Raw genomic sequence first — 56,912 nt, 5'->3', positions numbered from 1 at the left:
GGGGCCGGCGAGCAGCCGCGCCGCCGGTCGCGCCGGCACCGCCAGCACCACCGCGTCCACGTCGACCAGTACAGGGTCACGGGTCGGGCCGACGGTGAGCCGCCAACCCGTGTCGGTCGCTGTCAACTCGCGCACTGCGGCGTTTCGCCGCACCGTCGCGCCGCTGGCCGTCACCGCCGCCTCGACCAGGGTGCTCAGCCCACCGGCGAGGGTCCCGAAGACCGGGGCGCCGGGCGCACGCGGCGCGGCGGCCTGGGCGGCCCGGACCGCACCGACCAGTGTGTGCTCCACCCGGGCCGCACGGGCCAGCGCCGGCATCGTCGTGACCAGGGAAAGATCGTCGGCGCGGCCGGCGTACACGCCGCCCAGCATCGGGTCGACCAGCCGCTCGACCACCTCGTCGCCGAAACGGGACCGGACCAGCGCGCCCACCGAGACGTCAGCGTCCGGCCCGACCAGCGGCCGACCGCCGTCGGTGTCGGCGTCCGCGGCCGGGCGGGCGACAGTGGCCACCCGATCCAGATCCCCGGGTACGCCCACCAGGGTGCCGCCCGGGATGGGGCGCAGCCCTCCGTCGATGACCAACGCGGCCTGCCCCACAGTGGGGTGCACGATCTTCTCGGCCAGCCCGAGCCGGCGGGCCAACGCCACCGCCGCGCTCTCGGCGCCGGTCGGGTCGCGCATCAGGAACGACTCCGCGCCGAACTCCACCGGCTGACCAGCCAGCTCCCCGGTGCGGAGCTTCCCGCCCAGCACGCCGGACTGCTCGTACACGGTGATCTCGGTGCCGGCCGGTGCGCTGTCGCGCAGGCGGACCGCGGCGGCCAGACCGGCGATCCCGCCGCCGACCACCGCCACCCGCCAGGGCCGCCGCATTCCCGGTCAGCCCTGGTCGGCTCGGCGGCTGGACAGCTCGTGCACCAGCGCGACCACCCGGGTCAACACCTCCGGGTCGGTCTCCGGCAGCACCCCGTGGCCGAGGTTGAACACGTGCCCGGGGGCCGCCCGGCCCTGCTCCAGGATGCGGCGCACCTCGGCCTCGACGACCGGCCACGGCGCGAGCAGCACGCACGGGTCCAGGTTGCCCTGTACCGCCTTGTCCGCGCCGATCCGGCCGGTGGCCACGTCCAGCGGCGTACGCCAGTCGACACCGACCACGTCGGCCCCGGCCTCGCCCATCGCGCCGAGCAGCTCGGCGGTGCCCACCCCGAAGTGGATCCGGGGCACCCCGGCGTACGACCGCTCCGGCTCGGCGCGTCTGTCGCCGCGCCCCGACCCGGAGCAGTCGTCGGCCAACCCGCTCAGCACTGTGGTGGAGTGCGGCAGCACGAAACGGCGGTAGTCGGCCTCGGAGAGCGCGCCGGCCCACGAGTCGAACAGCTGCACGGCGGAGACGCCGGCCTCGATCTGCACCCGCAGGAAGGCCAGCGTCACCTCGGCCAGTCGGGCGCAGAGCGCGTGCCACAGCTCCGGATCGCCGTACATCAGGGCCTTGGTCTTCGCGTGGGTGCGCGACGGCCCGCCCTCGACCAGGTAGCTGGCCAGCGTGAAGGGCGCACCGGCGAAACCGATCAGCGGGGTGTCCCCGAGCTCGATCACCAACTGCCGGACTGCCTCGTCCACGTACGAGACGTCGTCGCGGGTGATCAGGCGGATCCGCTCCACGTCGGCGGCGGTGCGGATCGGCTCGGCGACCACCGGGCCGGTGCCCGGCACGATGTCCAGGTCGACTCCGGCCGCGGCGACGGGCACCACGATGTCGCTGAACAGGATCGCCGCGTCCACGCCGTGGCGGCGCACCGGCTGGAGGGTGATCTCGGTGACCAGCTCCGGGCGCCGGCAGGACTCCAGCATCGGCACGCTCGCCCGGATCTCCCGGTACTCCGGGAGGGAGCGGCCGGCCTGGCGCATGAACCAGACCGGGGTGTGCGGGACGGGCCGACGTCGGCAGGCCCGGATGAAGGGCGAGTCGGCCGGTCCGCCGGGGCGGGATTCTCCGTCTCGGGCGACAGTGCCCGTGGTGTCCGTGGTCATCGCCGCAATCGTGCCACGCCCGCCACCCCCGACAGGGTGGGGGTGAGAGGAAGGGCACCGTTCCTTACCGCGGCGTCGAAGCGAGGGCCCCTCGGTGAGCGTCGGCGCGCCGTCGAAGCGGGGGGCGGGCGTCGGCATAGGCTGCCGACATGGCCCCCCCGATCGCGCTCCCGGAGACGTTCGCCCGAGCGGTCGCCGGGCTGCGGTCGGCCGCCCCCCGGCCGGAGATCACCCTGGAGGAGGTCGGCGCCCCCCAGCGGCTGGCCCCGTACGCGTTCGCGCTCGCCGCGACAGTGCTGCGCGACGACGACGAGGTCGCGACCGGCCGGCTGATCCTGCTGCACAACCCGATCGGGCACGAGGCGTGGCAGGGCACCCTGCGGCTGGTCACCTACGTGACCGCCGAGTTGGAGGTCGATCTGGCCGCCGACCCGCTGCTGCCAGGGGTCGGCTGGACGTGGCTGACCGACGCGTTGGACACCCAGGACGCCGGCCACCGGGCGATCGGCGGAACGGTGACGCAGACCATGTCGACCCGGTTCGGCGATCTCGCCGGCCCGCCGACCATCGGTGACATCGAGATCCGCGCGTCCTGGACGCCGATCGACGACGACCTGACCCCACACCTGCTCGGCTGGTGCGCGTTGCTCGCCTCCACCGCCGGTCTCCCCCCACCCGGCGTCACCGCCCTCTCCGACCGCCGGCCGGCCGGCGCAGCCTGACGTTCGGCCCTCGGGAGGACACTTTGCGGACACCTGATCGACACACGCCGGACCGGCTGCACCCGCCGGATCTCCGCGCGCACTAGGGTTGGCAGGTGACCGACGAACCACCCCTGCGCCGTCGGCCCACCGAAGAACTTCCGGGAAACGCACCCCAGCACCCGCCGTCGGCCCAGCCGCAGCCGGCGGGCGAGGGGGCCGACCCGGCCGACGGTGGGCCCGTTCCGCTGATCGCCCCGCGTGACGGCACCCCCGATCCGGTGGCCGCCCCGGCCGAGCTTGCCGAGGTCGTGGCCCGCTTCGCAGCGGGCACCGGCCCGGTCGCCCTGGACGCCGAACGCGCTTCCGGCTACCGCTACAGCCAGCGCGCGTACCTGGTGCAACTTCGCCGGGCCGGTGCGGGCACGGCGCTGATCGACCCGCTGCCCCTGCCCGACCTCAGCGCGCTGGACGCGGTGATCGGTGAGGCCGAGTGGGTCCTCCACGCGGCCAGCCAGGATCTGCCCTGCCTGGCCGAGGTGGGGTTGCGTCCACGCCGACTGTTCGACACCGAGCTGGCGGCTCGGCTGGCCGGGTTCGAACGCGTCGGGCTGGCCGCGCTCACCGAGCAGCTGCTCGGGTTCACACTGGAGAAGCACCACTCGGCGGCCGACTGGTCGAGCCGACCGCTGCCCGAGTCGTGGTTGACGTACGCCGCCCTCGACGTGGAGCTGCTCACCGACCTGCGCGACGCTCTGGACGCCGAGTTGACCCGGCAGGGCAAGTCGGCCTGGGCCGCTGAGGAGTTCGCCGCGCTGGTCCGCACCGGGGCACGCCCGCCCCGGGTTCGGGCGGAGCCGTGGCGGCGCACCTCGGGCATCCACCGGCTGCGGGGGGCGCGGGCCCAGGCCCGGGTCCGCTCGATGTGGTACGCGCGGGACCAGATCGCGGCCCGACGGGACGCCGCTCCCGGTCGGGTGCTGCCCGACTCGGCGATCATCGCCGCGGCCGAGCTGGACCCGAAGGACGAGAAGACCCTGCTGACCCTGCCCGGCTTCGGTGGTCGGTCGGTCCGTCGGCTGGCCCGCACCTGGCTCGCCGCGCTCGACGACGCCCGGCAGCTGCCGGAGGGTTCCCTGCCGGTCTCGCCGGCGGTGGAGGGCCCGCCTCCGCCGCACCGATGGGCTGAGCGGGACCCGGTGGCGGCCGGTCGACTGGCCCGCTGCCGGGAGGTCGTGATCCGCATCGCCGGTGAGCACAACCTTCCGCCGGAAAACCTGATCACTCCGGATTCGGTCCGCCGGCTGGCCTGGACCCCGCCGGAGGAGATCACCGAGGAGGCGGTGGCGGAGACCCTCCGCGGCCTCAACGCCCGCGAGTGGCAGATCGGCCTCCTCACCCCCGACCTGACCGAAGCCCTGACCCCAAAAACCCCACCCCCCTAACCCACCCCACCCCCACCCCACCTCCACCCCACCCCCACCCACTGCGGTTGATCATGAAGTTGTTGCCATCCAGACCGGCGTGTCCCGACAACAACTTCATGATCGACGAGGGCTGGCGGATCGGGGTGGTGTGGGGTGGGCCACAGGCGGGGGTGGGGACGGGGTTGGTTACTGGCGAGTAGCATCCGAGGGAAACGTGCCCGTGTCGGCGACCCTTGTTCCGGTCCGGCGTGCCGCCCGGCGCGAAGGCCGAATCACGGTCGAATAGGAGGCTCAAGTGCCCCGTGAAGTTCGCGACGTCGTCTTCGTCGACGGCGTCCGCACCCCGTTCGGCAAGGCGGCTAGCATGTACGCCAACACCCGCGCCGACGACCTGGTGATCCGCTGCATCCGGGAACTGCTGCGTCGCAACCCGAAGCTGCCCCCGGAGCGGGTCGAGGAGGTCGCCATCGCGGCCACCACCCAGATCGGCGACCAGGGCCTCACCATCGGCCGCACCGCCGCCCTGCTGGCCGGGCTGCCCAAGACCGTCCCCGGCTTCGCCATCGACCGGATGTGCGCGGGTGCGATGACAGCGGTCACCACGGTGGCCAGCGGCATCGCCATGGGCGCGTACGACATCGCCATCGCCGGTGGCGTCGAGCACATGGGCCGCCACCCGATGGGTGAGGGCGTCGACCCCAACCCGCGCATCATCGCGGAGAAGCTGGTCGACCCGTCCGCGCTGGTGATGGGCGCCACCGCGGAGAACCTGCACGACCTGGTCCCGCACATCACCAAGGCACGCACCGACGCGTTCGCGCTCGCCTCGCAGCAGAAGACCGCCAAGGCGTACGCCAACGGCAAGCTCCAGGACGACCTGGTGTCGATGTCGATCCGCGACGCGGAGGGCGGCTGGGGCCTGGCAACTGTCGACGAGGCCCCGCGGGACACCTCGTTGGAGAAGCTCGGCACCCTGAAGACCCCTTTCCGCCCGCACGGCAAGGTCACCGCGGGCAACGCGGCCGGCCTGAACGACGGTGCCACCGCGAGTCTGCTGGCCGACGAGGCCACCGCCCGCGAGCTGGGCCTGCCGGTCGCCATGCGGCTGGTGTCGTTCGGCTTCGTCGGAGTCGAGCCGGAGGTGATGGGCGTCGGCCCGATCCCGTCGACGGAGAAGGCGCTGCGCCTCGCCGGGCTCAGCATCGACGACATCGGCCTGTTCGAGCTGAACGAGGCGTTCGCCGTGCAGGTGCTCGCCTTCCTGGACCACTTCGGCATCGCCGACGACGACGCGCGGGTCAACCCGTGGGGCGGCGCTATCGCCATCGGTCACCCGCTGGCCTCCTCCGGCGTGCGGCTGATGACGCAGCTCGCCCGCCAGTTCGCCGAGCACCCCGAGGTCCGGTACGGCCTCACGGCGATGTGCATCGGCATCGGCATGGGCGGCACTGTCATCTGGGAGAACCCGCACTGGGAGGGTGGCAACAAGTGAAGGCACCGAACGAGGTCGTCACCCGGGCGCTCCTGCGCCAGGTGAACGTGCCGGGGCTGGACCGGCCCGCCGCCCTGATCACGCTGGACAACGGCTTCGACCACACCAAGCCGAACACCTTCGGCCCGGGTGGGTTGGCCAGCCTGGACGAGGCGATCACCGCCGCGCTCGCCGCCGACCCGGCGTTCATCGCGGTCACCGGCAAGCCGTACATCTTCTGCGTGGGCGCGGACATCGTCGGCCTGCCGCAGCTCGCCGATCGCGCGCAGGCGCTGGAGATCGGCCGGCTCGGCCACCGGGTCTTCGCCCGGCTCAAGGACAGCAGCGTCCCCACCTTCGCGTTCGTCAATGGCGCGGCGATGGGCGGTGGCCTGGAGCTGGCGCTGCACTGCCACTACCGGACGCTCTCCGGCGGCGCGGCAGCCCTCGCGCTGCCTGAGGTCTCCCTCGGTCTGGTGCCCGGCTGGGGCGGCACCCAGTTGCTGCCGAACCTGATCGGCATCCCCGCGGCGACCCAGGTGATCATCCAGAACCCGCTGATGCAGAACAAGATGCTCAAGCCGAAGCAGGCTGCCGAGCTGGGCATCGCGGACATCCTGCTGGAGCCGGCGGACTTCCTGGAGCGGTCCCTGGAGTGGGCTGCCGGCGTGGTCCGGGGTCAGGTCACCGTGACCCGACCCGCCGTCGACAAGGACATGTGGGCGGGCGTGCTCTACTTCGCCCGGGAGACGCTGAACCAGCGGCTGCACGGCGCGGTCCCGGCCGCGTACAAGGCGCTCGACCTGCTGGAGACGGCGAAGGACGGCGACTTCGCCGCCGGCACCGCCGCCGAGGACGAGGCCCTCGCCGACCTGGTCTTCTCCGAGGAGCTGCGCAGCGGCCTGTACGCGTTCGACCTGGTGCAGCGGCGGGCCAAGCGCCCGGCCGGCGCACCGGACAAGGGCCTGGCTCGCACGATCACCAAGGTCGGCATCGTCGGCGCGGGTCTGATGGCCAGCCAGCTGGCGCTGCTGTTCGCCCGCCGCCTCCAGGTGCCGGTGGTGATGACCGACCTCGACCAGTCCCGGGTGGACAAGGGCGTCGGCTACGTGCACACCCAGATCGAGAAGGCCGTCACCAAGGGCCGGATGGACAAGGGCACCGCCGCCAAGCTGTACGGCCTGGTCAGCGGCACTGTCGACAAGAGCGCCTTCGCGGACGCGGACTTCGTCATCGAGGCGGTCTTCGAGGACCTGGGCGTCAAGAAGCAGGTCTGGGCCGAGTTGGAGAAGATCGTCTCTCCGGAGGCGGTACTCGCCACCAACACCAGCTCGCTGTCGATCACCGAGATGGCCGCCGAGTTGGAGCACCCGGAGCGGGTGGTCGGTTTCCACTTCTTCAACCCGGTGGCGGTGCTGCCGCTGCTGGAGATCGTCCGGGGCGAGCGCACCGACGACGTCACCCTGGCGACCGCGTTCGCAGTGGGCAAGCAGCTCAAGAAGTCGAGCGTGCTGGTCAAGGACGCTCCGGCGTTCGTGGTGAACCGGCTGCTCACCCGCTTCCTGGGCACCGTCTTCGCCGCCGTCGACGCGGGCACTCCGCTGGACGTGGCGAACAGCGCACTGGACCCGCTGGGCCTGCCGATGCGCCCGCTGGCCCTGCTCCAGTTGGTCGGGCCGGCCGTTGCGTACCACGTGGGCGGCACCCTGCACGCCGCGTATCCGGACCGGTTCGGGGTCAGCGAGAACCTCAAGCGGATCGCCGACTCCGGGCGGCCGATCGTGGTCGACGACCAGGTCAACGAGGAGGTCGCCAAGCTGCTCGTGGTCGGTGACCAGCCGCTGACCGCCGAGCAGGTACGCCAGAACGCCCTCGACGCGCTCGCGCAGGAGATCCGGCTGATGCTGGACGAGGGCGTGGTCGCCGAGGCGCAGGACATCGACCTGTGCATGATCCTGGGCGCCGGCTGGCCGTTCCACCTGGGCGGCGTCACGCCGTACCTGGACCGGACCGGCACCTCCGAGCGGGTCACCGGCCAGCGGTTCCTGCCGCCCGGTGCGGCGAGCCTGCCGGCCTGACGAGATCGCAGCACCACAGTCGCGGTGGTCGGACCGTCCCTGGTGGACGGACCGGCCACCGCGACCGTTTGTGATCAGAGAACTGCTGGGTGCGGGTTTTCGCGGGTACGACGGGCGCGCCGCGCCGGGTTAGGATCACGCGTTTTGCACCCCCATCTTGGAGCTGACTGATGTCCCAGCCGCCGGCCAATCCCTACGGCCCGCCGCACGATTCCCCCGACCCGTCGCAGCAGCCGGGCCAGCAGCCTGGTGGCTGGCCGCCGCCGCAGCAGCAGGGACAGCCGCAGCAGCCCGCTGGCTACCCACCCGCGCAGCCCAGCTTCCCGCCCGCGCAGCCCAGCTTCCCGCCCGCGCAGCCCAGCTTCCCGCCCGCGCAGCCCAGCTTCCCGCCCGCGCAGCCCGGTTTTCCGCCCGCGCAACCGGGTCAGCCGTACGGTGACCCGAACCTGGCCGGCGGCCCGCCCCCGGCGAAGAAGTCGAACGTCGGCAAGATCGTGCTGATCGTGTTGGCAGTGGTGCTGGTGCTCTGCGTCGGCGGCGCGGCGATCATCTGGTTCGTCGCCAAGGGGCCGGTGAACGACGTGCTCGACGCCAGCAAGACCCGGGTGGTCGCGCCGGCCACCCTCGCCGGCCGGCCGAAGCTGACCAACCCGGAGCTCCAGAGTGCTGCCGAGCAGGCGGTCGCCGGGATGAAGACGGCGGCGGGGAACGAGACGAGCACCATCGCCGCCTTCTACGGCGACCCGACCAAGCAGGACCTCGTCATGATCGCGGGCGTCTCCGGGCTGCTGTCGGACCCGAAGAAGGAGCTCGACGCCTATGTGGACGGCCTGTCCAAGCAGCTGACTGTGGACACGATGACGGCAGTCGACGCCGGTCCGCTCGGCGGCGAGGCGCGCTGCGGCGACGGCAAGGCCGCGACTGTGCCGCTGGGCATCTGCGTCTGGGCCGACCGGGGCAGCCTGGGCATGGTGGTGATGTACTTCAAGTCCGCCGACCAGGCGAAGGCCGAGTTCACCACGATCCGGGGCCAGGTCGAGAAGCAGTCCTGATCGGTGCGCGACAGGGGCCCCGGCCACCCTCGGGTGGTCGGGGCCCCTGTTGCTCTCCTGAAGCGCGCCGACCGGCCGCGGTTGGCACGGCGGCCACCCCGGGGCCACCGATACTGTGCCCTTGCGCTAAGTGTCATCTCCCGCAACACTTAGCCGCATGGCACAGTATTCGGCGCAGCTCGACGGCGTGTTCGTCGCCCTCGCTGACCCGACCCGGCGCTGGGTCATCCGCCGCCTCGGCCACGGTCCGACGAGCGTCGGCGACCTCGCCCGCGAATTTCCGATGACCCTTCCCTCGTTCATGAAGCACGTGCAGACGCTCGAGTCGAACGGACTGATCCACACGACCAAGTCCGGCCGGGTGCGCACCTGCGTGCTCAACCGCGAGCGCCTCGCTGTCGTCGACGACTGGCTCGCGGAGCAGCGCCGGATCTGGGAGGAGCGCACGGATCGCCTGGAACGCCTCGTCACCGATGAGCAGGAGAACCAGCAATGAATCCCGACCTGGACCTGAGCATGGCGCGGATCATCCGCGCACCTCTCGCCGCCGTGTGGAGCGCCTGGACCGATCCGTCCCGCTTCGAGAAGTGGTGGATACCGGCGCCGGCCCTGTGCCGCGTCGATCGCTTGGACGTCCGGCCCGGTGGCGGACTCGTGACCCGACTGAGCGAGGACGGGGTGGAGTTCGTCCCGCACCTCGACGCATGCTTCCTCGTCGTCGACGATCTCGAACGGATCGTGTTCACCAACGTGATCGACAGCGCCTGGCGGCCCGCGCATCCAACCCCGGTCCCGATGACCGCGGAGATCACCATGAAGGATCATCCGGACGGCACGGACTACCGGATCATCGTCCGTCACGGTGATCCCGCCGCTCGTGACCTCCACGAGAAGATCGGCTTCGCGGACGGCTGGGGCTCGGTCACCGAACAACTCGCCGGGCTCGCCGAGCGCCAGGGGGCGCTGTGAAGATCGTCCTTACCCAGTTCGTCACTCTCGACGGCGTCAGCCAGGGGCCCGGCTCGCCGACCGAGGACACGAGCGACAACTTCACCCGGGGCGGCTGGCTCGTGCCCTACCTGGACGAGGTCTTCGTCCGCCGGACCTCCGACTGGTTGGATCTCGCCGACGGTCTGCTGCTCGGACGGCGGACCTACGAGGCGTTCGCTCGCGACTGGCCGCAGATCACCGACCCGGACGATCCGTTCACCGAACGCATGAACTCACTACCGAAGTACGTCGTGACCAACACCCTCGCGGAAGGTGGTTGGCACCCGACGACGGTGCTCCGCGGAGACCCGATCCACACCGTCGGAGAGCTCAGGGCTCAGCCAGGACGGGAGCTCCAGATCCACGGGAGCGCACGACTTGGCAAGGCTCTGTTGTCGGCCGGCCTCGTCGACACACTCCGGCTCGTCGTAGCCCCCGCCGTGGCCGGTTCCGGGCGGCGGCTGCTCGACCATCCGAGCGCATCCGTCGGCCTCCGACTGGTTCACCACGAAGCGACAGCGAAGGGCCTGCTCCTGCTCGAGTACGAGCATGTCGGCGCTGCCCCGGTGGCGGAGTACGAGGGCGCGACGGCCTTCGTCCAGTCACCCGCGCCAGGGCACGGCCCGGCCACAGCCTGAACCTCGCGGTCAGGTCCCGCCCCGGGAGTGTGGCACCGGGCGCCGGCCACGCGAAGGTGGCCGACGCCCGGTGCCGTACGTCGACTGTCAGGCCGGTTCGACACCCGCCGCCGCGGCCCGCGCCGCTGCCGCTGCGGCCCGCTCGGCGGCGTTGCCGAGCACGCAGAACTCGTTGCCCTCCGGGTCGGCGAGCACCACCCAACCGCCGCCGGTCGGGCCGACGTGGTCGGCGACGAGCGTCGCGCCGATGCCGAGCAGCCGCTCGACCTCCTCGGCCCGGGTGCGGTCGGCGGGTTGCAGGTCCAGGTGCAGCCGGTTCTTCACGGACTTGCCCTCGGGCACCGCGATGAACAGCACCTCCGGGCCACCCGGCGGCAGAAGCATCGCCTCCGGGTCGCCGGGAAAGTCGTCGGGCTGCCGGGGGCAGTCGAAGACCTGCGCCCAGAAGCCGGCGAGGGCGTACGTGTCGTGACAGTCGATGCTGATGTTGTGAATCGTCGAACTCATGCCTGGTCCTCCACAGTGGTGTCGACCCGCTCCCCGGCACTGCGGAGCACGCAGAACTCGTTTCCCTCCGGGTCGGCGAGAACCGCCCAGCCCGTCCCGTCGGTGCGCCGCTGGTCGGCGACCATCGTGGCCCCGAGGCCGAGCACCCGCTCGACCTCCTCGTCGCGGGTCCGGTCGACCGGTTCCAGGCAGATGTGGACCCGGTTCTTGGTCACCTTGTCCTCGGGCACCGCTTGGAAGAACATGTTCGGCGTGGCACCGTCCGGCGGCAGCAGGGCGGCTTCCGGGTCACCCGGAACGTCCTCCGGGAGCCGGGCGTAGCCGAGCACCGCCGACCAGAAGCCGGCCAGGGCGTACGTGTCGTGACAGTCGAAACTGATGTTGCGGATCCGTGGATGCACGGGTGGTCTCTCCATCTTCGGATGGGGACGCTCCGCCGCCGGGGGTCAGCCTGCGAGGACCCGGGGTGCGGAGCCTTGACTGATGGACATCGCGCACCCCCTTCCACTCTCCGAGCTGACCCGGCGATCTTGCCACCGGCCGAGTGGGGCGCGCAACCCCGATCAGCCGGCGACGGACACCGTCGCGGGCACGGCCGGGGCGTCCGACGACGGCAGGGTGACAGTCACCTCCAGGCCACCGCCGGGCTGCGCGACCACCCGTACGGCGCCGCCGTGCGCGGTGCAGACCGCCCGGACGATGGACAGCCCCAGGCCGGAGCCACGGGCTCCGGTGCGTTCCCGGCCACCACGGCGGAACGGCTCGAACAGCCCCGGCACGTCGGCCTGGTCCACCTCGAAACCGGTGTTCCCCACCACCAGCCAGGACCGGTCACCGTCGGTGCCGGTACGCACCCAGAGCCGCCCGTGCAGGTGGTTGTAGCGGACCGCGTTCTCGATCAGGTTTCCGGCCAGCCGGTCGAGCAGCCCCGGGTCGCCGACGACCGGCGCCGACTCCAGCGACGTCTGCACCCGCAGGCCGATCCGTTCCACCTCGCGGCGCATCGCCGACAGTGCGTTGGCGGTGCCCGCGGCGAGGTCACACTCGGTACGCCGGCCCAACTGCCGCCCAGCCTGCGCCTCGCTGCGGGCCAGCACCAGCAGCGCGTCCACCAGGCCGTTGGCCCGCTCGGAGGCGTCGCGGACCACTGTCGCCATCCGTCGGTACTCGGCGGTGTCCGCGTCGTCGTCGCTGAGCGTCACGTCGATTTCCGTCCGCATCACGGCGAGCGGGGTACGCAGCTCGTGCGAGGCGTTCGCCACGAAGCGCTTCTGGGCCTCGAAGGCGGACGCGATCCGGTCCAGCATGGCGTCGAACGTCTTGGCCAACTCGGCCACCTCGTCGTCGGCGCCCGAGTAACCGATCCGCTGGTCCAGGGTCGCCTCACCGAGCCGCTGGGCGGTCGCCGTGACCTGGTGCAGTGGGCGTAACGCCCGACCGGCCACCGCGTACGCGCCGGCCACCCCCATCACGCTGATCGCCAGCAGCGCGACCAGGCCCTTGGCCAGCAACTCCCCGGAGGCGGCATCGACCAACTGCCGCTGCCACTGGGCGGCGTCCATCTGCCGGCCGTCGGAGAGCAGCACCATCGTGCCGGGCACCAACTCGTCGGTGGGTCGCAACGCGTCGCGGACCAGCAGCCAGGCCAGCAACACCAGGATCGCTCCGGCGCCGATCAGCAGCACCCCGTTGAGCAGTGTCAGCCGCAACCGCAGGGTGGGTCGCAACCGCCGGCTCATGCGCTCACCTCGGCGGTGCGGTAGCCCGCGCCGACCACCGTCTCGATCAACGGCGGGTCACCGAGCTTCTTACGGAGCGTCATCACCGTGACCCGGACGATGGTGGTGAACGGGTCGGTGTTCGCGTCCCAGACCCGTTCCAGCAGCTCCTCGCTGGAGACCACCGCGCCCCGCGCCTTGAGCAGTTCGCTGAGCACACCGAACTCCTTGTTCGTGAGGTCCACCGGCACCCCGGCGCGGGTGGCCACCCGGCGGGCCGGGTCGAGCACCAGGTCGGCCAGTTCGAGCACCGGCGGCGCGGCCGGGGTGGCCCGCCGGCCCAGCGCCTGCACCCGGGCGACCAGCTCGTCGAAGGCGAACGGTTTGGGCAGGTAGTCGTCCGCGCCGAGCTGCAACCCCTCCACCCGGTCGGCCACGGTGCCGCTGGCGGTGAGCATCAGCACCCGGGTCAACGCGCCGGAGGCCGCCAGGTCGGCGCAGATCTGGTCGCCGTGCACACCCGGCAGGTCGCGGTCGAGCACCACCACGTCGTACCTGGTGATGAACGCCGCCTCGTGGCCGGCGTCGCCGTCGTACGCCACGTCGACCGCCATCCCCCGCTTGCGCAACCCCCGTGCGATCGCGTCGGCGAGGTTGCGCTCGTCCTCGACCACCAGTACCCGCATCCCGGCCTCCTCGCTGCTGACCACCGACAACCTAGTGCCGGCCGGCAACCATCGTCCCTCGCCGTCCGCGCCGGCCGGCGTTGCGGGCCACCGCGGCGTACGCGATGCTGGCCGGCGGTATCGAGCGACGGACGGACCTGGCATGACCACTGCGGCACCACCCACCCGGCGAGACATCGCCTACCGGGGTTTCCACCTGCCGGCCGACACGGCCAGTGGCAGCGGCGACGGCCTGCTCGCCAGCGGTCGAGGGCTCACCCTCGACGGCGTCGCCCCGCAGGGCACCTGGACGTCGCCGCCGGTACCTGTCGGCTTCGCCGTCGCCGAGGTGGTGCCGTCCTGGACGGCCGACACCCCGGACGGCTGCTGGATCGCTGTCGACCTGCGCGGCTGGCACGACGACGCACCCAGCACCGACTGGTACCGCCTGGCCCACTGGGCCGCCGACGACCACACGGTACGACGCACCTCGCTGCCCGGACAGCGCGACAGCGCCGCCCGGGTCGACACCGACACCCTGATCGTGACCGGAGCGACGGTCACCGGTTGGCAGGCGCGGGTGACCTTGTGCCGGCCCGCCGGCAGCCCGACCGGCCCGGTGCTGCGCAGCATCGGCGCGGTCGCCACCGGCCCCACGACGGCTCACCAGGGGTACGCGGGAGAGCCCGTCCCGTCCGCTGCCTGGGGCCGGGTGTTGGACGTGCCCCGCTACTCGCAGCGGCTGCACGCCGGCCAGTACCCGCAGTGGGGCGGTGGCGGGGACTCATGGTGCAGCCCCACCTGCACCTCGATGGTGCTCGCCTACTGGGGCGCCGGGCCGACGCCGGACCGTTACGCCTGGGTGGAGCCGTCCGGCCCTCGTCCGGTGGTCGTCCACGCCGCCCGGCACTGCTACGACCACGCGTACGCCGGGGCCGGCAACTGGCCGTTCAACACCGCGTACGCCGGTCTGCACGGGGTGGACGCGTTCGTCACCCGGCTGCGGTCGCTGGTCGAGGCGGAGGCGTTCGTCGCCGCCGGCATCCCCCTGATCGTCTCCGCCGCGTTCCGGGCCGACGAGGTGCCGGGGCTCGGGTACGACACCGCGGGGCACCTGATGGTGCTTGTCGGCTTCACCGCCGACGGCGACCCGGTGCTCAACGACCCGTACGCCCCGGACGACGACGCGGTCCGTCGCACCGTGCCCCGGCAGGGGTTCGAGGCGGTCTGGCAACGCGGCAGCGGCGGGGTGGCGTACGTGCTGCGGCCCGCGTCGGCGCCGCTGCCCCCGCCGCCCACCCAGGCGAACTGGTGATCAGCCGGCCAGTTTCCAGAGCTGGTAGGAGCCGGTGGTGGTGGCGATGCACACCAGGTAGCCGGTGACCGCCTGACACCCCCCTGTGACATCGGGTAGCACGTCCACGATGTGCACCTTTCCGGCGGCGATGTCCAGCTCGCCGACGAGCACCCCTCCGTCGGGATGCCGGCGCAGGCCGAGCAGCCGGCCGCCAACACCTAGCTGGTACAGCTCCCACCGGCCCAGGTCGGCCAACTGCTGGCCGGTCAGCGCATCGAGCACGACGTACTGCTCCGACGGACCGACGCCGCTGATGTTGGCCATCAGCCGGCCGTCGGTCGGCCAGGCCCACCCCCACTGGCTGCTGCGCCAGCGCACCTCGCCGGTTGCCGGGTCGAGCGCCTGCAACTCGTTGTTGCCGGTGCGCAGACACAGGACGGGTCCACAGTCCAGCGCGAAGTCGATGTGCACCCTGGCACGGGTCCAGCGGGGCTTGAGCTGGTCCAGCTCGTACGCGGTGACAGTGCCCGAGCCTCTGTCGAGGACCAGCAGCAGGTCGTTCGACAGGTCCAGTCCGATCCGACCACCGTCGGGTGGGCGCAGGTCGGCGCGGGCCAGCACCGCGCCGGTGTTCGCGTCGCGTACCTCGACCGGCCCGTCCAACTGGTTGAGCACCACCCGGTCCACCCCGAGCCCGGTGTCCCGCACCCTCATGTCGGGGCTGAGGCCGGACAGCTCCCAGCGGACGGTGCCGCAGCACGGATCCACAGCGCGCAAACTGGACGGTTCGGTCTCGCCGCCGTTGCGCAGCAGCAGGTTGCCGTCGGTCAGCTTGGAGACGGCGCCCGGCTGCTGCCACCGGTACGCCCCGGTCGCCCGGTCCAGTGCGACGGTGAGTGTCTCCCGACCCTCCGGGCCGATCTCGTACCCGGTGGCCAGCAGCGTCCCGGCCAGCGGAATCATCCCCCAGTACCGAGCCTCCGCTGGCAGCGTCACCTGCCAGACCGGCTCGACGCCGGGCAGCCGATACGCGGCCAGCCGCGCCTGCCGCGCTTCGGTACTGGCCGGCTCCATGACCAGGAGCAGATCACCGTCGATCATGACATCGGACCCGGGCCGGCCCGGCAGCGTCACCGGGGCCCGCCGGGGCGGTACGACGGCGGACGCGGCGAGCGTGACCAGCGCCAGCACCATGACCAGCGCAGAGCGCAGCGGGCGACCGTGAGCGCGAGGTGGGCGGGGCGTCGACTCCGGGTCCGGGTCGTCCCGCAGCTCGCCGAGGTCGATCACCGAGTCGGTCACCGCGTCAACCTCCACAGAGCGGTAGTGCCGTCGAGGCGCTGGCAGAGCAGGACCGGCAGGGACGCCTGGCAACTGCCGGCGATGCCCGGCAGCACGTCGACGATGCGCGTTCGGCCGGCCACCAGGTCCAGTTCGGCGACGACCATCCGACCGTCGTCACCCCGCCGCACACCGACCAGCGGGTCGTCCGGCCGCAGCACCGGCATCAGACTCCACACGCCCAGCTCGGTCCGCATCTGCCCGGTGGCCGCGTCCCGCACCGCGTACCCCTGGCCGGGTCTGGCCATCAGGAGCCGACCGTACCGGACGTCGGCCAAGACGTCCTGGCCCGGTTCCGACCACCGCACGGCGCCGGTGCCCGGGTCGAGCACCTGGAGGCCGCCGGTCTGCGGCACCGCGCAGAGTAGACCGCCGCATTCGAGCACATGCGACACCAGCGTCACCTCCGAGGTCCAGAGTGGCTCCAACTCGGCCAGCCCGAAGCTCACCAGCCGGGTGCTGCCCGGCGGGACGAGCAGCAGCAGGTCGTCGACGATCTGCACCCGCTGGTACGCCGACCGGTCACCGGGCAGCGTGTCGATGCTGCGCAGCAGTCGGCCGGTGCCGGCGTCGTGCACCTGCACCTCGCCGGTCGGTTGCAGGAGCACGAACCGGTCGACCTGCCCCTCGGGAGTGAGGTGGTAGGTGGGGCTGGCGGCCGGCGGGATCGGCACCGACCAGAGCACCAGGCCGGTGTCGGGCTCAACGCCGCTCATCGCGCCCGACCCGTCCTCCCGGCCATTGGTCACCAGCAGGCCACCGCCGGGCGTCGGCTGGGGAGCGCCGGGATGCTGCCAGCGTTGCCGGCCCGTCGCAATGTCGAAGGCGGTGGTCTGGAACAACCGGTTGGGGGCGCCGACCGCCAACGCCAGCACCAACCCCTGCTCGACCCGGACGTCGAGATAGTTGCCGGTGCGGGCCAGCGGCGCCTGCCACCGCCGCCGCACCTCGGCACCGGTCGGTGCCGGCTGGGCGTACGCGGTCAGGTACCGGGCCCCGTCGGGTGCCGGCGGATCGACGACGAAGACGCCGTCCCCGGCCAGGTACGCGGTGGCCATCCGCGACGCCGGCACCACGCTCACCGTTCGCTGCGTTGCCGGCGCGGCGCCGGCCAGCACCACCAGGCTGAGAAACAGCACAGTCGCGCTGCGCAGCGGGCGACCAACGGCGCGCGGGCGGCGCACCGGAGGTGCCGGCACGGGCTCGTCGCGCATCTCGCCCAGCTCGATGATCGACAACGACCGTTCCTCCGTCACCAGGTAAAGCTGGCCGACGGGTCACTCTCCGGCAAACCGACAGTCAGCGCACCGGCCCGGCAAAAGCGACGGAACCCCGCCTGTACGATGGCGCGTCGTGGCTGTGCCGGTGGTAGACCCTTCGCTGATTCCCGTGACCGACGCCGATCCGGCCGAGGTCGAGTCGACACGGCGGCCTCGACGCCGTCCGGCCCGAGCCGACCTGTTGGCCCTCGGAGCCTATGTGCTGCTGGGCGTCTTCGTCTGCCTCAACTACTGGGGTGACGTCAACGGCCGGGTCTCCTCGCACCTGCCCACCGACCACAGTTGGTTCGAGTGGCTGTTCGCGCACGGCGAGTACTCGGTGCGGCACCTGGAGAACCCGCTGTTCACGGCCCGTCAGAACGCCCCGGACGGGGTGAACATGATGGCCAACACCTCGCTGCTCGGGGTGACGCTGCCGTTGGCCCCGCTGACCATGCTGCTCGGCCCCCAGGTGATGTACTCGCTCTACCTGGGCGCGGCGCTGGCGGCCACCGCCGGCACCGGGTACTGGATGCTCTCCCGCCACCTGGTGCGCTCCCGTGCGGCGGCGTTCGTCGGCGGCGCGTTCCTCGGCTTCGCGCCGGGAATCATCCACCACGCCAACGGCCAACCGAACTTCGTTTCCAACTTCCTGCTCCCGCTGATCGTGGTGCGGGTGCTGACCCTGGGTGAGCCGGGCCGGTGGCGACGCAACGGGCTCGTGCTCGGTGCGCTGGTGGCGTACCAGATCTTCATCAACGAGGAGATGCTGCTGCTCACCGCGCTGGCCTGCCTGGTCATCGTGCTGGCGTACGCCGTGCAGCGGCCGCGGGCCACCCGGGCCGCAGCCGGCACGTTCCTGGCCGGGCTCGGCGTCGCCGGCGGGCTGGCCCTGGTGCTCACCGCGTACCCGATCTGGTTCCAGTTCAACGGCCCGCAGTCCTACCGGGGCCTACAGGGTGGCGTCTTCCACAACTGGGGCGAGGACCTGGTCGCCTTCGTCACCTTCGCCCGGGACACCTGGGCCGGTGACCCGGCCGTGGAGAAGACGATCGGGCTGACCGAGCAGAACACCTGGTTCGGTTGGCCGCTGGTGCTGCTCTCTGTGGTGGCTCTGGTGCTGCTCGTACGCCGCTCGCTGGCCGCCCGGATCGCCGCGGTGCTCATCGTGGTGTTCAGCGTTGCCGCGATCGGGCCGTTCGTGCGGTTCAACGGTGTGGAGACCGGCGTGCGCGGCCCGTGGTCGTACGTGTCGGACGACCTGCCGCTGGTCGAGATGATGATGCCGACCCGGTTGACGCTGGTGGTCGCCGCCGCGGTGGGCGTACTGCTCGCGTTGACCTGGGACGCCGCGCACCGCCAGGGGCGCGCGGTGGCCGACCGGCCGCGGGTGCCGGCCCAGCGGGTGCCCGAGACGACCTCGGCGACGTCCGACGACGAGCCTGCCGCGCCGGCCGTCACGCGCCGCCGGTGGCTGCGCCCGGTGGGGTACGCGGCGGTCGCGCTCGCCGTGCTGCCGCTCTTCCCCCGCCCGCTGCCCGCCCAGCAGATCGACCCACCGCCGCACTTCATCACCGCGGGCGGCTGGCGGCCGTACGTGCCGGCGGGCCGAACCCTGGTGCCGGTGCCGATCCCGAGCAACGTGCACGGTCTGCCGACGCTGCGGTGGAGTGCGCTGACCGGGCAGGAGTTCCCCGTTCCGGGCGGCTACTTCATCGGCCCGAACGAGCTGGGTGAGGGGGTCTTCGGTGCGCCGAACCGACCGACCAGCTCCCTCATCTACGCCACAATGGACAGCGGCACGCTTCCGGCGCTGACCGACGAGAACCGCCGGCAGGCCGTCGAGGACCTGCGGTTCTGGCGGGCGTCGGTGGTGGTGCTCGGGGCGCACCCCCGCGAGGCTGTGCTCCGTGAGCTGGTCGCCGCCCTGCTCGGGCCACCGCAGCGGGTCGACGACGTCTGGGTCTGGGACGTGCGGGCCCTGGTGGGTTAGTCAGCCGACCCGGTCCCGGACGTCCCACAACCATCCGCCGTCGACCGGTCGGCCCGGGCCGAGCAGGTCGTCGACGGTCCGGCGGACCGGGTCAGAGTGCTCCAGGTGCCCGAGTACGACCACCGCGGCACGCCAGTGCCGCAGGTCCTCGACGGCCCGGCGGCGGTCGGCGTCGGTGAGCACCGGCACCGCTCCGGTCTCGGCCACCTGCCGCAGCAGCACCGACGTGGGCCGGTCCGGCGCGCCCCAGCGGGCCGCCGGGTCGTCGGGGCCGCTGGGGCCGATGAAGTAACCGCCAGGCGCGGCGAACCCCAGTCCGGTACGGGCGGACCAGAGCATCACCGGGCTGCGCCCGGCACCGGTGACCGGGGGCACCGCGACCACCGTCCGACCGGGCGGCACCAGCGGACGCCAGCCACCGGCGGCGAGAAACGCCGGCACCGGCGCGACCGGCACCACGCGGATCGGAGTCGGAAACAGGGGCAGCAACGCGGCGGCGACCGCGCCGGCCCACAGCAGCCGCACCGGTAGGCCCGGCGCCACGTTCGGCCTCCGCGCGGCCCGGACCCGGTCCACTGACAGCGCCACCAGCACACCCAGCACCGGAACGCAGACCAGCGCGAACCGGGCCGGCACCGCGAGATCGAGCAACGGCAGCCCGCCGACCAGCCGGTACGGCCCCGCAATGCCGGTGGCCGCGCCGTCCACCCGCAACTCGTCGCCGAGCGAGAGCAGGGCGAAGACCACGCCGCAGGCGGCCAGTGCCCGCACCAGTGGTCGTCGCCACTGCCAGATCACGATCACCACGGCGAGCACCAGCAGACCCGGGCCGAAGAACGAGTTCTCCTCTGTCGGATTCGGCGAGAGCAGCCCCGGCAACCAGTCGTCACCCAGCACCGTCTGCCGGGCCGACGCGGTGAACGAGGCGACGTCCAGTTGGAAGCCCTGCGTGGCGAACGCCATCCCGGAGTAGTGCTGCGGGCCGTGGAACTGGAACCACAGCGGGTACGCCAGCGGCACCGCCGCCACGCCGGCCGCCACCGCCAGTCGACCGAAGAGGGCCGGCGCCAACCGCCGTGCGGCCACCCGGTCGGCGAGCGCGTAACCCAGCGCGAATACGCCGGCCGCGAGCACCAGGAAGACCAGCACCTCCTCGCCGATGAAGACCTGCCAGACGAGCAGCAGCCCCAGGCCGACGCCGGGCCGCCACACGCCGTCTCGCGTCGTCTCCGCGGCCGGCCGGAACACCAGGGCGAGGATCGCGGGCACCAGGAACTGGGCGGCGATGTGCAGGTGGGCGCCCGCCTGGGCGATCATGCCCGGGGCGAAGCCACAGATCAGCCCACCCACCGCGGCCGGGGCCCGGCTACCGACCAGCCGGCGACGCAACAGCACGTACCAGGCGACGGCCGTCCCGGCGAGGCAGCAGACGACCGCCACGCAGAACGCCACCTGCGAGCCGAAGAGCACTGTGACCGGGGTGAGCGGGACACCCAGGCCGAGCACCGAGGTGTTCGCCATCAGGTTGACCCCGTCGGGCGCGTTCAACAGGGTGCTGAAGAGCGGATTCTCCCCCTCGACCACCGCGTGCGCCGCGTGGGCCAGCATCCACTCGAAGAGGATCTGGTCACCCGCCTGGTGGAACAGCCGCCACTGGTGACCCCACTGCCCGCTGGTCACCAGCACGGCGAGGCCCAGATAGCCGGCGACCACCAGCGCGTCCCGCAGCCAGGCCGAGCGGGACGCGCCGACCGTCGCCGGGGGCGAGATGTTCGGGGACGTCGTCCCGGCGGTCATCAGACCGAACGGTCGCTGATCGTCCGGACGTCCCAGACCCAGACGTCCAACTCCTGGCGGCCCGGACCGACCAGTTCCTCGACGGTACGTCGCAGTGGCTCGGCGTTCTGCTGCCGCACCGGCAGCACCAGGATCGCCGCGCGCCAGTGCCGCAGCTCGTCGGTGAAGCGGCGACGCTGCCGGTCGTCCAGCTTCGGCGTACGGCCGGTGGTCGCCACCTCCTCCAGCATCTGACCCACCCCGCTGGGACGACCGCCGAACCGGCCCGCGTCACCGGTGTTGCCGTTGCGGGGCGCGAGGAAGTAACCGCCGGGGATCTTGAAGTCGAGGTTGGTGGCCGCCGCCCAGCGCATGCCGTGCGTGTTGCCCATGCTGGGCACCGGGATCGGCACCAGCGTCTGGTCCGGCCCGACGTACGCCCGCCACCGGTCCGCCGTGATGAAGTCCGGCACCGGCGGCCGGGAGACCATCCGCAGCGGCATCGGTGCGATCGGCAGCAACGCGAAGGCCAGGCCCGCGGCGGTGAGCACGTGGACGGTACGACGGTCGGCCGGGCGTAGCGCCCAGGCCCGCTCGACGGCGAGTGCCAGCAGCAGGCCGATCACCACGCTGGTGATGAGCCCGAACCGGGTCGGCACCACCGCGTCCAGCAGCGGCAGGTGGACCAACCACTGCCACGGCCCGGTGATCAGCTCGCGGTCCCACCAGGAGACCCCCTCGCCGAGAGACAGCACGGCGAAGAACACGCCGGTCACCGCGAGCGCCCGAACGATCAACTCCCGGCGCAGCCAGACCACGATGCAGATGGCCAGCATCGACAGGCTCCAGCCGAAGAAGGCGTTCTCCTCGGAGTAGTTCGGCGCCAGGTTGGTGTTGGCTCGCTGGTTGCCGCCGAGGGTGGGCGAGCCGGGGGCGAAGAAGGCGGCTATGTCGTTGCCGTAGTCCTTCACCGCGTCACTGAGCCCGTGGTAGGCCATCGGCCCGGCGAACTGCACGTAGAGCGGGTACGCCAGCAGCGCCCCCGCCAGCAGCGCGCAGGTCACCACGCCGACGCCCAGGGGCCGCCACGCCGCCCGCCACCGGGCCGGCTCCTGAGCGAGCACCGCCAGCAGGAAGACGCCGCAGGCCAGCGCCGTGAAGAGCAGGATCTCCTCGTTGATGAACGCCTGCGCGGTGACCAGCAGGGCGAGCAGGGCCCCGTCCCGCACCGGTTTTACGGACCGGGTGAGCACCAGCACCCGCCACACGATGAACGGCAGCAGGAACTGGCTGATGATGTTCGGGTGCCAACTGGCGTGCGAGAGCATCGCGGGCGAGAACCCGCAGAACCAGCCGCCGACCGCCGCCGCGAGCGGGGTACGCACCAGGTGGCGGGAGAGCATCAGGTACCAGGCCATGGCGGTGCCGGCGAGACCGAGCGTGACCAGCACCACGAAGGAGACCGCCGGCCCGAAGAGCAACGTCACCGGGACCATCGGGATGCCCAGCGCCAGCACTGCCGTGTTGGCCATCAGGTTGACGCCGTCGGGGTAGTTGAACTGCTCGGTGTAGAACGGGTACTCGCCGTGCAGCACCACGCGTACCGAGTGGGCGAGGAAGAACTGCACCTGCGCCGGGTCACCGGTGTAGAGCGAGGCCACCCGACCGGAGGGGTCCGGCCAGATCCGGCTGGTCACCCAGAGTGCGGCGAGCAGGAACAGCCCACCCACCGCCAGGTGCTGCCGACGCCGGGTCCACCGCCGCCACCACGCCCGTGTCGGCACCGCGCTCTCGGCCGGCGCTCCGGGCTCGGCCGGCGTTGCGGTCTCGGTCGGCGTTTCGGGCTCGGTCGGCGTTTCGGGCTCGGTCGGCGCTCCGGGCTCGGTCGGCGCTGGGGTGGGGGCGGCCGGCGCTGTGGGCTCGGCCGGCGCTGTGGTGGGGGCGGTCAGCGCGGGCGGGCCGGCGAAGAGGCCGGCCGGTGTGCGGTAGCTCACCAGCTCGGCGGAGTCGACTGCCGCCTCCGGGTGCGGCGCGGGCAGGGCGCGGGACTCGGCAGGCGTCACAGTCGGCGGAGTCTACCGGAGCAACCAAAACGCCCTAAACCCCCGGTGCTGTCCATTGTGGTGGTTCGGATGCCGGCCAACTGAGGTGCCGCATCGGACATCTCGTACTATGGCGCTTTCCGACAGCGACGGCGAGGCGATCGGGGGCGGATCAGGTGACTCCAGGCCGTCGGTACGGCAGGGTGCTTCCCGTCCTGCTGAGCGCGCTACTGGCCGGCACGGCCTGCGGCCCGGTAGCCGAGCGGAAGCCGCAGGACCTTCGGGTCGGGTACGACAGCCTGGACGGCACCCTCGCGGTGTGGCCGCCCCGGGGCGACCTCTCCGGGGACGCCACGGCGACGGCGGCGGTCACCGCTGCGGTCCGGGGCTGGCGGTCACCGGCCGACGACCGCGCGCACCTGCCCTCCTCGGGCATCCTCTTCTCCGGTCGGGTCGACGGCGCCCCGGTGGCGCTGGTGGCCGCCGACGTACCCGGCGAAAGCGCATCCTGGCTGCTGCAACTGACCCGCGAGGGCGACCGGTACGCGGTGACCCGCGCCACCGAGTACACCGATCCGGGTTACCTGGTCTACTCGGACGTGCTGCCGGTGCAGACGACCGGCGGCCGGCGTTACCTGGTCTCGGCCCGGGTGCAGAGCCTGCTCGGGCCACAGGACCGGACGTTGACCATCGCCGACGGTCTCAGCGCACCGGTCGACGTGCCGTCCTGCACCGCCGTCGGCGTGACTGCGACGCTGCGGACCACCGAGTCGCTCCCCCGTGGGCGGGCCGCCGACCGGCTGCTCGACCTGGGCACCGGCACCGTCGACCCGCGCTACCCGTTGGTCCGCGACGAGTCCGGCACGGGCCGGCGGGCCCTCAACGGCCTGGACACCTGTGTGCTGTCCGGCGATCGGGGCCCCTTCGGCAGCATCCCCCGCCGAATCGGGGACCAGGACGCCCCACGCTCGGTGCCGACGTCCTGGCCGATGGCGAAGCTGACCGTACGCTCGCTCGGCGAAGTCGCCCTTGGCGGCGGCGAGGCGGCCGAGTTGCAGCAGCTCAGCTGGGACACCGACGCCGGCGCGATGACGGCGGTGATCTATCGACCGGCCGACGGGAGCGCGCCCGTCGTCTCACCCGCCGACCGGGCCACCCCGTTGCAGGCGTACCAACTGCCGGTGCCCGGTCAGCCGCTGGTGGTGCTGAGCTGGCGGCCCACCCGGGACAGTTCCCTGTCCGTTCCGCCGGGCACTCCCCTGTTGGTCGAGCGCCCCGGCCTGGCGGTCATCCCCACCCCGTCGCGCTCCCAGACCTACAGCCTCGCCAACAGCGACAAAACCCACTACCGCTCAATCTCCCCCCGCTAACCCCCGCTCCCGCTCCCGCTCCCGCTCCCCGCCCCGCCCCGCCCCCTCCCGCGATCTTGCACTTTCTGCGCCGACAAATCGGGAATCAAGGGGCATTCCGTCGACCAAAAGTGCAAGATCGGCGAGCGGAGTGGCGAAACGGAGTGCCCCCACCACCGCACCGGCACCGCACCACCGCACGGCACCCCTCACCCGGTCGATCATGGACTTGTGGTGCCCCACAAAAGTCGCGAATCATCAGCATCCGCCCACCATTAGTCCTTGATCGACCCGAGATGGCGGGGGTGCGGCGGGCCGGGCCGGGGTGGGTGGCGGCGGGGCGGGATTGAGCGAGGCGGCGGGCACCCCTCGAAGGGGGCCCGCCGCCTCGTGTTACCTGCGGTCAGTTCTGTGCGGCTGCGTCGCTGGGGGTGAGGCGGTCCGGGGTGGCGTCCAGGCCGGAGATCCAACCGGTGACGTTGCGGGCCACGTCCTGGGCGGTCAGGCCCAGGTCGGCGAGGATCTGCGCGCGGGTGCCGTGCGGGTGCCACTCGGCCGGCACACCCAGGTCCTTGAGCGGCACCCGGACGTCGGCGTCGCGCATCGCCTGGGCGAGCGCGTCACCCACACCGCCGACCCGGACACCGTCCTCGACGCTGACCACGAGCCGGTGGCGGGCGGCCAGGTCGACAAGCTCCGCCGGGACCGGACGCACCCAGCGCGGGTCGACGACGGTGACCCCGTAGCCCTGCTCGGCGACCCGGGCGGCCACCTCCATGCCCAGTTGGCCGAAGGAGCCGACGGCGACGAGCAGCACGTCGGTACGGGCGGACTCGGCCAGCACGTCGACAGGGCCGACCCGGCGCAGCGCCGGCAGGTCCGCGGCGACGGTGCCGGTCGGGAACCGCACCACTGTCGGGCCGTCGTCGACGGCCAGCGCCTCGCGCAACTCCTCGCGCAGGGTGGCGGCGTCGCGGGGGGCGGCGATCCGCAGCCCCGGCACCACCCCGAAGACCGACATGTCCCAGATGCCGTAGTGGCTGGGGCCGTCCGGGCCGGTGATGCCCGCCCGGTCCAGCACGAAGGTCACCGGCAGCTTGTGCATCGCCACGTCCAGCAGGACCTGGTCGAAGGCGCGGTTGAGGAAGGTGGCGTAGACCGCGACCACCGGGTGCAGCCCGCCGAGCGCCAACCCGGCCGCCGAGGTTGCGGCGTGCTGCTCGGCGATGCCCACGTCGTACACCCGCTCGGGGTACTTGCGGGCCAGCTTGGCGATGCCTGTCGGCTCGGCCATCGCGGCGGTGATACCCACCACGTCCGGACGTTCGTCGGCGACGGCGAGCAGCTCGTCGGCGAAGACGTGCGTCCACTTCACCGCCGGGGCGGCCAGCAGCGCGCCGGTCTCCACGTCGAAGGCGCCGCCGGGGCCGTGCAGGCAGTCCGCCTCGTCCTCCTCGGCCGGGCGGTAGCCGTACCCCTTGCGGGTGACGGCGTGCACGATCACCGGGCCGCCGAAGTTCTTGGCCGCGCGAAGCGCCGCCTCGACCGCCGCCACGTCGTGCCCGTCCACCGGGCCCACGTACTTGATGCCGAGGTCCTCGAACATGGCCTGCGGGGCGACCGCGTCCTTGATGCCCTTCTTGACGGCGTGCAGCACCTCGTACATCGGCTTGCCGACCAGCGGGGTGGAGCCCAGGGCGTCCTTGACGGTGTCGAGGACCTTCTCGTAGCCGGGGTTGAGCCGCAGCGAGGAGAGGTGGTCGGCCAGCCCGCCGATGGTCGGCGAGTAGGACCGGCCGTTGTCGTTGACCACGATCACGAGGGAGTTGCCGGCGGTGGCGATGTTGTTCAGCGCCTCCCAGCACATGCCGCCGGTCAGCGCGCCGTCGCCGACGACTGCCACGACGCTGCGTGCCTCGCCCCGCAGGGCGTACGCCTTGGCGAGGCCATCGGCGTAGGACAGCGCTGTGGAGGCGTGCGAGTTCTCGATGAGGTCGTGCTCGCTCTCCGCCTGGCTGGGGTAGCCGGAGAGGCCACCGCGCTGGCGGAGCTTGTCGAAGCCGGCCTGACGCCCGGTAAGGATCTTGTGTACGTACGCCTGGTGGCCGGTGTCGAACAGGAGCCGGTCCCGGGGGGAGTCGAAGACGCGATGCATGGCGAGCGTCAGCTCGACCACACCGAGGTTGGGCCCGACGTGCCCGCCGGTACGGGAGACCTTGGTGATCAGGAAGTCCCGGATCTCGGCGGCGAGGACGTCCAGTTCCTCGCCGGACATCCGCTTGACGTCCTGCGGACCGCGAACCGTCCCCAGCAGCCGGCCGTGGTTGGCCGTGTCCTCTTCAACACTCATGACCGGAGAGTCTATCGGCCCTGCGGTACTCCGCAGCCTGGCCCGAGCCCCACGCACCCGCACCGGGCGAGGAGTGGGCAGCTGAGCACCCGGTCAGGCGCCGCCCGGGGTGTTCTCCAGCGCGTCCGGGGGGAGCAGCAGCCCGACCTGCTCGACGTGCTGCGTCATCGGGAAGAGGTCGAAGCCCCGTAGCGCCGCCAGCCGCCAACCGAGGTCGGCGAAGGTCCGCACGTCCCGGGCGAAGGCGGCCGGGTCACAGGCCACGTACGCGACCGCCCGCGGACCGGCGGCGGCCAGCGCGCGGACCACCTGGGCTCCGGCCCCGGAGCGCGGCGGGTCGAGCACCACCAGGTCGACCGGGCCGGTGATTCGTCGGCGGGCCAGCGCGGTCTCCACCCGGGCCGACACCACCTCGACGCTGGGCAGGTCGGCGAGGTTCTCCCGGGCGGCGGCGACACCCTGCGCGGCTGCTTCGACGAGTGTCACCCGGCCGGTCGCGCCGATCCGTGCGGCCAGCCCGGCGGCGAACAGCCCAGCGCCGCCGTAGAGGTCCCAGGCGACCTCGCCCGGCTGCGGGTCCAGCAACTCCAGCACGGCGGTGGAGAGGGCGTCTGCGGCGGCCGGGTGCACCTGCCAGAACGCGGACACGGGCAGCGTCCAGTCCCGTCCGGCGGCGACCTCGCGGACCTCGGTCGGGCCACTGACCGGGGTGGGCACCCCGTCGCGGATCTCCGTGACGGTCACGTCCCCGCCGGTGCTGGCGACGGTCTCCACCGCATCGGCGGCCGGCCAGCGCGCGCCGGTGGGGGTGAGCACCGGCAGCTGCTGGATGGCCGGGTGGGCGATCCGGCAGCGGTCTATCGGCACCACCTCGTGCGAGCGGTGCTTGAGCAGGCCGGCCCGGTCGGCGGCGTCGACCGCGTAGCGGACCCGGGAACGCCAGCCGAGCAGCCCACCGGGCAGCGCCTCGACCCGGACGCCGAGCCGGTCCAGCTCGACGTCGGTCAGCCCTCCGAGGCGGACCAGTTGCTCGCGGACCACAGCGGTCTTCCAGGCCAGCTGCGCGGCCGGTGCGACGTGCTGGAGGTCGCAGCCCCCGCAGGCACCCGGCTTCGCGTACGGGCAGGGCGGCTCCACCCGGTCCGGTGAGGGCTCCAGCACTGTCACCGCGTCGGCCCGGACGAACCCCCGGTGCACCTCGGTGACCTCGGCGATGACCCGCTCACCCGGCAGCGCGTGCCGGACGAAGACCACCTGCCCGTCCACCCGGGCGACACAGTGCCCGCCGGGGGCGACCGCGTCGACGGTCAGCTCGACCCGGTCCGTCTCGGCCAGGCCCCGCTCGAACGTCGTCGAGGCCGACGCCGTCGGTGTCCTGGGTGTCGCGGTCCGCGGACCGCCCGGCTCAGTCACGAGTGTTCCCCATCATTTCGCTGTTCTCGGGCCCGCCCTCGCCGGGCGGCGCGCTGGCCACCGGCGGCGCGGCGACCAGCGGTGGCACGGCGCTCCGTGGCCCACGCGCCGGTGTCCGGGACAGCGTGGCGTCCAGCCGGTCCAGGTTCTTGCTCGCTGTCGACGCGAGCTGCCACGGCACGCTGACCACCATCACCCCAGGTTCGAAGAGGAGCCGGCCCTTGAGGCGCAGGGCGCTCTGGTTGTGCAGCAGGTTCTCCCACCAACGGCCGACCACGTACTCCGGGATGAACACAGTGACCACGTCCCGGGGCGACTTGCGGCGGGTGGAGGCGACGAAGTCCAGGATCGGGCGGGTGATCTCCCGGTACGGCGAGTCGATCACGGTGAGCGGGATCGCCATCTCCCGTCGCTCCCAGTCGGCCTGCAGGTCCCGGGTGTCCTTCTCGTCCACGTTGACGGTCACCGCTGTGAGCGTGTCCGGCCGGGTGGCGCGGGCGTAGGCGATGGCCCGCAGCGTCGGCTGGTGCAGCTTGCTGACCAGCACGATCGCGTGGTTGCGGGCGGGCAGCACGGCCCGGCCCTCGTCCGGCGGGGTCAGCTCGACGGCGATCCGGTCGTAGTGCCGGCGGATCGCCAGCATCAGTACGTAGATCACCGCCATCGCGGCGATCGCGATCCAGGCGCCGAGCAGGAACTTGGTGATCAGGACGATCACCAGCACCGCGCCGGTCAGGCCCGCGCCGAACGTGTTGATGGCACGGGAGCGGTGCATCCGGCGGCGCGCCTCCGGGTCCCGCTCGGTGCGCAGGTGCCGGTTCCAGTGCCGGATCATGCCGGCCTGGGAGACGGTGAACGAGACGAAGACCCCGACGATGTAGAGCTGGATGAGTCGGGTCACCTCGGCCTGGAAGCCGACGATCAGCACGATCGCGAAGAGGGCCAGGAAGACGATGCCGTTGGAGAAGGCCAGCCGATCGCCCCGGGTGTGGAACTGGCGGGGCAGGTAACGGTCCTGGGCGAGGATCGAGCCGAGCACCGGGAAGCCGTTGAACGCGGTGTTCGCGGCCAGGAAGAGGATCAGGGCGGTCATCCCGGCCACCACGTAGAGCAGGATCGACCCGGAACCGAAGACCGTCTCGCCGAGCTGGGTGGTGACCGTCTTCTGCACGTACCCCTCGGGGCCGGAGACGATCTGCAGGCCCGGGTCCTCGACGAACTGGAGGTGGGTCAGCCGGGACAGCCAGATGATCCCGACCAGCATGCTCACCGAGATGGTGCCGAGCAGCAGCAGGGTGGTGGCCGCGTTGCGGCTCTTCGGCGCCTTGAACGCCGGCACCCCGTTGGAGATCGCCTCGACACCGGTGAGCGCGGCGGCGCCCGAGCTGAACGTCCGCAGCAGCAGGAAGATGAGCGCGAAACCGGTCACGCTGTGCTCGGCCTGGATCACCAGGTCGGCGCTCGGCGCGCGCAGCTCGTCACCCAGCACGAAGACCCGGAACAGCCCGGTGAGCAGCATCCCGCCCATCACGATCACGAAGCCGTAGGTGGGGATGGCGAACGCCGTGCCCGACTCGCGCAGCCCACGCAGGTTGACAGCGCTCAGCAGGACAACCGCGCTCACCGCGATCAGGACCTTGTGGGTGGCCACGAACGGCACCACCGAGCCCAGGTTGGCCACCCCGGAGGAGACCGACACCGCCACCGTGAGCACGTAGTCGACAAGCAACGCGCTGGCCACCCCGACGCCGAACTTCGGCCCCAGGTTGACGGTGGCCACCTCGTAGTCGCCGCCACCGGACGGGTAGGCGTGCACGTTCTGCCGGTAGCTCGCCACCACGGTGAGCATGACCACGACCACTGCCAGCGCGATCCACGGCGAGAAGACGTACGCGGAGGCGCCGGCGATGGAGAGGGTCAGCAGGATCTCGTCGGGCGCGTACGCGACGCTGGACAGCGCGTCGGAGGCGAACACGGGCAGCGCGATGCGCTTCGGCAACAGGGTGTGCTGGAGCCGGTCGGACCGGAACGGTCGACCGAGAAGAATCCGCTTCAGCAGCGAGGTGGGACTGGCCACGAACGCCAAGAGTACGACCACCACGGCGGGGGCGCGGGGGTGGGCGATCATCGCTGCTCGCGACGGCGGGGTACGGTCGGTCCCCGCTCGTGACCGGGACGTGGCAGGCTCGCACTCGAAGGCCGCCGGCAGCGGGAGTGGTACGCACCTTGGGAGGGACAGCGTGCACGTCGTGATCATGGGATGTGGTCGGGTCGGGTCGACCCTCGCCCACAGCCTGGAGTCCCGAGGGCACTCGGTGGCGGTGATCGACCAGGACGCCGACGCCTTCCGCCGGCTCGGCCCCGACTTCGCCGGGATCACGGTGACCGGGGCCGGTTTCGACGGTGAGGTGCTCCGGCAGGCCGGCATCGAGCGCGCGGACGCCTTCGCGGCGGTGTCCAGCGGCGACAACTCCAACATCATCTCGGCCCGGCTGGCCCGCGAGACGTTCGGCGTGTCCCGGGTCGCCGCCCGCATCTACGACCAGCGCCGCGCGCAGGTCTACGAGCGGCTGGGCATCCCCACAGTGGCGACAGTGCGGTGGACGGCGGACCGGATGCTGCGACACCTGGTGCCGGAGGGCAACGTGGAGATCTTCCGCGACCCCACGAGCACCGTGTCGATCGTCGAGGTTCCCGTACACAAGGACTGGATCGGCCGACCGGTGCGGACGCTGGAGGACGCGACCGGGGCTCGGGTGGCCTACCTGATCCGCTTCGGCATCGGCACGCTGCCCACCGGCTCCACCGTCATGCAGGAGGGCGACCAGGTGTTCATGCTGGTCAGCGATGACATCGTGGCGACGGTCACGTCGGTGGCGGCGACGCCGCCGGAAGGAGGGCACTGAGCCATGCGGGTCGCCATCGCGGGCGCGGGCAACGTGGGCCGCTCGATCGCCCAGGAGTTGATCGACAACGGCCACCAGGTGATGCTGATCGAGCGCCAACCCAAGATGTTGCGCCCGGACCGGGTGCCGGCCGCCGAGTGGGTGCTGGCCGACGCGTGCGAGCTGAGCAGCCTGGAGGAGGCCGACGTCGCCGGCTGCGACGTGGTGGTCGCGGCGACCGGCGACGACAAGACCAACCTGGTGCTGTCGCTGCTGGCCAAGACCGAGTTCGCGGTGCCCCGGGTGGTCGCCCGGGTCAACCGGGCCGAGAACGAGTGGTTGTTCACCGAGCAGTGGGGCGTGGACGTCGCGGTGAGCAAGCCGCGGGTGATGGCCGCGCTCGTCGAGGAGGCGGTCACCGTCGGCGACCTGGTCCGGCTGATGACCTTCCGACAGGGCGAGGCGAACCTCGTCGAGATCACCCTGCCGCCGACCGCCCCCTACGTCGGTCAACCGATCCACGCCGTGCCGCTGCCTCGCGACTCCGCCCTGGTGGCGATCCTGCGCGGCAAGCGGGTCCTGGTGCCCAGCCCGGACGACCCGATCGAGGCCGGCGACGAGCTGATCTTCGTCTGCACCGCGGAGGTGGAGGACGCGGTCCGCGCGGTGATCCTCGGACCGGACAGCGTCGAACGGACCCGCAGCTCACGCTGACCCCGGCGGGCGCGCTGAGCGATCCGGGTGGCCCGGCCGTCGCTCAGGCGCTGGGCAGCGGGGCCGGCGGCGACTCCCGGGTGACCCGGCGCACCGTCCAGACCGTGATCAGCAACAGCAGCGCGTACGGCGGGTAGCCCAACGCCAGCCGGGCCACACCCAGGGCGGTGTCCTGGTGGGCCAGGTAGAGCCCGGCCTGCACGCCCACCTTGGCCAGCCAGACCACGCCCCAGAGCACTGTCAGCTGGGTGAAGGTGCGCACCAGCTTCGGGTCGGACCGCCACTCCGAACGGCCCTTGGCCACCAACACCGACCAGATCCAGCCCACCAGCGGCTGCCGGATCGCGGCCGAGATCAGCAGGGCGACGCCGTAGCCGATGCCGTAGAGGATGCCGGGGAGGTAGAAGTCACGCTCGTCGCCTGTGCGCCACGCGATGGCCGCGCCGACGCCGACGCCGAAGAGCCCGTTGACGGCGTGCCGAACCGGCCGACGCTGAGCCAGCCGCAGCCCCGCGATCAGCACGGCGACCGCGATCGACGCGATCACCGCCGGCCGCAGGTCGCCGATCACGTTGGCGACGACGAACACCACTACCGGGATGCTGGACTCGACCAGCCCGCGCCAGCCGCCGAGCTGGTCGGCCATCTGCTCGGCGATCGTCGGCAGCGGCTCCTCGTCCTGAGGGTCGGTCTCCGGCTGTGCCGCCCGGTCCTGTCCCGTCGTCATCGCCGGCCTTCCGTCCGCAGTGCCGTCACTTGGGCGAGTCCAGCTCGTAGTAGGGGTTGTAGATGACCTTGCGGTCGTCGCGCACGGCCACCCGGCCACGGGCGGTCAGATGCCGGCCCGGCTCGATCCCGGCGATGTGCCGTCGACCCAGCCAGACCAGGGTGACCACGTCGCTGCCGTCGTACAGGTCGGCCTCAAGGGTGGGCAGATTGGTGCGCGGCGTGTAGACCACGGTGCGCAGCCGACCGGCGACCGAGACCAGCTGACCCCGGGAGCACTGCTGGGCGGGGATTCCGCCGCACTGGGCGCTCTCCCGACGCAGCTCCTGCGCGTCGATCTCGGCCTCGCTGGCGGTGAACCTCTGCAGGATGCGCCGCAGCGACACCCGGCCCTCGTCGGTCGTCATGACCTCCGCGTCACCCTCTCCACGCTCGCCGTCCCCGGCCGGCCCCGGCGGCGCCGGAACCGTGCCGCCAGCGTACGCCGACGGGGCTGGTTCCGGCGGGCCGGTGCGCGCCGGTCAGACCTGACGCGGCGCGGCGGCGGCGTCGCCCGCCTCGGCCTCGGCCTGGTCGGCGATCTCCCGAGGCAACCGCAGCGGCAGTGGCTCGCGGACCGGCTTCGCCTCCTGCCCACGGTCGACCACCAGGCCGTCCAGGCACTCGACGAGCGGGCCGGCCATGGCCGGATCGGTGGCCACCGGCCCCTGGAAGACGCCCCGGACCATCCAACGCGGCCCGTCGATTCCGACGAACCGCAGGTGCGTCGCGCCGTCCGGCGTATTCACCTGTGCGTGCAGCTCCGGGCCGTACTCGCCGGCGACCTCCTGCGCGCTCGCGCCGTCGCGGAGCAGCGACTGCCGGATCTCCTCGCGCACCTCGTCCCAGATGCCCTCGGACCGGGGGGCGGCGAAGACGCCCAACTGGAGCGCGTTGTCACCGTGCACCAGCACCACCTGCTGGACCACACCCTGCGGGTCGGCCTGCACCCGCACCTCGACGTCGGCGATCGCCGGGATGTGCAGGCTGCCCAGGTCGAGTCGCTGCACGTCGTCGTAGCTCTCGGAGATGTCGTAGGGGCCGCGCTCCAACGTCGGCGTCGCATCGCCCTGGTCCGGGACCTGGGTAGCCCGCTCGCCACGGGTCTGCCGCTCCGCATCGGCCCGCTTTCGGGAGAAGATCACTGCGCCTGCCCTCCGCTGTTCACACTCACCCTGCCACCTCTTCCGTCTGCCCGCGGCCCGGCTCGCTCGGCCGCCGCTCGACCCGGTCCTGGCCCGTCGGCGACGGCACCAACCCGGCGTGCCCACCGGTGGACCCGTGCCCACCGGCCCCGCGTCGGGACGCGGGCAGCTCGACCACCGGCTCGAACCGCGCCCGCGCGACCTGCTGGACCACGAGCTGCGCGATCCGATCGCCGCGGGAGATCTTCGCCGGCACCTCCCGATCATGATTGATCAGGTTGACCAGGATCTCACCCCGGTAGCCGGCGTCGACCGTACCGGGCGCGTTGAGCACCGTCACGCCGAGCCTGGCCGCCAGACCGGAGCGGGGATGGACCAGGGCCACGTACCCCTCCGGCAGCGCGATGGCCACGCCGGTGGGCACCAGGGCACGGCCGCCGGGTGGCAGCTCCACGTCCGCGGCCGCCACCAGGTCGGCCCCGGCATCGCCGGGATGGGCGTACGTGGGCAACGGCAGCTCCGGGTCGAGCAGTTGCACAGGCACGGGTACGACGTCGGTCACGGGTCCCCTCTTCCGTCCGGTTCGCGGGGTGACCCTGCCATCCTGCCGGTTCGTCGAGCCGTCGTGCGCCGTACCCTCGCAGGAGTGAGCATGTCGCCCTCCCCGTCCGCCGATCAGCCGCCGGTCGCCGCCCGCGCGGCCTACACCGAGCGGCTGGATCTGCCCTGGTGGCTGTGGCTGGCCGGGCTGGTCGCCGCCGCGTTGCTGGCCGTCGAGATCTGGATGGGCGCCTCCGGCGTCCGTACCTGGCTGCCGTTCGCCGTGCTGGTGCCGCTCACCGCTGTCGGGCTGTGGTGGCTGGGCCGGATCCGGGTCGGGGTGGCCGACGACGAGCTGCGGGTTGACGACGCCCGCCTACCGGTCCGTTTCGTGGCCGACGTGGTGCCGCTGGACGTGGCCGGCCGACGTGAGGTGCTCGGCGTCGGCGCGGACCCGCTCGCCTTCGTGGTGCAGCGACCGTGGATCGGCGGCGCCGTGCAGGTGGTCCTCGACGATCCCGCGGATCCGACCCCGTTCTGGGTGGTGAGCACCCGCCACCCGGTCGAGCTGGCCGAGGCGGTGCTGACCGCCCGGAACGCCCTGGCGGCTACCCACCCGACCGCGGGCGAGCCGGGCTGACCCGACGCCGAAGGCGTCGCTCAGGAGCCGGCCCGACGGCATGGGCCCGCTCAAGAGCCGATCCGAACGGCGGGGAACCGCTCAGATGCCGGCCCGAACGGCGCAGGGCCGCTCAGGTGCCGGCCCGAGCGGCGAGGGCCGCTCAGGTGCCGGTGGGCGGGCCCGGGAGGGCCGCCGGTGGCGCGGGGCGGGCGATGCCCCGCCGACGCAGGTCGACCTGGAGTTGCTCGGCCATCTGCTGGGTGGCCCGGCGGTTGAGGAAGCTGGCCACCGCCGCGCCGGTCAGGAACGGCCCGAGCGTGGTGAGGTTTCGCCCGAAACGCCGCAGCAGCATGTCCCGCAACTCCTTGCGGGCGGCGGTGCCGAGCACCGCCCCCACTCCCACGCCGGGCACCATCGGGTTGACGCCGCGTTGAGTGGCCCAGGAGTGCACCAACGCGACCGCCCGTTGGCTGCCGGCGGCCGGTAGTGCCACGCCGTGGATCTCGTGCAGCTCGCCGACGAGTTTCAGCTCCACCGCCACCACGGCCACGGTCTCGGCGGCGAGCAGCACCGGCGCGGAGAGCAGGGTCGGGGCAACCGCCCACTCGACGGCGGCGACGCCCCCACCGGCCGCGCCGATCGCGGCAGTGGTCCTCGACGCGTTGCGGATGAGCCGGTCGGCCAGGGCGGCGTCGTCCAGGCCGGGGAAGTGCCGCCGCAGCGTGTCCAGGTCTCGTACCGGGACGTGCGGGGCTACCTCGGCGACGGCGTCGACCATCCACCGCACGGCGGCGCGGGGCTTGAACAGGTCGGAGATGCCCCGCGCACGGGCCTGCCCGACCATCCGGGTCAGCAGTTGACGGCGTCGGGCCGGCGCGATGTCGTCGGCGGTCAACGCCGCGACGGTGGCACCGAGGTCGTCAGCGCCACCGTTGGCACCAAGGTCGTCAGTGCCACGGGTGACGCCGAGGCCGTCAGCGCCGCCATCGGTGGTGCCGCCTCGATCGCTCATCGGACCTCCCGGTGCTGTGGCTACCCGCTACGAGTCAAGCAGGTACCCACAGCTGCCGCATGCCTACACCGGCAGCGGCGACCCCGTTCAGGAGGCCGCCGCCGGTGTTGTCGTGCTTGTCAGACGCACTCGCGGCAGATCAGCTCGCCGTTACGCTCGACCGCCAGCTGGCTACGGTGGTGGACCAGGAAGCAGCGGGCGCACCGGAACTCGTCCTGCTGCATCGGAAGCACCTTGACCGTGAGCTCCTCGTCGGCCAGATCGGCACCGGGCAGCTCAAAGCTCTCGGCCACCTCGGCCTCGTCGACGTCCACCGCGCCCGACTGTGAGTCGACGCGCCGTGCCTTGAGCTCTTCCAGGCTGTCCTCGCCGAGGTCGACCTCGTCGCGACGCGGGGCGTCGTAGTCGGTGGCCATCGGTTTCACTCTCCCATATCGATGTTGTCGCTTCCGGTTGTAACGCCGGACGACGCTGTTTCGGTTCCGCTGGCCGGCCACCACTTGTGTCGGGCACCCGACCCGAGGACCGAACGGGTCGAGCTCGCCGGGGCGACTCCCCTGCGAGCGCGGAACCTTACCCCCCCTTGGGCGAGGCATGTATACCGCCCTTGCGGCTGAGATGTACGCCCCCGCACGCGAAGTTGTTCCCAATGTGATTCAGGCGACACGAAGATAGGGGTAGTAGTACCCGGTTCGCGGTCGGCGCGCCGGCATGTCGGGCTGTTTCCACGCGACGGCCGGACAACCGTTAACCTCAGCGGCGTATTCGACGGCCGGCGGCCTGAGCGATCGTTCCCGGCCGCCACCACCCACTGAGGTCCGGGGAGTGCCCTGATGAGTTTTGCGCGCGTGCGAGCACTCGTCGTCGTCGGCCTGCTGGCGGTCATCGCCCTGGTCTTCGTCGTCGTGGCCGTGGTCCGCGACAGCCAGGGCAACGTGGGCACCGCAGCGGGTTGCCCCGAGGGCTGGCCTCTGGCGGATCTGACCCTGCGCGAGCGCAAGGACGTCAAGATCAACGTGTTCAACGCCACGGATCAGCCCGGTCTCGCCCACACCGTCGCCGACGAGTTCAGCAATCGACAGTTCCAGGTCAAGAAGACCGGGAACGAGAAGAAGGTCAACAGCGTCGCGGTGCTGCGGTACGGCCCGAAGGGCGTCGGTTCCGCGCACCTGCTCCAGGCGTACTTCCTCAACAACGCCGTGCCGGGCTACGACCCGAAGCGCGCCGACGACACCGTGGACGTGGTGCTGGGCAACGGCTTCCAGCAGCTCGCCACCACCACCGAGGTCAACCAGTCGCTCGGCGACTCGGGTCCGCCGGAGGCTCCCAAGGGCTCGTGCCCGTCCCCACCCGCCAAGTGACGGCGTAACCGGCCCACCGCCGCGCCAGGTCGGCGCCCAGCACCGACCTGGCCCGCTACCTGGCTCACCGGCTCTGACCCGCCGACCTGGCCCGCCAGCCCCGACCCGCCGACCTGGCCCGCCAGGTCTGGCCCGCCAGGTCTGGCCCGCCGGCCAGAGCTGACCGCCGGGAGGCCGGAGCCAGCCGCCGGAAGGCCGGAGCCGGCCGGCGGAAGGCCGGAGTCGGCCGGCGGAAGGCCGGAGTCGGCCGGCGGAAGGCCGGAGCCGGCCACTCACAGCCGGCCGACCCGGTCCGCCGGTCAGGGACCGCCGGAGGCGTCCAGCGCGGCCAACCGGTCGTGCAGCGGCGCGAAGAGCGCGGGCGGGGCCGCGACCACCAGGTCCGGCCCTGGCGGCCGTCCGGCCAGGCCGGCGACCCGAGCCCCCGCCTCGGCGGCCACCAGCCCGCCGGCCGCCAGGTCCCAGGCCGCAAGACCCTTCTCGAAGTACGCGTCGAGCCGCCCCTCGGCGACCAGGCAGAGATCCAGCGCCGCGGCCCCGAGCCGGCGGATGTCGCGTACGTGCGCGATCAGACCGGCCACCACCTGCGCCTGGTGCGCCCGACGGCCGGCGTCGTAGCCGAAGCCGGTGCCGACCAGCGCCTGCCCGAGATCGACCTCGCCGGAGCACCCCAGCCGGACACCGTCGCGCCAGGCGCCACCGCCGGCTGTGGCGGTCCATTCCTCGCCGGTGCTCACGTTGCGCACCACTCCGGCGACCACCACCCCGTCCACCTCGGCGGCCAGCGAGACCGCGGAGTACGGCAGTCCGTACAGGTAGTTCACAGTGCCGTCGATCGGGTCGACGATCCAGCGCACACCGCTGCGAGTCGCCCCGGAAGCTCCCTCGCCGTACTCCTCGCCCAGCACCGAGTCGTCAGGGCGCAGCGCGGCCAACGCGTCGAGGATCTGCCGTTCGACCGCCCGGTCGGCGGCGGTGACCACGTCGGTGACGGTGCTCTTGGTGGCGGCGACGACGACCCCCTCGGCGCGCATCCGGTACGCGGTGTCCGCCGCGTCCCGAGCCACCTTCACCGCGATGGTCAGCAGCTCCGACGGGGTCGTGGCCGAGTTGGTCATGATTCGCCTCTTTCCGCACTCCGGGCGCATGTGGGTGGGTGAAACTACCGACCCGACTTCCGAAGATCATCGTTCCCGACGCCGTACGACGGCACCAGACCAGGATCTTCGGCACCTGGGATCCGCTGCGAGGTGGGCGCACCCGCACCGCCCTCGCAGCTTGAGCGGCCGACCTCCGGCAATATGCCCCTTTAGGTTGGTAATGTCGCTTAAATGCTTACCGCCCCGTCCATGCTCGGCTCACAACCGTTGCCCAACCGCGACCTGGTGGGGACGCCACCAGCCGGACGAACAGCGACCTCGGTGATCCACACGCGCACTCTCCCAACCGCCACGTTGACCTCGTACCGCCTGCTCAAACGGCAGTTCGGACACGATCTGCGCGCCACCGGCCTCGATGACGGAAGCCCTTCGCCGGCAGCGCGGCTATCATTACCGCGAAGCCCATATCTCCGCCCCACCGACGGTCCCCACCGGCGGTACGCGGTGCGGAGCAGGATGATCGCCGCAGACGGCGTTACAATTCACCCCTGCCCACGCGGCACGGACCGCCGACCACCGGCCGGACCGTGACACGAGGGTCCCTCAACCACATCGCCCGGCACGGTAACCCTCGCTGCGCTGGACGAACCCGCCGTGCCCGCTCTTCGCCTCCGGAAGGTCATTCGTGACAGAACCCCGCCAGCCCGGCGCCGACGTTCGCTCGCTCACCGACACCCTGATCGCCCACGCCCAGAGCGCCGGTGGTCAGCTCACGTCGGCTCAGCTCGCGCGCACCGTCGAGTCCGCCGAGGTGACTCCGGCCCAGGCCAAGAAGATCCTGCGGGCGCTCTCCGAGGCGGGAGTGACCGTCGTGGTGGACGGCTCGGCGAGCACCCGCCGCCGCGTCGCCGCGGCCCGCTCGACCACGCCAGCGTCCCGGGCCACCACCGCCAAGACCACCAAGAAGGCCGCCGCGCCGGCCCCGAAGCAGGCGCCCGCCGGCGACGACGCCCCGGCGACGTCGGCCCCGCGCAAGGTGGCCGCTCGCAAGGCGACCGGCGCGGAGGCTGCGACGCCGACGAAGGCGACCAAGTCGACCCGAGCCACCAAGGCGACGGTGGCAGCGGCTGCCGGAGCCAAGCCGACCAAGGCTGGCGGCAAGGCCAAGGGCGAGGGCGCCGAGGGTGAGATCGATCCGGAGGAGCTGGCCGCCGCGATCGAGGACGTGGTGGTCGAGGAGCCGGCTGAGCTGGCCCAGGCCGCCGAGACCGACGCCGCCGCCTCGGCGACCGACAACGACTTCGAGTGGGACGACGAGGAGTCCGAGGCCCTCAAGCAGGCGCGACGCGACGCCGAGCTGACCGCCTCCGCCGACTCCGTCCGCGCGTACCTGAAGCAGATCGGCAAGGTTCCGCTGCTCAACGCCGAGCAGGAGGTGGAGCTGGCCAAGCGGATCGAGGCCGGGCTCTACGCCGCCGAGCGACTGCGGGCTGCCGACGAGGGCGAGGAGAAGCTCGTCCGGGAGATGGTCCGGGACCTGGGCTGGATCTCCCGCGACGGCGAGCGGGCCAAGAACCACCTCCTGGAGGCGAACCTCCGACTGGTGGTGTCGCTGGCCAAGCGCTACACCGGCCGTGGCATGGCCTTCCTCGACCTCATCCAGGAGGGCAACCTCGGTCTGATCCGGGCCGTGGAGAAGTTCGACTACACCAAGGGCTACAAGTTCTCCACGTACGCCACCTGGTGGATCCGACAGGCCATCACCCGCGCCATGGCCGACCAGGCCCGCACCATCCGCATCCCGGTGCACATGGTCGAGGTCATCAACAAGCTTGGCCGCATACAGCGTGAGCTGCTCCAGGACCTGGGCCGCGAGCCCACTCCCGAAGAGCTGGCCAAGGAGATGGACATCACACCCGAGAAGGTGCTGGAGATCCAGCAGTACGCTCGGGAGCCCATCTCACTGGACCAGACCATCGGCGACGAGGGCGACAGCCAGCTCGGCGACTTCATCGAGGACTCCGAGGCCGTGGTCGCGGTCGACGCGGTCTCGTTCTCGCTCCTGCAGGACCAGCTCCAGCAGGTGCTGCAGACGCTCTCCGAGCGTGAGGCGGGTGTGGTACGGCTGCGTTTCGGCCTGACCGACGGCCAGCCGCGGACGCTCGACGAGATCGGCCAGGTCTACGGGGTGACCCGGGAGCGGATCCGGCAGATCGAGTCCAAGACGATGTCGAAGCTGCGTCACCCGTCCCGGTCGCAGGTCCTCCGGGATTACCTGGACTGAGCGGGTTTCGTCAACCGAACGTGTCGTTTTGACCACCTGGTGTGCAACACCAGATGGTGATCGTCCGGATGCACGAATGTGATCGTTGACGTGGCACCCTGGGTGCACGGCACACTGTCCCTTCCAGGTGTGACCTCGGTCCCCCGCGGGCACACAGGGAAGGCAGTGCCTAGTAAGGGTGTTGCACGATAGGTGAGCAACGACCGAAGAGATTGTTCATCGGTGACGACCAGAGGAGGAAGGCGATGACCCCGACCCTCACGCCGCCGCCCGTGACGGCGGCTCCCCCAGCCGCCGATGAACGGTGCGACCGCTGCAATGCTGCCGGGAAGCTCCGGATCACTCTGGCGGGTGGGAGCGAGTTGGTGTTCTGCGGGCACCACGCGAACAAGTACGCGGAGGATCTCGTGAAGATCACCGAGCGGTTCGCGACGGAGCCCGATTTCAGCTGGCGTGGCGCCGACCTGATGGCGAACTAAATCCGCAAACCGACATAGCTGACCGGAGGCACCCCGAGGGTGCCTCCGGTCAACTTTTTTCTGTCCGAGCGCCCCGCACCCCGCACCCCGCGCCAAGATCCGAGCAACTTCCCTGATGGTGCTGCCTCCGCCACGCCGGAGACAGCACCATCCCTGTTCCTGCGCGGTCTTGACGACCACACCGCCCTCCGGCAGGCCGGGAGCGAGGTCTGGGCGCCACCGACCGTCAAGGTCACGCTCGAAGCAGGATGTAGTGGCCTCCCCGACTCACCGACACCACTAGAACCAGGATGGTGCGCGATCTTGGGATCGGGACGCCCCGCACAGGGGCATCCATCGCCGTTCCGGGCAGGCAAACCGCAGCACCGCCCAGGCCCCCGTTGATCCACTCGGGTTCATGGAAGTCGCGCTGTCCACCTCGCTCGAACACCGCGGCGTCAAGGAAGCCGAGTGGATCACGGCGCAAGCGCTGACACCGACCCACACGCTCGCAGGGACACCGACCACCACGGGAGCACGCCACGCCGCAGGTACCACGCGGCCCCGGTCACGGCCCAAAGGCGACACGGCCGACACGGCGCAGTCCGCCACGGCCCCGGAACCGGTCTAGAGGGTCTGCACGGTGGCGATGCGTTCCTCAAGCTGCTCGATGGTGGCCTGGGCGCTCGGCGGTCCGCCGCAGAGCCGGCGCAACTCGGCATGGATCTTGCCGTGCGGCTGGCCTGTCCGATGGTGTCGGGCGGCCACCAGAGCGTTCAGTTGGCGTCGGAGCGCCACGCGACGCTGAGCGGCGCTCATGGGTGCGGGTGGCGCTGCTGTGGCCGCAGCGGCCGGCTGAGCGGCCCCGTCGGCCGTACGGCGGCGTTGGGCGGCGAGCTGTGCGGCCTGCCGCTTGGTCAGCAGCAGCGAAACCTGGTCGGCGGTGAGCAGACCGGGCAGGCCGAGATATTCCTCTTCTTCGGGGGTGCCGGCCTGGGCCGCGGTGCCGAACGACGCGCCGTCGAAGATCACCTGGTCCAGCTCGGCGGTGGCGGAGAGCGCCGCGAACCGCTTCTCCAACTCCCCGCTGGCCTGGTCGTCGCGCTGCGCGCGTTCCAGCAGGTCGTCGTCGAAACCGTCGGCTTCCTTGGGTTTACCGAGTACGTGGTCGCGCTCGGTCTCCATCTCGCTGGCCAACCCGAGCAGGTGCGGCACGCTGGGCAGGAACACCGAGGCGGTCTCCCCGGGCCGGCGGGCCCGCACGAACCGGCCGATCGCCTGGGCGAAGTAGAGCGGCGTGCTGGCGCTGGTGGCGTAGACCCCGACTGCCAGTCGCGGGATGTCGACCCCCTCGGACACCATCCGCACCGCCACCAACCACCGCTGGTCGGAATCCGCGAACGTCGCGATCCGGGCGGACGCGCCCTGGTCGTCGGAGAGCACCACGGCGGCCTTCTCGCCGGTCACCTGCTCGATCAGCTTGGCGTACGAGCGGGCGGTCTGCTGGTCGGTGGCGATGATCAGACCACCGGCGTCGGCCATGCCCGCGTTGCGCAGCACTGTGAGTCGGGCGTCGGCGGCGCGCAGCACCTGCGGCATCCAGTCGCCGGCCGGGTCCAGGGCGGTACGCCACGCCTGGGCGACCAGGTCCTGGGTCATCGGCTCACCCAGCCGGGCCGCCAGTTCCTCCCCCGCGTTGGTACGCCAGCGGGTCTCCCCGGAGTACGCCAGGAAGAGCACCGGCCGGACCACGCCGTCGCGCAGCGCGTCGGAGTAGCCGTACACGGAGTCGGCGCGGGAGCGCAGCAGCCCGTCCCCGCCCCGCTCGTAGCTGACGAACGGGATCGGGTTGTCGTCGGAGCGGAACGGTGTCCCGGTGAGCATCAGTCGGCGTACGGCGGGTTCGAAGGCGTTCTTCACCCCGTCGCCCCAGGACCGGGAGTCGCCGGCGTGGTGGATCTCGTCGAGGATGACCAGGGTGCGTCGGGTCATGGTGCGTCGCCGGTGCACCTGCGGGGCCATCCCCACCTGCGCGTAGGTGACCACCGCGCCGTGGAAGTCGGCCGCGGAGTGCAGGTCGGCGTTGCGGAAGGCGGCGTCGAGCTGGATGCCGACCCGGGCCGCGGCGTCTGCCCACTGGTTCTTCAGGTGCTCGGTCGGGGCGACCACGGTGACCGCCTCCACGGTGCCGTCACCGAGCAGTTCGGCCGCGATCCGCAGGGCGAAGGTGGTCTTGCCGGCACCGGGCGTGGCGACCGCTGTGAAGTCGTCGCTGCGGCGACGCAGGTATTCCACCAGCGCCTTGCGCTGCCAGGCGCGCAGCGCCGGGAACGTCTCGAGCACCGGCGTCCGGGCTGCCACGCGAAGCTCCTCTCCGACCGCACGATGGCGGACCCCGGGCGAGGGCCACGAGGATCCGCCGCCCATGAAAACGCCTCCGCGCAGAAGCTGCCGCGAAGGCCGGCTCAGCATAACCAGCACGGGCCGTCGGGCCCAGGCGACGCCACGCTGGTCACAATCCCGCACCCAATCGAACAGCGGCCCGACCGTCTCACCACTCCCGGTCGGTGCGTGGATCCGACCCGTTGGCACGCGGCGGGCGCAGCGTGGCCACCGGCGCGGACCAGCGTCGACGCAGCGCGATCAGGCGTAGTCCGAAGACCAGGACGGCGGCGGCGGTGAGCGGCAGGGGCCCGGTCTGCCTGGTGACGTACAGCAGAACCACCAGGACCGAACCGGCCAGTGCGGCCAGCGCGTAGATCTCCCGGCGCAGCACGACCGGGATCTCGGCGGTGAGCAGGTCGCGGCCGAGCCCGCCGCCGATCGCGGTGAGCATGCCGATCAGGCAGGCCCCTACCGCCGGTACCCGGGCGTCGAGCGCCTTGAGCGTGCCGGTGACGGTGAACAGTGCCAGACCGGCCGCGTCCAGCACCAGCACCGTGGTGCGCAGTCGGGCCAGTTGCGGGTGCAGCCAGAAGACGGCGAGCGCGGTGATCGCGGCAGTGGCCGCGTACCGCCAGTCGGCGAAGGCCAGCGGCGGCACCTCGTCGATGACCAGGTCCCGGAAGATCCCACCGCCGAGGGCGGCCACGAAGCCGACGAACGCGACACCGAACAGGTCCAGTCGCTTGGCCACCGCCGCCGACGCCCCGGAGGCGGCGAACACCGCCACCCCGCTCAGGTCGGCGAGGAGCAGGGCGGTGGAGGTGGTCACCGCCGCAGGCTACGTCGCCGGCCGGAGCACCGGCCGAGGTTCACTCACGGTACGAGTCGTAGATCTCCTTGCACTTGGGGCAGACCGGCGAACCCGGCTTGGCCGCCTTGGTGACCGGGAAGGTCTCGCCGCAGAGAGCGACGACGAAAGTGCCCATGACGGCGCTCTCGGCGATCTTCTCCTTGCGGACGTAGTGGAACATCTCGGGACCGGTGTCGGCGTCCTTCAGCTCCGGACGCTCGAGAACCTCTGTGCTCACGTCTGCACCTCCGACCGACAAGTTTGGCAGGTCATCATGGCCGGGTCCACTTGAGGCCGGCCGAGGCCCCACCCCGTACGGTGCCCGTGTGACTGACTTTCGCATCAGCTACGGCACCGAGGTGGCCGAAGCCCAGCGCGACGGCCGGCCCGTCGTCGCCCTGGAGAGCACCATCGTCTCGCACGGTCTGCCCCGGCCGGAGAACCTACGCGTGGCCAGGGAGATCGAGCGGACGGTTCGGGACGCCGGGGCCGTTCCGGCGACGATCGGCATGATCGCCGGTGAGCTGGTGGTCGGCCTGGACGACGCGCAGCTGACCAGGCTGGCCACTGTCGACGGCGTGACAAAGCTCTCCGTCCGCGACCTCGCGGTCGCCGCCGCGACCGGCGCGGACGGCGCTACCACCGTGGCCGCGACAAGCGCGGTGGCCGCCGCCGCCGGCATCGGCGTGTTCGCCACCGGCGGGCTGGGCGGGGTGCACCGGGAGGCCGAGCACACCTTCGACGAGTCGGCGGACCTGGTCACCCTGGCGCAGACCCCGATCGCGGTGGTCTGCGCCGGGGTCAAGTCGATCCTCGACGTGGGCGCGACGTTGGAGCGCCTGGAGACCCTCGGGGTCGCTGTGGTCGGTTACCGCACCCGCCGGTTCCCCGGCTTCTACCTGACCGATGCCGGCTTCGATCTGGACTGGTCGGTGGACTCACCGGAGCAGGTCGCCGCCGTGCTTGCCGCCCGGGACGAGCACGCCGTGCACACCGGAGGGCTGCTGATCGCCAACCCGCTGCCGGTCGACGAGCAGCTCGACCCGGAGCTGCACGACCGGACTCTCACCGAGGGCCTGGCCCTGCTGGAGCGGGACGGGATCACCGGAAAGGCCGTCACCCCTTACCTGCTCGCGCACTTCCACTCCTCCACCGAGGGCGCGAGCCTGGCGGTGAACGTGCGGATCATCCTGCGCAACGCCGACCTGGCGGCGCGGATCGCGGTCGCCTCGGTGGCCCGCGGCACCGCCGTCCCGGCATGACCCGACCGGCCCGCGTGGTCGTCGTCGGGGACGTGATCACCGACGTGGTCGCCGTGTTGTCCGGGCCGCTCGCGGCCGGCTCGGACACCGGGGCCGCGATCAGTCTCGGCGGCGGCGGTCAGGCGGCCAACACCGCCGCCTGGATCGCGGCGCAGCGGGTGGACGTCACGCTCGTCGGGGCCGTCGGTGACGACGACGCCGGGCGGGACCGGGTCGCCGAGCTGGAACGGGCCGGCGTCGACTGCGCCATCGAGCAAATCGAGGGCGCCCCGACCGGCACTGTCATCGTGTTGGCCGCCGACGACGAGCGCACCATGGTCAGCCAGCGGGGCGCGAACCTGCGGCTGAGCGCCGCGCACGTCGAGCAGGCCCTCGCGGCGGCGTCCGGCGCTGGGCATCTGCACCTGTCCGCGTACACCCTGTTGGACGCGGAGTCGCGCGGCGCGGGGCTGCGGGCGTTGGCTGCCGCCCGCCAGCGCGGGCTCACCATCAGCGTCGACGCGGCCTCCGCGGCGCCGTTGCGGCGGGTCGGCGCGGCGGCGTTCCTGAGTTGGGTACGCGACATCGACCTGCTCCTGGTCAACGCGGACGAGGCCACGGTGCTGGCCGGCGGGCTGGACCCGGCGGCGCAGGGGCGGGCGCTGTCGGCGACGGCTCGGCGGGTGGTGGTGAAGCGCGGCGCGGCCGGCGCGGTCTGGGTGGACCGCACCACGCCGGTCTGTGTGGCCGAGGCGCGGCGGGTGGCGGTGGTGGACGTCACGGGCGCGGGCGACGCCTTCGCGGCCGGTCTGCTCACCGCGTGGCTCGCCGGTGCCACCCCGACCGCGGCGCTGAGCCGGGCCACCGACCTGGGCGCGCTGGCCGTCTCCACGGCGGGCGCGCGGCCACAGTCGTAGCGGCCGACGCGCGGCCACAGTCGTAGCGCTGCCCTGACCGCTCGAACCCTGGCCCGTTCGCGGGTCAGGGTTCGACGTCGATGACCTTGTGTGGGCGTTCCTCGGCGGTGAGGCTCATCGGCGGGGTGTCGTCCTGTTGGCGGGGGTGGAACCGGTTGGCCAGCCGGTGCTCTTCCTTCGGCGGCCGGTCGTTGGCCAGCAGCACGGCCAGCCAGGGGATGAGCACCATGCCGAGGCCGCACAGCGGCAGCCAGAGCCAGAGCAGTGGGGCGTTCGCACCGACCAGGATCGCGCCGACGATGATGCACAGCACCCGGATGCCCATCATCAGGACATAGCGGCGCTGGCGACTGTTGAGCTGATCGTCCTGGCTGCGCGAGGCGTCGGTGATCAGAATCGGCTGGTACGCCTGACGCTTCACCATGGACCTCCTCGAGGGGGTTACGCCTCATCCTGTCACCGCAGGTCCGTGATCAGCGAACTTCGACCCATCCCGTCGCGTGTTACGCCCGTGGTACGCTCCGCGATGTGGGCAGCAGGTTCAGCTTCACCGACGAGGCGTTGGCCAACCTGAGGGTCTACGACGTCACACCCGGGGAAGTCTGGGAGGCGCTGCACAGCGCCCGACGGGTCATCCGTCATCTGGGTGACGACGTGATGGTGGTCTACGCCGCCGCCCGTCGGGGCCGCCGGCTGGCGGTGCTGCTCGCCGAGGCCGATGGCACCGACAACGACTGGGACATCCTCTCCGCCCGCGAGCTGAGCGACGTCGAGTCCAAGCGCTACGACGAGGCCGTGCGGAGAGACCGCCGATGAGGAGGCCGTGACGATGCACCGTAACGACGCGACCAAGCAGTTCCACGGCGGCGGCGAACGAATCGCCGAGCTGATCGACGAGAGCCCGGCGGCGGAGCTGCCCACCCCCGACAGCGACGTGCCGATGGTGAGCCGCTCGGTGCGGCTGCCACTGGACACCTACGAGCGGGTCCGCGCCGCCGCCGACGCCCGGGGCATCGGGGTCACCACGCTGATGCGCCAGTGGATCGAGGCCGGCCTGGCCGACCTGGACGACTCGGCAACCGTCTCGCTGGCCGACGTCCGGCGCGCGCTGGCCTCGCTGGCGCACCCCACCGCCGCCTGAGCAGACAGCTCAGCCGCCGGTCGTCTTCGCCTTTGCCGCCGCCTTCATCTGCTGCTTGAACTCCCGCACCCGACGCAGCGAATCGGCGTCGGTGACGTCGGCCACCGACCGGTACGCGCCCGGGTCGCCGTAGTCCCCGGCCGCCTTCCGCCAGTCCTGCGGGGTCACCCCGAACCGCTTGCCGAGCAGAGCCACGAAGATCTGCGCCTTCTGCTTGCCGAACCCAGGCAGCGCGGCGACCCGGCGCAGCAGCTCCGGCCCGTCGGCGACCTCGGCCCAGAGCAGCGCCGCTTCACCGTGGTAGCGCTCCACCAGCACCTGGCAGACCTCCTGCACCCGGGCCGCCATCGCCTTCGGGAACCGGTGCAGTGCGGGCGGCTGGGCGAAGAGCGCGAGCAGGGCCTCCGGGTCGTACCCGGCCAGCTCCGCCGCGTCCAGGTCGTGGCCGAGCCGCTGCTGCAGCACGTACGGCGACGAGAACGCCTTCTCCATCGGCACTTGTTGATCAAGAACCATGCCGAGGAGCAGGGCCAACGGGTTGCGCTCCAGCAACCGGTTGGCCTCTGGGTCGATGGGCAGAACGAGCGTCATGCGGACCATCCTGCCCGGCGCTCCGATCGGGGCGGACACCGACGCTCCGACACCATCCGGCGGGTGACCCTGACCCGGGACGCGACGGGAGGCAGGATGTCGGGGTGGACGAACACGACATGCTGCTCTCCCCCGCCGGCGTCGACGCGCTGCGCAGCGCACTGACCCGGACCGGATTCACCAGCCACGGCATCGCCGAGCGGCTGGGCGCCCAGGCGACCGCGGCGGTCGCCCGCAACGACTACCGGGCCGCGCTGCGCGCCACCGAGGAGGGCGACCCGCTCGGCACCCTGATCCGGCTGTTCATCTGCGCCCAGACCGAGTCGGAGGCGGCGGTGACCGCTGCGCTGACGCCGCTGAGCCTGGCCGAGGCCCTCGCGGGCGGGCTGGTCGAGCGGTACGGCGACGGCCTGCGTGCCGGCATCGACCTGGAGCCGTACGGCGAGGACTGGTGGGTGCTCGCCGACGTGCCGGCCAGCGCCCGCCCGGGTCGCCCGTTGCACGCCGAGCACGTCCTTGGCGTCGGCGGGGCGACCCACACCCTGATCGGCGCGACCATGCGCCGGCCGGTCGACACCGCACTGGACCTGGGCACCGGTTCCGGCATCCAGGCCCTGCACCTGGGCACCCACGCCCGGTCCGTGACCGCCACCGATCTCTCCGAGCGGGCGCTGCGCTTCGCCGCGACCACCGCCGCCCTCAACGGTCAGGACTGGGAACTGCTCCGCGGCGACCTGGTCGCCCCGGTGGCCGGTCGGCGGTTCGACCTGGTGGTGAGCAACCCACCGTTCGTGGTCGGACCCGGCACGACCACGCACGTGTACCGCGACTCCGGCCGGGTCGGTGACGCGATCGGCGCCGAACTGGCCGCCGCCGCCCCGGACCTGCTCACCGAGGGCGGCACCATGCAGTACCTGGCGAACTGGGTGCACGTCGCAGGCGAGGAGTGGGACGAGCGGGTGGCCGGCTGGTTCGCCGGGACCGGCCTGGACGCCTGGGTGATCCAGCGCGAGGTGGCCGACCCGATGGCGTACGTCGACCTGTGGCTCACCGACGTCGGTGAGACCGCCGACCCGCAGCGGATGGCCGCCTGGCTGGACTGGTTCGACGCGCACAAGGTGGAGGGCATCGGCTTCGGCATCGTGTCACTGCGTCGGGGCGGGCACGCCGACCCGGTGGTGCGGGTGGAGGATCTACGCCAGCGGGTGCAGCCACCGCTGGGCGACCACGTCGCCGCCTGGTTCGACCGCCAGGACTTTCTCCGGGTACGCGACACCGAGGCGTTACTCGCCGAGCGCTACCGGGCCGCCGAGGGCCTCCAGCTGCGACAGGAGGCCACCATGGGCGACGAGGGCTGGGGGGTGGACCGGCAGGTCATCGCGATGCCGCACGGCCTGCGTTGGACCGAGGAGATCGATCCGCTGGTACTGGCGCTGGTCGGTGGCGCCGATGGCCGGCTGCCGCTACGTGACCAGCTCGCCCTGCTCGCCGCCGCGCACGACGTCGAGCCCGACGAGATGGCCGAGGCCGCCGGCCCGATCGTGGCGCACCTGGTGGAGCGCGGCTTCATCGAGCCGGTGAGTGCCTGATGCGGGCTGTGGTGCAGACCGTCGGGCGGGCCAGCGTGACTGTGGACGGCGAGGTGGTCGGTGCCATCGGGAACGGCCTGCTGGTGCTGCTCGGGGTGACCCACACCGACACCGCGGAGACCGCTCAGACGATGGCTCGCAAGGTGCACGAGGTACGGATCCTGGACGGTGAGCGGTCCGCCGCCGACGCCGGCGCGCCGATCCTGGTGGTCAGCCAGTTCACCCTCTACGGCGACGTCCGCAAGGGCCGCCGACCGAGCTGGACCGCCGCCGCCCCCGCCGAGGTCGCCGAGCCACTGGTGACAGCTGTGGTCGACGCCCTACGGGAACGAGGAGCGAAGGTGGAGACCGGTCGCTTCCGCACCCACATGTTGGTCGAGAGCACAAACGTTGGCCCCCAAACCCTCCTCCTAGACCTCTAACCCCACCCCCACCCCCCCACCGCCCCTGTTGATCATGAAGTTATTGCCCGCCGCCTCGGCGTGTCCTGGCAACAACTTCATGATCAACGGACGAAGAGGGTGGGGGTGGGGGGTGGGGTTAGGAGAAGAGGCCTCGGCGGGTCAGGGACTGGCGGAGCCAGTTGTCCAGTTCGGCGGTCCAGTCGGTGCGGTCGGCCGTGGCGTGGTCGACAGTGAATCGACCGAAGGCGTCCCGACCCTCGGTGAAGACACCGCCGCGCTTGTCGACCTCCAACACCACCTGCATCTGCTGCGCGTCGGCGATGAAGGTGACCTCCAACTGGTTGATCGAGCGGGCGTACTGCGGTGCCGGACTGAACTCGATCTCCTGGTAGAACGGCAACGTCTGGCGTACGCCGTAGATGTGGCCACGTTCCACATCGGCGCGGGCGAACCGGAAGCCCAACCGCAGCAGCGCGTCCAGCAGTCGCTCCTGCGCCGGCAGCGGGTGCACCGACACGGCGTCCAGGTCTCCCTTGTCGACGGCGCGGGCGACCTCCAGCTCGGTACGCAGGCCCATCGTCATCCCGTGCAGGTGCTGCCCGTACAGCTCGGTGACCGGTGTCTCCCACGGCACCTCGAAGCGGAACGGGAGGTCGTAGCGCTGCCCGGGCTCCAGCCGGAACGAGCCGGTGACCTGTTGGCGGTGGAACTCCTGGGTGGTGTCGTAGTCGTTGTCGCCGGTCTCCACCTCGACCCGGGTGACCAGGCCGAGGGTGACGTGGTCGATGTCGACCTGGTGATCGCCGCCCAGCACCTGGATCCGGCCCTCCAGCTGGCCGCCCGGACGGCAGTTCGCGTTGGCCAGCACCGTCTCCACCGACGGACCACCGACGCCCATCGCCTTCATGAGCCGCTTGAAGACCACACCGTCCTCCAACTGTCGTTTCCGGCCGACCAGAGATGGCCGGCCGTCCGCAACGTAGCCGGGGCGGGCAACCACACACTCGGACGACACACCGCACCAGCGATCCGACGCGATTCCTGTCGGGTGCCCGATCGCCTCACTCCCGTTTTACGCGCCGCCCGCCAAGCTGTTGTCACACCGGCACCACTGGGCCGGGAACACGGCACCGACGTGGAAACGGGGAGAGACAGAGATGGTCCTTCAGATGACGGAACACCGGACGCGCCCGGCCACCACGACCGACACCGACGGGGCCCCCGAAGCCCTCGTCGACCTGGACGCCACCGACGAGCGCGGCATCTCCACCGACCTGGTCCGGGCCTACCTCAACGGGATCGGCCGGACGAAGCTGCTGACCGCCGCGCAGGAGGTAGACCTGGCCCGGCGCATCGAGGCGGGCCTGTTCGCCGACGAGAAGCTTGCCACCTGCACCCCGGTCTCCGCGGAGCTGCGAGCCGACCTGGAGCTGATCGTCGCCCAGGGTCGGGCGGCCAAGGACCACCTGTTGGAGGCGAACCTGCGGCTAGTGGTCAGCATCGCCAAGCGCTACACCGGCCGTGGCATGGCGTTTCTCGACCTGATCCAGGAGGGCAACCTCGGTCTGATCCGGGCCGTGGAGAAGTTCGACTACGCCAAGGGCTACAAGTTCTCCACGTACGCCACCTGGTGGATCCGACAGGCCATCACCCGCGCCATGGCCGACCAGGCCCGCACCATCCGCATCCCCGTGCACATGGTCGAGCAGGTCAACCGGATGGTCCGGGCCCGCCGCGAACTGGCGGTGACGCTGGGCCGCGAACCGACGGTCGCCGAGGTGGCCCGCGCACTGGAGATCCCGGAGATCCAGGTCATCGAGCTGATCTCCTACGACCGGGAGCCGGTCAGCCTGGACCAGGCCGTCGGCGACGACGGTGAGAGCGCGCTCGGCGACTTCGTGGCCTCGGTGGACCCGCGTATCGACTCGGGCGACGCCGCCGCCCAGGGCGAGCTGCGCAACGAGGTCAGCATCGTGCTCTCCACCCTGTCCCAGCGGGAGCAGGCGGTCATCCGCCTCCGGTTCGGCCTGGACGACGGCCGCCAGCGCACCCTGGACGAGGTCGGCCGGGAGTTCGGCCTGTCCCGGGAGCGGATCCGGCAGATCGAGAAGGTGACGCTGCTGAAGCTGCGCGCCCCGGAGCGGGCTCAGCGCCTGGAGGCGTACGCCTGCTGACGCATCCGGTTCCCACGGAAGGCCCCGGCGGTTCGCCGGGGCCTTCCGTGCTGTCGGGGTGCTTGACTGGGACACCGTCCGCTGAACCACGAAGGAGAGCGACGATGAACTGGACGCTGGAAGTGGTGATCGTGCCGGTCTCCGACGTGGACCGGGCGAAGAAGTTCTACGCCGACCAGCTCGGCTTCACTGTGGACCACGACACGGTGATCAGTGACGACGCGCGCATCGTCCAGCTGACGCCGCCCGGCTCGGGCTGTTCGATCGTGATTGGCAAGGGCGTCGTCCCGGAGATGCCGCCAGGCTCACTCAAGGGGCTGCAACTGGTGGTGCCCGACCTGAAGCGGGCCCACGAGGAACTGGTCGGGCGCGGCGTGGAGGTCAGCGAGATCCAGGTGGTGGGTCGGAACCCCCGGCCGGTGCCGGATCCACTGGACAACGTCGGCTTCGTCTTCTTCGCCGACCCGGACGGCAACACCTGGGGCGTCCAGCAGATCTCCAGCCGCGCCTGACCGGGCCCGCTCACAGACGGCGGGGGCCGGTGTCCGGGCGGGCGGCCACGCCACCCACCCCTACCTGTGCGTGCAGGATCGAGATGCCATCGGGGCGGGCGAGCACCGGGTTGAGGGTCAGCGAGCGCACCCGGGGCTGTTCGTCGGCGAGCTGACCCACCCGTAGCAGCAGATCGGCAAGGGCCGCCCGGTCGACCGGCGCGGCCCCCCGGTGCCCGCGCAGCAACGGCGCCGCCCGGGGCTCGTCGACCAGCTCGGCCGCGTCCCGGTCGGTCAGCGGCACCGCCCGCCAAGCTCGGTCGCCGAGCAGCTCGGTGGCGACCCCGCCCAGGCCGAAGCCGACCACCGGCCCGAACGCGGGGTCTTCCACCACCTCCACCACGCAGGCCACGCCGGGCGGGACCATCGGCTGAACCAGCGCCTCCGCGCCGAAGGTCGCCGCGAGGTCGGCGTACGCCCGGCGGAGAGTCGGCTCGTCGGGCAGGTCCAGTCGGACCGCGCCGAGGTCGAGTCGGTGCCGCAGCCCGGGAGCGGCCGCCTTGAGCGCAACCGGGAAGCCCAGCCGCGCCGCCGCGTCGACAGCAGCGTCGACCGAGTCGACGGACACCGAGGCCACCACGTCGATGCCGTACGCGGCCAGCAGCGCGCCCGGGTCGGTGCCGTCGGCCCGGAGCGCGGCCTGCGCGGCAGCCCGATCGAGGTCGGGCAGCTCCGGTGCCACCCCGGGTGGGCGGCGAAGCCACTCGGCGTACCGGTGCGCCCGGGCGAGCGCGCGGACCGCCTCCTCCACGCCGCCGTACGCCGGCACCCCCGGTGGCAGCCGGCCTACCAGGAACGTCGCCACTGTCGGCTTGCCCAGCGCGAGGGCGGACGGCAGTGCGGCGGTCACGTCGGCGTCCACAGCGGTCAGCTGGCCGGGTAGCGGCGGCGCGAACACCACCACCAGGGCGTCCACCCGTTCGTCAGCGGCCGTCTCGGCGAGCGCGGCGGCGAACGTGGCGGCACCGGCGCTCGGCCCGACGTCGCGGGGATAACCGTCGGCCACGCTCAGGCCGTGCCCGACGCAGGCCGTCGCGGCGAGCCCGGTGAGGGCCGAGGAGTTGCCGACCACACCGACCCGGCCGCCGGCCGGCAACGGCTGGTTGGCCAACAGCACACCCACGTCGAGCAGCTCCGGCACGGTGTCCACCCGAATCACCCCGGACTGGGCGAAGAGCGCCGCCACCGCCACCTCGTCCGGCCCGGCGGCGTCACCGACCCCTGGCGGGCGGGCCGGCGAGGCGAGCGCGACGACCGGTTTGGCGCGGCCGATCCGCCGGGCCAACCGGGCGAACTTGCGCGGGTTCCCGAAGGTCTCCAGGTAGAGCATGATCACGTCGGTGGCGGGGTCGTCCTGCCAGTACTGCAGGAGGTCGTTGCCGGAGACGTCGGCCCGGTTGCCGGCCGAGACGAAGCTGGACAGCCCGAGGCCCCGCCGGTCCGCCTCGGCGAGCAGCGCCACCCCGAACGCACCGGACTGACTGAAGATGCCGACCCGGCCGGCCGGCGGCAACGCCGGGGCGAGGGTGGCGTTGAGGCGTACCGTCGGGTCGGTGTTGGCCACGCCGAGGCAGTTCGGGCCGACGACCCGCATCCCGGCCGCGTGCGCCGCGCGGACCAGTGCCCGCTGGGTGGCCGCGCCCTCGCCGCCGGCCTCGGCGAAGCCGGCCGAGATGACCACCAGGCCGTGCACCCCCGCGGCGGCCGCGTCGGCGACCACGGCGGTCGCCGCCTCCGGTGGGACCGCCACCACCGCCAGGTCCACAGGCGTTCCGGCATCAACCGCCGACGGGTACGCGGGGAGACCCGCCACTGTCGACGCGCTCGGATGCACAGGCACCACCGCACCGGTGAACCCGCCGTCGCGCAGGTGCCCGAGCACCGCCGCGCCGACGCCCTGGCCGGTGGCGCTGGCACCGTAGACGACTATGCCGCGCGGAGCGAGAAGCCGGGCGATCGAGCGGGCCTCGGTGCGGTGCTCCCGGCCGCGCTGCACCTCCAGGCTGGCCTCGGTGGGCGCGATGGGGAAACTCAGGTGGACCACGCCGTCGGCGTACTCGCGCTGGACCTGGTAGCCGAAGTCGGCGAAGACCCGCAGCATCGTCCCGTTGGCCGGCAGCACCTCCGCGACGAAGCTCATGATGTCGTTGCGGCGGGCCGCGTCGGCCAGGTGTTCCATCAGCACCGAGCCGATGCCCCGCCCCTGGTAGGCGTCCTCCACCACGAAGGCCACCTCCGCCTCGGGGGCCTGCGGGCCGAGCCGCTCGTACCGGCCGACCGCGACGATCCGGTCGGCGGCCAGCACCACGAACGCCTCCCGGTCGTGGTGGTCCACTGTGACGAAACGGATCAGATCCCGCTCCGGGATGCGCGGGTACGGCGAGAAGTACCGCAGGTAGCGGGTGCGCTCGGAGAACCGGCTGTGCATCGCCACGATGCCCGGCGCATCGGCCGGGTCGATCGGGCGCAACTGGACCGTGCTGCCATCACTGAGCAGCACGTCGACCGGATGGTCCACTGTCGGCACCGGTACGCCCTCCCCCGGCCCGGCTCAGTCCCGTGGATCGTGCGGGTCGAGCCCGAGCAGCGGGAAGACCGTCTTGCGGGTGGCCGCGATCGCCCGGTCCACCGCGTTCGGCTCGCCGGTCGGCTGCCACGGCTCGTACGACGGGTCGGCGTCGTCGGTCATCCGCAGCGGCACCTCCCGGCCCAGACGTCGGGAGGCGACCAGGTCCCGCCACGCGGGTGGGGTGAGCGTGGCCGGGTCGATCGGGTCACCGGTGGCCACGGCCAGCAGGTGACTCCAGGCCCGGGGCACCACCTCGACGAGCGCGTACCCGCCGCCACCGGTGGCCACCCACCGGCCGTCGCACAACTCGTCGGCGAGCGCCCGCATCGCCAGGTAGGTGGCCCGCTGCCCGTCCACTGTCAGGTTCAGGTCGGCGAGCGGATCCAGCCGGTGCCCGTCCGCGCCGCACTGGCTGACCAGCACCTGCGGCCGGAACGCGCGCAGCACCGACGGCACTATCGCGTGGAACGCGCGCTGCCAGCCGCTGTCGTCGACGCCGGGCGGCAACGGCATGTTGACGGCGGTGCCCTGCGCACCCGGCCCACCCGTCTCGTCCGGGAAACCCGTGCCCGGGAAGAGGGCCAGCGGGGTCTCGTGCAGGCTGACCGTCAGCACCCGAGGGTCGTTCCAGAAGATGTCCTGCACACCGTCGCCGTGGTGCACGTCGACGTCCACGTACGCCACCCGCTCCGCGCCGAGGTCGAGCAGGCGGGCGATGGCCACCGCGGGGTCGTTGTAGACGCAGAAGCCGGAGGCTCGGGCGGACATCGCATGGTGCAGCCCACCGGCCACGTTCACCGCCCGCCGGGCGTCGCCGCGCCAGACCGCCTCGGCGGCGGCCACCGTCGCGCCGGCGATCAGCGCGCTGGACTCGTGCATCCCCTCGAAGACCGGGTTGTCGGAGGTGCCCAGCCCGTACCCGGCGAAGAGCGGGTCGCGCGGCGCGTTGCGCACCGCGGCGAGGTAGGCCGGCGCGTGCACCCGGGTGAGTAGGGCATCGTCGGCGGGCTCCGGCTTGATCACCCGCACCCCTGGCCGATTGAGGATGCCCAGCTCGCGGGCGAGCGCGATGGTCAGCTCCACCCGGACCGGGTCGAGTGGATGGTCACCCATGTCGTAGGCGAGCAGCGACTCGTCCCACACCACAACAGTGTCGTCGGACATGAGCCCATCGTCGCACGAGGATCGGCGCCGGCCCACCGCACGCGCTGGTCAGCGGCCAGGTATCGGCCCGGAGGCGACCGGTCGGGCCGGGTCCGCGACCCAGTTGCTCCACGATCCAACGTAGAGCGCGGCGTCCGTGCGGCCGGCCAGGTGCAGCGCGAGCACCGCCTGGGCGGCGGTCACCCCCGAGCCGCAGTACGCCCCGACGGCCCGCCCCTCGGTCACCCCGGCGGCGGCGAACCGCTCCCTCAGCACGTCGGCGGCCAGGAAACGGCCGTCCGGCCCGACGTACTCCCCGGCGGGCAGGTTCGCCGCTCCCGGCACGTGCCCGGCGACCGGGTCGATCGGC

At 72.1% G+C, this 56,912-nt stretch carries 55 protein-coding genes (2 of these 55 running past the window's edge); 26 read left to right on the top strand and 29 right to left on the bottom strand.

Going from position 1 to position 56,912, the window contains the following annotated elements:
- Both hemG and hemE read right to left on the bottom strand, forming a co-directional pair.
- Positions 1-876 carry the 5' portion of a protoporphyrinogen oxidase gene (gene hemG / locus MED01_RS30295; RefSeq protein WP_238671875.1) on the bottom strand. 534 nt of this gene lie to the left of the window's left edge, so 876 of the gene's 1,410 nt are visible here — the first part of the coding sequence; it begins with the start codon at positions 874-876; its stop codon lies beyond the left edge, outside the window.
- A gap of 6 nt (positions 877-882) precedes the next feature.
- The gene (gene hemE, locus MED01_RS30290; RefSeq protein ID WP_238671874.1) at positions 883-2,034 is read right to left on the bottom strand and encodes a uroporphyrinogen decarboxylase; all 1,152 of its coding nucleotides are present in this window, start codon (positions 2,032-2,034) and stop codon (positions 883-885) included.
- Positions 2,035-2,183: 149 nt separating this feature from the next.
- Between hemE and MED01_RS30285 the strand changes: the two genes are divergently transcribed.
- From MED01_RS30285 to MED01_RS30250, 8 genes are all read left to right on the top strand, one after another.
- On the top strand, positions 2,184-2,756 hold the full coding sequence (locus tag MED01_RS30285; RefSeq protein ID WP_238671873.1) for a DUF3000 domain-containing protein: 573 nt from the start codon (positions 2,184-2,186) through the stop codon (positions 2,754-2,756).
- A gap of 95 nt (positions 2,757-2,851) precedes the next feature.
- Positions 2,852-4,180 (top strand): ribonuclease D, encoded by a 1,329-nt coding sequence (locus MED01_RS30280; RefSeq protein ID WP_238671872.1) that lies wholly within the window; start codon positions 2,852-2,854, stop codon positions 4,178-4,180.
- 277 nt (positions 4,181-4,457) lie between these two features.
- A complete protein-coding gene (locus MED01_RS30275) occupies positions 4,458-5,654 on the top strand; it encodes a thiolase family protein (protein ID WP_238671871.1) in 1,197 nt (398 codons plus the stop codon).
- On the top strand, positions 5,651-7,711 hold the full coding sequence (locus MED01_RS30270; protein ID WP_238671870.1) for a 3-hydroxyacyl-CoA dehydrogenase NAD-binding domain-containing protein: 2,061 nt from the start codon (positions 5,651-5,653) through the stop codon (positions 7,709-7,711). The genes MED01_RS30275 and MED01_RS30270 overlap by 4 nt, the downstream gene beginning before the upstream one ends.
- A gap of 170 nt (positions 7,712-7,881) precedes the next feature.
- Positions 7,882-8,763, top strand: a complete 882-nt coding sequence (locus MED01_RS30265; protein WP_238671869.1) for a hypothetical protein — start codon at positions 7,882-7,884, stop codon at positions 8,761-8,763.
- Between the two features lie 157 nt (positions 8,764-8,920).
- Positions 8,921-9,259 carry an ArsR/SmtB family transcription factor gene (locus tag MED01_RS30260; protein ID WP_091400640.1) on the top strand — a complete coding sequence of 113 codons (339 nt, stop codon included), beginning with the start codon at positions 8,921-8,923 and terminating at the stop codon, positions 9,257-9,259.
- Complete coding sequence (locus MED01_RS30255; RefSeq protein WP_238671868.1) at positions 9,256-9,732, top strand: SRPBCC domain-containing protein; 477 nt, start codon at positions 9,256-9,258, stop codon at positions 9,730-9,732. Before MED01_RS30260 ends, MED01_RS30255 begins: the two co-directional genes overlap by 4 nt.
- The gene (locus MED01_RS30250) at positions 9,729-10,391 is read left to right on the top strand and encodes a dihydrofolate reductase family protein (RefSeq protein ID WP_238671867.1); all 663 of its coding nucleotides are present in this window, start codon (positions 9,729-9,731) and stop codon (positions 10,389-10,391) included. The genes MED01_RS30255 and MED01_RS30250 overlap by 4 nt, the downstream gene beginning before the upstream one ends.
- Before the next feature lie 87 nt (positions 10,392-10,478).
- On the opposite strand, the gene MED01_RS30245 is transcribed toward MED01_RS30250, so the two are convergent.
- The 4 genes from MED01_RS30245 to MED01_RS30230 form a co-directional block, all read right to left on the bottom strand.
- Entirely contained in the window at positions 10,479-10,898 is a 420-nt protein-coding gene (locus MED01_RS30245) for a VOC family protein (RefSeq protein WP_238671866.1), read from the bottom strand.
- Positions 10,895-11,314 (bottom strand): VOC family protein, encoded by a 420-nt coding sequence (locus MED01_RS30240; protein WP_238671865.1) that lies wholly within the window; start codon positions 11,312-11,314, stop codon positions 10,895-10,897. Before MED01_RS30240 ends, MED01_RS30245 begins: the two co-directional genes overlap by 4 nt.
- Positions 11,315-11,461: 147 nt before the next feature.
- Positions 11,462-12,637 (bottom strand): sensor histidine kinase, encoded by a 1,176-nt coding sequence (locus MED01_RS30235; RefSeq protein ID WP_238671864.1) that lies wholly within the window; start codon positions 12,635-12,637, stop codon positions 11,462-11,464.
- A complete protein-coding gene (locus tag MED01_RS30230; RefSeq protein WP_238671863.1) occupies positions 12,634-13,302 on the bottom strand; it encodes a response regulator transcription factor in 669 nt (222 codons plus the stop codon). Before MED01_RS30230 ends, MED01_RS30235 begins: the two co-directional genes overlap by 4 nt.
- A gap of 142 nt (positions 13,303-13,444) precedes the next feature.
- Here MED01_RS30230 and MED01_RS30225 point away from each other — a divergent pair, with 142 nt between their 5' ends.
- Positions 13,445-14,596, top strand: a complete 1,152-nt coding sequence (locus tag MED01_RS30225; RefSeq protein ID WP_238671862.1) for a C39 family peptidase — start codon at positions 13,445-13,447, stop codon at positions 14,594-14,596.
- Here MED01_RS30225 and MED01_RS30220 read toward each other — a convergent pair whose 3' ends face one another.
- Together MED01_RS30220 and MED01_RS30215 are read right to left on the bottom strand one after the other, a co-directional pair.
- The gene (locus tag MED01_RS30220) at positions 14,597-15,880 is read right to left on the bottom strand and encodes an outer membrane protein assembly factor BamB family protein (protein WP_238671861.1); all 1,284 of its coding nucleotides are present in this window, start codon (positions 15,878-15,880) and stop codon (positions 14,597-14,599) included.
- Positions 15,877-17,175, bottom strand: coding sequence for an outer membrane protein assembly factor BamB family protein (locus MED01_RS30215; protein WP_238671860.1), 1,299 nt, complete (start codon positions 17,173-17,175; stop codon positions 15,877-15,879). Before MED01_RS30215 ends, MED01_RS30220 begins: the two co-directional genes overlap by 4 nt.
- A 124-nt stretch (positions 17,176-17,299) precedes the next feature.
- Between MED01_RS30215 and MED01_RS30210 the strand changes: the two genes are divergently transcribed.
- The gene (locus tag MED01_RS30210) at positions 17,300-19,171 is read left to right on the top strand and encodes a DUF6311 domain-containing protein (RefSeq protein WP_274526511.1); all 1,872 of its coding nucleotides are present in this window, start codon (positions 17,300-17,302) and stop codon (positions 19,169-19,171) included.
- Here MED01_RS30210 and MED01_RS30205 read toward each other — a convergent pair whose 3' ends face one another.
- Both MED01_RS30205 and MED01_RS30200 read right to left on the bottom strand, forming a co-directional pair.
- Positions 19,172-20,968 (bottom strand): DUF6311 domain-containing protein, encoded by a 1,797-nt coding sequence (locus MED01_RS30205; protein WP_238671858.1) that lies wholly within the window; start codon positions 20,966-20,968, stop codon positions 19,172-19,174.
- Positions 20,968-22,731, bottom strand: coding sequence for a DUF6311 domain-containing protein (locus MED01_RS30200; RefSeq protein ID WP_238671980.1), 1,764 nt, complete (start codon positions 22,729-22,731; stop codon positions 20,968-20,970). The genes MED01_RS30205 and MED01_RS30200 overlap by 1 nt, the downstream gene beginning before the upstream one ends.
- 434 nt (positions 22,732-23,165) lie before the next feature.
- Between MED01_RS30200 and MED01_RS30195 the strand changes: the two genes are divergently transcribed.
- On the top strand, positions 23,166-24,359 hold the full coding sequence (locus MED01_RS30195; protein ID WP_372493753.1) for a hypothetical protein: 1,194 nt from the start codon (positions 23,166-23,168) through the stop codon (positions 24,357-24,359).
- Between the two features lie 382 nt (positions 24,360-24,741).
- Here the strand turns inward: MED01_RS30195 and dxs are convergent, their stop codons facing one another.
- The 3 genes from dxs to MED01_RS30180 form a co-directional block, all read right to left on the bottom strand.
- Positions 24,742-26,688, bottom strand: coding sequence for a 1-deoxy-D-xylulose-5-phosphate synthase (gene dxs, locus MED01_RS30190; protein ID WP_238671857.1), 1,947 nt, complete (start codon positions 26,686-26,688; stop codon positions 24,742-24,744).
- Between the two features lie 93 nt (positions 26,689-26,781).
- Complete coding sequence (locus MED01_RS30185; protein WP_238671978.1) at positions 26,782-28,023, bottom strand: class I SAM-dependent RNA methyltransferase; 1,242 nt, start codon at positions 28,021-28,023, stop codon at positions 26,782-26,784.
- Between the two features lie 70 nt (positions 28,024-28,093).
- Positions 28,094-30,178 carry an APC family permease gene (locus tag MED01_RS30180; RefSeq protein WP_238671856.1) on the bottom strand — a complete coding sequence of 695 codons (2,085 nt, stop codon included), beginning with the start codon at positions 30,176-30,178 and terminating at the stop codon, positions 28,094-28,096.
- 163 nt (positions 30,179-30,341) lie between these two features.
- Between MED01_RS30180 and MED01_RS30175 the strand changes: the two genes are divergently transcribed.
- Both MED01_RS30175 and MED01_RS30170 read left to right on the top strand, forming a co-directional pair.
- Positions 30,342-31,007 carry a potassium channel family protein gene (locus MED01_RS30175; RefSeq protein ID WP_112586756.1) on the top strand — a complete coding sequence of 222 codons (666 nt, stop codon included), beginning with the start codon at positions 30,342-30,344 and terminating at the stop codon, positions 31,005-31,007.
- Positions 31,008-31,010: 3 nt separating this feature from the next.
- Complete coding sequence (locus tag MED01_RS30170; RefSeq protein ID WP_238671855.1) at positions 31,011-31,700, top strand: potassium channel family protein; 690 nt, start codon at positions 31,011-31,013, stop codon at positions 31,698-31,700.
- A 43-nt stretch (positions 31,701-31,743) separates the two neighbouring features.
- On the opposite strand, the gene MED01_RS30165 is transcribed toward MED01_RS30170, so the two are convergent.
- The 4 genes from MED01_RS30165 to dut form a co-directional block, all read right to left on the bottom strand.
- Positions 31,744-32,427 (bottom strand): DUF3159 domain-containing protein, encoded by a 684-nt coding sequence (locus tag MED01_RS30165; RefSeq protein ID WP_238671854.1) that lies wholly within the window; start codon positions 32,425-32,427, stop codon positions 31,744-31,746.
- Between the two features lie 25 nt (positions 32,428-32,452).
- Complete coding sequence (locus tag MED01_RS30160) at positions 32,453-32,833, bottom strand: OB-fold nucleic acid binding domain-containing protein (protein ID WP_238671853.1); 381 nt, start codon at positions 32,831-32,833, stop codon at positions 32,453-32,455.
- 114 nt (positions 32,834-32,947) lie between these two features.
- Positions 32,948-33,610 (bottom strand): DUF3710 domain-containing protein, encoded by a 663-nt coding sequence (locus MED01_RS30155; protein WP_238671852.1) that lies wholly within the window; start codon positions 33,608-33,610, stop codon positions 32,948-32,950.
- A 25-nt stretch (positions 33,611-33,635) separates the two neighbouring features.
- Positions 33,636-34,172, bottom strand: coding sequence for a dUTP diphosphatase (dut, locus tag MED01_RS30150; protein ID WP_238671851.1), 537 nt, complete (start codon positions 34,170-34,172; stop codon positions 33,636-33,638).
- Positions 34,173-34,262: 90 nt separating this feature from the next.
- Here dut and MED01_RS30145 point away from each other — a divergent pair, with 90 nt between their 5' ends.
- On the top strand, positions 34,263-34,790 hold the full coding sequence (locus tag MED01_RS30145) for a DUF3093 domain-containing protein (protein WP_238671850.1): 528 nt from the start codon (positions 34,263-34,265) through the stop codon (positions 34,788-34,790).
- A gap of 142 nt (positions 34,791-34,932) precedes the next feature.
- Here the strand turns inward: MED01_RS30145 and MED01_RS30140 are convergent, their stop codons facing one another.
- The gene (locus MED01_RS30140; RefSeq protein ID WP_238671849.1) at positions 34,933-35,784 is read right to left on the bottom strand and encodes a hypothetical protein; all 852 of its coding nucleotides are present in this window, start codon (positions 35,782-35,784) and stop codon (positions 34,933-34,935) included.
- Positions 35,785-35,903: 119 nt separating this feature from the next.
- Positions 35,904-36,200 (bottom strand): DUF4193 domain-containing protein, encoded by a 297-nt coding sequence (locus MED01_RS30135; protein WP_007075406.1) that lies wholly within the window; start codon positions 36,198-36,200, stop codon positions 35,904-35,906.
- A 432-nt stretch (positions 36,201-36,632) separates the two neighbouring features.
- Here MED01_RS30135 and MED01_RS30130 point away from each other — a divergent pair, with 432 nt between their 5' ends.
- Positions 36,633-37,145 (top strand): LytR C-terminal domain-containing protein, encoded by a 513-nt coding sequence (locus tag MED01_RS30130; RefSeq protein ID WP_238671977.1) that lies wholly within the window; start codon positions 36,633-36,635, stop codon positions 37,143-37,145.
- Positions 37,146-37,444: 299 nt separating this feature from the next.
- Here the strand turns inward: MED01_RS30130 and MED01_RS30125 are convergent, their stop codons facing one another.
- Positions 37,445-38,263 carry an inositol monophosphatase family protein gene (locus MED01_RS30125; protein WP_238671848.1) on the bottom strand — a complete coding sequence of 273 codons (819 nt, stop codon included), beginning with the start codon at positions 38,261-38,263 and terminating at the stop codon, positions 37,445-37,447.
- A gap of 38 nt (positions 38,264-38,301) precedes the next feature.
- Here MED01_RS30125 and MED01_RS35910 point away from each other — a divergent pair, with 38 nt between their 5' ends.
- The 3 genes from MED01_RS35910 (at position 38,302) to MED01_RS30115 (ending at position 41,008) form a co-directional block, all read left to right on the top strand.
- Positions 38,302-38,427 carry a hypothetical protein gene (locus MED01_RS35910; RefSeq protein ID WP_274526447.1) on the top strand — a complete coding sequence of 42 codons (126 nt, stop codon included), beginning with the start codon at positions 38,302-38,304 and terminating at the stop codon, positions 38,425-38,427.
- 503 nt (positions 38,428-38,930) lie between these two features.
- Positions 38,931-40,529: an RNA polymerase sigma factor gene (locus MED01_RS30120; protein WP_238671847.1), complete on the top strand. Its 1,599-nt coding sequence runs from the start codon at positions 38,931-38,933 to the stop codon at positions 40,527-40,529.
- A 245-nt stretch (positions 40,530-40,774) separates the two neighbouring features.
- Positions 40,775-41,008: a DUF7455 domain-containing protein gene (locus MED01_RS30115; RefSeq protein WP_091402071.1), complete on the top strand. Its 234-nt coding sequence runs from the start codon at positions 40,775-40,777 to the stop codon at positions 41,006-41,008.
- Between the two features lie 606 nt (positions 41,009-41,614).
- Here MED01_RS30115 and MED01_RS30110 read toward each other — a convergent pair.
- The 3 genes from MED01_RS30110 to MED01_RS30100 all read right to left on the bottom strand — a co-directional run bounded on the left by MED01_RS30110 (position 41,615) and on the right by MED01_RS30100 (position 44,460).
- Complete coding sequence (locus MED01_RS30110) at positions 41,615-43,348, bottom strand: DEAD/DEAH box helicase (RefSeq protein ID WP_238671846.1); 1,734 nt, start codon at positions 43,346-43,348, stop codon at positions 41,615-41,617.
- 190 nt (positions 43,349-43,538) lie between these two features.
- Positions 43,539-44,201, bottom strand: coding sequence for a trimeric intracellular cation channel family protein (locus tag MED01_RS30105; RefSeq protein ID WP_238671845.1), 663 nt, complete (start codon positions 44,199-44,201; stop codon positions 43,539-43,541).
- 40 nt (positions 44,202-44,241) lie between these two features.
- On the bottom strand, positions 44,242-44,460 hold the full coding sequence (locus MED01_RS30100) for a DUF3039 domain-containing protein (RefSeq protein ID WP_007456912.1): 219 nt from the start codon (positions 44,458-44,460) through the stop codon (positions 44,242-44,244).
- Positions 44,461-44,548: 88 nt separating this feature from the next.
- Here MED01_RS30100 and MED01_RS30095 point away from each other — a divergent pair, with 88 nt between their 5' ends.
- Both MED01_RS30095 and MED01_RS30090 read left to right on the top strand, forming a co-directional pair.
- Positions 44,549-45,484, top strand: a complete 936-nt coding sequence (locus tag MED01_RS30095) for a pseudouridine-5'-phosphate glycosidase (RefSeq protein ID WP_238671844.1) — start codon at positions 44,549-44,551, stop codon at positions 45,482-45,484.
- Positions 45,481-46,380 carry a carbohydrate kinase family protein gene (locus tag MED01_RS30090; RefSeq protein ID WP_238671843.1) on the top strand — a complete coding sequence of 300 codons (900 nt, stop codon included), beginning with the start codon at positions 45,481-45,483 and terminating at the stop codon, positions 46,378-46,380. Before MED01_RS30095 ends, MED01_RS30090 begins: the two co-directional genes overlap by 4 nt.
- Before the next feature lie 64 nt (positions 46,381-46,444).
- Here MED01_RS30090 and MED01_RS30085 read toward each other — a convergent pair whose 3' ends face one another.
- Complete coding sequence (locus MED01_RS30085) at positions 46,445-46,804, bottom strand: DUF3099 domain-containing protein (RefSeq protein WP_030337423.1); 360 nt, start codon at positions 46,802-46,804, stop codon at positions 46,445-46,447.
- A gap of 104 nt (positions 46,805-46,908) precedes the next feature.
- On the opposite strand from MED01_RS30085, the gene MED01_RS30080 reads away from it, so the two are divergent.
- A complete protein-coding gene (locus MED01_RS30080) occupies positions 46,909-47,196 on the top strand; it encodes a hypothetical protein (protein WP_124771959.1) in 288 nt (95 codons plus the stop codon).
- Between the two features lie 13 nt (positions 47,197-47,209).
- Complete coding sequence (locus tag MED01_RS30075) at positions 47,210-47,521, top strand: YlcI/YnfO family protein (protein ID WP_124858894.1); 312 nt, start codon at positions 47,210-47,212, stop codon at positions 47,519-47,521.
- A 9-nt stretch (positions 47,522-47,530) separates the two neighbouring features.
- Here MED01_RS30075 and MED01_RS30070 read toward each other — a convergent pair whose 3' ends face one another.
- Positions 47,531-48,121, bottom strand: a complete 591-nt coding sequence (locus MED01_RS30070) for an HhH-GPD-type base excision DNA repair protein (RefSeq protein ID WP_238671976.1) — start codon at positions 48,119-48,121, stop codon at positions 47,531-47,533.
- Between the two features lie 95 nt (positions 48,122-48,216).
- On the opposite strand from MED01_RS30070, the gene MED01_RS30065 reads away from it, so the two are divergent.
- Positions 48,217-49,701 carry a DUF7782 domain-containing protein gene (locus MED01_RS30065; protein ID WP_238671842.1) on the top strand — a complete coding sequence of 495 codons (1,485 nt, stop codon included), beginning with the start codon at positions 48,217-48,219 and terminating at the stop codon, positions 49,699-49,701.
- Positions 49,701-50,123 (top strand): D-aminoacyl-tRNA deacylase, encoded by a 423-nt coding sequence (dtd, locus tag MED01_RS30060; RefSeq protein ID WP_238671841.1) that lies wholly within the window; start codon positions 49,701-49,703, stop codon positions 50,121-50,123. Before MED01_RS30065 ends, dtd begins: the two co-directional genes overlap by 1 nt.
- 118 nt (positions 50,124-50,241) lie before the next feature.
- Here the strand turns inward: dtd and MED01_RS30055 are convergent, their stop codons facing one another.
- Positions 50,242-51,030 carry a sporulation protein gene (locus MED01_RS30055; RefSeq protein ID WP_238671975.1) on the bottom strand — a complete coding sequence of 263 codons (789 nt, stop codon included), beginning with the start codon at positions 51,028-51,030 and terminating at the stop codon, positions 50,242-50,244.
- Positions 51,031-51,262: 232 nt separating this feature from the next.
- On the opposite strand from MED01_RS30055, the gene sigB reads away from it, so the two are divergent.
- Together sigB and MED01_RS30045 are read left to right on the top strand one after the other, a co-directional pair.
- Positions 51,263-52,279 (top strand): RNA polymerase sigma factor SigB, encoded by a 1,017-nt coding sequence (sigB, locus tag MED01_RS30050; protein ID WP_372493752.1) that lies wholly within the window; start codon positions 51,263-51,265, stop codon positions 52,277-52,279.
- A 104-nt stretch (positions 52,280-52,383) separates the two neighbouring features.
- Positions 52,384-52,791, top strand: a complete 408-nt coding sequence (locus MED01_RS30045; RefSeq protein WP_238671839.1) for a VOC family protein — start codon at positions 52,384-52,386, stop codon at positions 52,789-52,791.
- 10 nt (positions 52,792-52,801) lie between these two features.
- On the opposite strand, the gene MED01_RS30040 is transcribed toward MED01_RS30045, so the two are convergent.
- The 3 genes in view from MED01_RS30040 to MED01_RS30030 are tightly spaced (at most 48 nt apart) and all read right to left on the bottom strand, a layout consistent with a single transcriptional unit that may run on beyond the window.
- Positions 52,802-55,357: a bifunctional acetate--CoA ligase family protein/GNAT family N-acetyltransferase gene (locus MED01_RS30040; RefSeq protein ID WP_238671838.1), complete on the bottom strand. Its 2,556-nt coding sequence runs from the start codon at positions 55,355-55,357 to the stop codon at positions 52,802-52,804.
- Positions 55,358-55,381: 24 nt separating this feature from the next.
- Complete coding sequence (locus MED01_RS30035; protein ID WP_238671837.1) at positions 55,382-56,563, bottom strand: acetoin utilization protein AcuC; 1,182 nt, start codon at positions 56,561-56,563, stop codon at positions 55,382-55,384.
- 48 nt (positions 56,564-56,611) lie between these two features.
- Positions 56,612-56,912, bottom strand: partial view of a sulfurtransferase gene (locus MED01_RS30030; protein WP_238671836.1) — the 3' portion only. Its footprint extends 560 nt past the window's final position; 301 of the gene's 861 nt are visible here — the last part of the coding sequence; its start codon lies off the right edge, out of view — the gene reads right to left on this strand; the stop codon is at positions 56,612-56,614.

Source organism: Micromonospora alfalfae (genome assembly GCF_022230925.1).
Lineage (GTDB): Bacteria > Actinomycetota > Actinomycetes > Mycobacteriales > Micromonosporaceae > Micromonospora > Micromonospora alfalfae.
The sequence above is the reverse complement of the archived record's forward strand: the minus strand, read 5'-3'. Positions and strand labels throughout refer to the sequence as shown.

Excerpts from the sequence above, each read along its gene's own strand:
- hemE (WP_238671874.1), bottom strand. The coding sequence starts at position 2,034 with ATGACCACGGACACCACGGGCACTGTCGCCCGAGACGGAGAATCCCGC.
- MED01_RS30285 (WP_238671873.1), top strand. The coding sequence starts at position 2,184 with ATGGCCCCCCCGATCGCGCTCCCGGAGACGTTCGCCCGAGCGGTCGCC.
- MED01_RS30265 (WP_238671869.1), top strand. The coding sequence starts at position 7,882 with ATGTCCCAGCCGCCGGCCAATCCCTACGGCCCGCCGCACGATTCCCCC.
- MED01_RS30260 (WP_091400640.1), top strand. The coding sequence starts at position 8,921 with ATGGCACAGTATTCGGCGCAGCTCGACGGCGTGTTCGTCGCCCTCGCT.
- MED01_RS30255 (WP_238671868.1), top strand. The coding sequence starts at position 9,256 with ATGAATCCCGACCTGGACCTGAGCATGGCGCGGATCATCCGCGCACCT.
- MED01_RS30245 (WP_238671866.1), bottom strand. The coding sequence starts at position 10,898 with ATGAGTTCGACGATTCACAACATCAGCATCGACTGTCACGACACGTAC.
- MED01_RS30240 (WP_238671865.1), bottom strand. The coding sequence starts at position 11,314 with ATGGAGAGACCACCCGTGCATCCACGGATCCGCAACATCAGTTTCGAC.
- MED01_RS30235 (WP_238671864.1), bottom strand. The coding sequence starts at position 12,637 with ATGAGCCGGCGGTTGCGACCCACCCTGCGGTTGCGGCTGACACTGCTC.
- MED01_RS30230 (WP_238671863.1), bottom strand. The coding sequence starts at position 13,302 with ATGCGGGTACTGGTGGTCGAGGACGAGCGCAACCTCGCCGACGCGATC.
- MED01_RS30225 (WP_238671862.1), top strand. The coding sequence starts at position 13,445 with ATGACCACTGCGGCACCACCCACCCGGCGAGACATCGCCTACCGGGGT.
- MED01_RS30205 (WP_238671858.1), bottom strand. The coding sequence starts at position 20,968 with ATGACCGCCGGGACGACGTCCCCGAACATCTCGCCCCCGGCGACGGTC.
- dxs (WP_238671857.1), bottom strand. The coding sequence starts at position 26,688 with ATGAGTGTTGAAGAGGACACGGCCAACCACGGCCGGCTGCTGGGGACG.
- MED01_RS30170 (WP_238671855.1), top strand. The coding sequence starts at position 31,011 with ATGCGGGTCGCCATCGCGGGCGCGGGCAACGTGGGCCGCTCGATCGCC.
- MED01_RS30165 (WP_238671854.1), bottom strand. The coding sequence starts at position 32,427 with ATGACGACGGGACAGGACCGGGCGGCACAGCCGGAGACCGACCCTCAG.
- MED01_RS30160 (WP_238671853.1), bottom strand. The coding sequence starts at position 32,833 with ATGACGACCGACGAGGGCCGGGTGTCGCTGCGGCGCATCCTGCAGAGG.
- MED01_RS30145 (WP_238671850.1), top strand. The coding sequence starts at position 34,263 with ATGTCGCCCTCCCCGTCCGCCGATCAGCCGCCGGTCGCCGCCCGCGCG.
- MED01_RS30140 (WP_238671849.1), bottom strand. The coding sequence starts at position 35,784 with ATGAGCGATCGAGGCGGCACCACCGATGGCGGCGCTGACGGCCTCGGC.
- MED01_RS30135 (WP_007075406.1), bottom strand. The coding sequence starts at position 36,200 with ATGGCCACCGACTACGACGCCCCGCGTCGCGACGAGGTCGACCTCGGC.
- MED01_RS30125 (WP_238671848.1), bottom strand. The coding sequence starts at position 38,263 with ATGACCAACTCGGCCACGACCCCGTCGGAGCTGCTGACCATCGCGGTG.
- MED01_RS30115 (WP_091402071.1), top strand. The coding sequence starts at position 40,775 with ATGACCCCGACCCTCACGCCGCCGCCCGTGACGGCGGCTCCCCCAGCC.
- MED01_RS30090 (WP_238671843.1), top strand. The coding sequence starts at position 45,481 with ATGACCCGACCGGCCCGCGTGGTCGTCGTCGGGGACGTGATCACCGAC.
- MED01_RS30085 (WP_030337423.1), bottom strand. The coding sequence starts at position 46,804 with ATGGTGAAGCGTCAGGCGTACCAGCCGATTCTGATCACCGACGCCTCG.
- MED01_RS30075 (WP_124858894.1), top strand. The coding sequence starts at position 47,210 with ATGCACCGTAACGACGCGACCAAGCAGTTCCACGGCGGCGGCGAACGA.
- MED01_RS30070 (WP_238671976.1), bottom strand. The coding sequence starts at position 48,121 with ATGGTCCGCATGACGCTCGTTCTGCCCATCGACCCAGAGGCCAACCGG.
- dtd (WP_238671841.1), top strand. The coding sequence starts at position 49,701 with ATGCGGGCTGTGGTGCAGACCGTCGGGCGGGCCAGCGTGACTGTGGAC.
- sigB (WP_372493752.1), top strand. The coding sequence starts at position 51,263 with ATGGTCCTTCAGATGACGGAACACCGGACGCGCCCGGCCACCACGACC.
- MED01_RS30045 (WP_238671839.1), top strand. The coding sequence starts at position 52,384 with ATGAACTGGACGCTGGAAGTGGTGATCGTGCCGGTCTCCGACGTGGAC.
- MED01_RS30035 (WP_238671837.1), bottom strand. The coding sequence starts at position 56,563 with ATGTCCGACGACACTGTTGTGGTGTGGGACGAGTCGCTGCTCGCCTAC.